The sequence below is a fragment of the Shewanella aquimarina genome, assembly GCF_023349185.1.
In the GTDB taxonomy this organism is placed as follows: domain Bacteria; phylum Pseudomonadota; class Gammaproteobacteria; order Enterobacterales; family Shewanellaceae; genus Shewanella; species Shewanella aquimarina.
In genome coordinates this window covers 1-57,671 of sequence record NZ_JAKIKY010000015.1, presented here as the reverse complement: position 1 = coordinate 57,671, position 57,671 = coordinate 1, and the positions used below count along the sequence as shown (strand labels likewise).

At 53.5% G+C, this 57,671-nt stretch carries 43 protein-coding genes and 4 tRNA genes (1 of these 47 running past the window's edge); 18 read left to right on the top strand and 29 right to left on the bottom strand.

The features are described from left to right. Positions 1-962, bottom strand: the 5' portion of a protein-coding gene (locus tag L2731_RS16870; RefSeq protein WP_249254589.1) for a flavocytochrome c. It extends 556 nt beyond the left edge of the window; 962 of the gene's 1,518 nt are visible here — the first part of the coding sequence; its start codon is at positions 960-962; its stop codon lies beyond the left edge, outside the window. Positions 963-1,294: 332 nt separating this feature from the next. On the opposite strand from L2731_RS16870, the gene L2731_RS16865 reads away from it, so the two are divergent. Continuing rightward, positions 1,295-2,074 carry a TetR/AcrR family transcriptional regulator gene (locus L2731_RS16865; protein WP_239853073.1) on the top strand — a complete coding sequence of 260 codons (780 nt, stop codon included), beginning with the start codon at positions 1,295-1,297 and terminating at the stop codon, positions 2,072-2,074. Positions 2,075-2,474: 400 nt separating this feature from the next. On the opposite strand, the gene L2731_RS16860 is transcribed toward L2731_RS16865, so the two are convergent. The 5 genes from L2731_RS16860 to L2731_RS16840 are packed head-to-tail and all read right to left on the bottom strand — an operon-like array spanning position 2,475 to position 6,787. After that, positions 2,475-3,602 carry a hypothetical protein gene (locus tag L2731_RS16860; RefSeq protein ID WP_249254588.1) on the bottom strand — a complete coding sequence of 376 codons (1,128 nt, stop codon included), beginning with the start codon at positions 3,600-3,602 and terminating at the stop codon, positions 2,475-2,477. Positions 3,603-3,636: 34 nt separating this feature from the next. Further along, positions 3,637-4,092, bottom strand: a complete 456-nt coding sequence (locus L2731_RS16855; protein WP_249254587.1) for a DUF3299 domain-containing protein — start codon at positions 4,090-4,092, stop codon at positions 3,637-3,639. 58 nt (positions 4,093-4,150) lie between these two features. Then, positions 4,151-4,891: a cupin domain-containing protein gene (locus L2731_RS16850; RefSeq protein WP_239853067.1), complete on the bottom strand. Its 741-nt coding sequence runs from the start codon at positions 4,889-4,891 to the stop codon at positions 4,151-4,153. 30 nt (positions 4,892-4,921) lie between these two features. Beyond that, positions 4,922-5,275, bottom strand: coding sequence for a cytochrome c3 family protein (locus L2731_RS16845; RefSeq protein WP_239853065.1), 354 nt, complete (start codon positions 5,273-5,275; stop codon positions 4,922-4,924). Positions 5,276-5,284: 9 nt separating this feature from the next. Next, positions 5,285-6,787 carry a flavocytochrome c gene (locus L2731_RS16840; protein WP_239853063.1) on the bottom strand — a complete coding sequence of 501 codons (1,503 nt, stop codon included), beginning with the start codon at positions 6,785-6,787 and terminating at the stop codon, positions 5,285-5,287. Between the two features lie 187 nt (positions 6,788-6,974). Between L2731_RS16840 and L2731_RS16835 the strand changes: the two genes are divergently transcribed. Further along, complete coding sequence (locus L2731_RS16835) at positions 6,975-7,739, top strand: TetR/AcrR family transcriptional regulator (RefSeq protein WP_239853045.1); 765 nt, start codon at positions 6,975-6,977, stop codon at positions 7,737-7,739. Between the two features lie 145 nt (positions 7,740-7,884). Next, complete coding sequence (locus L2731_RS16830; protein WP_249254586.1) at positions 7,885-8,976, top strand: branched-chain amino acid aminotransferase; 1,092 nt, start codon at positions 7,885-7,887, stop codon at positions 8,974-8,976. A 63-nt stretch (positions 8,977-9,039) separates the two neighbouring features. On the opposite strand, the gene L2731_RS16825 is transcribed toward L2731_RS16830, so the two are convergent. From L2731_RS16825 to L2731_RS16805, 5 genes are all read right to left on the bottom strand, one after another. After that, positions 9,040-9,444 carry a hypothetical protein gene (locus L2731_RS16825; protein WP_239853041.1) on the bottom strand — a complete coding sequence of 135 codons (405 nt, stop codon included), beginning with the start codon at positions 9,442-9,444 and terminating at the stop codon, positions 9,040-9,042. Between the two features lie 232 nt (positions 9,445-9,676). After that, positions 9,677-10,366, bottom strand: a complete 690-nt coding sequence (locus tag L2731_RS16820) for a GntR family transcriptional regulator (RefSeq protein ID WP_239853039.1) — start codon at positions 10,364-10,366, stop codon at positions 9,677-9,679. 204 nt (positions 10,367-10,570) lie between these two features. After that, positions 10,571-11,518 carry a 1-acylglycerol-3-phosphate O-acyltransferase, YihG family gene (gene yihG / locus L2731_RS16815; protein ID WP_249254585.1) on the bottom strand — a complete coding sequence of 316 codons (948 nt, stop codon included), beginning with the start codon at positions 11,516-11,518 and terminating at the stop codon, positions 10,571-10,573. Positions 11,519-11,542: 24 nt separating this feature from the next. Continuing rightward, the gene (yihG, locus tag L2731_RS16810; RefSeq protein ID WP_249254584.1) at positions 11,543-12,427 is read right to left on the bottom strand and encodes a 1-acylglycerol-3-phosphate O-acyltransferase, YihG family; all 885 of its coding nucleotides are present in this window, start codon (positions 12,425-12,427) and stop codon (positions 11,543-11,545) included. A gap of 213 nt (positions 12,428-12,640) precedes the next feature. Next, a complete protein-coding gene (locus tag L2731_RS16805; RefSeq protein WP_249254583.1) occupies positions 12,641-14,161 on the bottom strand; it encodes a YifB family Mg chelatase-like AAA ATPase in 1,521 nt (506 codons plus the stop codon). 331 nt (positions 14,162-14,492) lie between these two features. Here L2731_RS16805 and paeA point away from each other — a divergent pair, with 331 nt between their 5' ends. Then, positions 14,493-15,818: a polyamine export protein PaeA gene (paeA, locus tag L2731_RS16800; RefSeq protein ID WP_249254581.1), complete on the top strand. Its 1,326-nt coding sequence runs from the start codon at positions 14,493-14,495 to the stop codon at positions 15,816-15,818. A 31-nt stretch (positions 15,819-15,849) separates the two neighbouring features. Here the strand turns inward: paeA and L2731_RS16795 are convergent, their stop codons facing one another. From L2731_RS16795 to ilvY, 3 genes are all read right to left on the bottom strand, one after another. Further along, on the bottom strand, positions 15,850-16,743 hold the full coding sequence (locus L2731_RS16795) for a GGDEF domain-containing protein (protein WP_249254580.1): 894 nt from the start codon (positions 16,741-16,743) through the stop codon (positions 15,850-15,852). Positions 16,744-16,872: 129 nt separating this feature from the next. After that, positions 16,873-17,682, bottom strand: a complete 810-nt coding sequence (locus tag L2731_RS16790; RefSeq protein ID WP_249254578.1) for a substrate-binding periplasmic protein — start codon at positions 17,680-17,682, stop codon at positions 16,873-16,875. A 67-nt stretch (positions 17,683-17,749) separates the two neighbouring features. Further along, the gene (ilvY, locus tag L2731_RS16785) at positions 17,750-18,634 is read right to left on the bottom strand and encodes an HTH-type transcriptional activator IlvY (RefSeq protein WP_239853028.1); all 885 of its coding nucleotides are present in this window, start codon (positions 18,632-18,634) and stop codon (positions 17,750-17,752) included. A gap of 179 nt (positions 18,635-18,813) precedes the next feature. On the opposite strand from ilvY, the gene ilvC reads away from it, so the two are divergent. The 7 genes from ilvC (at position 18,814) to L2731_RS16750 (ending at position 28,582) form a co-directional block, all read left to right on the top strand. Next, positions 18,814-20,295 carry a ketol-acid reductoisomerase gene (ilvC, locus tag L2731_RS16780; RefSeq protein ID WP_249254577.1) on the top strand — a complete coding sequence of 494 codons (1,482 nt, stop codon included), beginning with the start codon at positions 18,814-18,816 and terminating at the stop codon, positions 20,293-20,295. Between the two features lie 508 nt (positions 20,296-20,803). Further along, positions 20,804-22,477 (top strand): acetolactate synthase 2 catalytic subunit, encoded by a 1,674-nt coding sequence (gene ilvG / locus L2731_RS16775; RefSeq protein ID WP_249254576.1) that lies wholly within the window; start codon positions 20,804-20,806, stop codon positions 22,475-22,477. Continuing rightward, complete coding sequence (ilvM, locus tag L2731_RS16770; protein WP_249254574.1) at positions 22,474-22,743, top strand: acetolactate synthase 2 small subunit; 270 nt, start codon at positions 22,474-22,476, stop codon at positions 22,741-22,743. The genes ilvG and ilvM overlap by 4 nt, the downstream gene beginning before the upstream one ends. A 26-nt stretch (positions 22,744-22,769) precedes the next feature. Beyond that, the gene (locus L2731_RS16765; RefSeq protein WP_249254573.1) at positions 22,770-23,693 is read left to right on the top strand and encodes a branched-chain amino acid transaminase; all 924 of its coding nucleotides are present in this window, start codon (positions 22,770-22,772) and stop codon (positions 23,691-23,693) included. A gap of 113 nt (positions 23,694-23,806) precedes the next feature. Further along, positions 23,807-25,657 (top strand): dihydroxy-acid dehydratase, encoded by a 1,851-nt coding sequence (gene ilvD / locus L2731_RS16760; RefSeq protein WP_249254572.1) that lies wholly within the window; start codon positions 23,807-23,809, stop codon positions 25,655-25,657. Position 25,658: 1 nt separating this feature from the next. Beyond that, positions 25,659-27,209, top strand: a complete 1,551-nt coding sequence (gene ilvA, locus L2731_RS16755; RefSeq protein ID WP_249254571.1) for a threonine ammonia-lyase, biosynthetic — start codon at positions 25,659-25,661, stop codon at positions 27,207-27,209. A gap of 230 nt (positions 27,210-27,439) precedes the next feature. Continuing rightward, on the top strand, positions 27,440-28,582 hold the full coding sequence (locus L2731_RS16750; protein ID WP_249254570.1) for a pyridoxal-phosphate-dependent aminotransferase family protein: 1,143 nt from the start codon (positions 27,440-27,442) through the stop codon (positions 28,580-28,582). A gap of 80 nt (positions 28,583-28,662) precedes the next feature. Here the strand turns inward: L2731_RS16750 and L2731_RS16745 are convergent, their stop codons facing one another. Beyond that, the gene (locus tag L2731_RS16745; RefSeq protein ID WP_249254569.1) at positions 28,663-29,142 is read right to left on the bottom strand and encodes a hypothetical protein; all 480 of its coding nucleotides are present in this window, start codon (positions 29,140-29,142) and stop codon (positions 28,663-28,665) included. 378 nt (positions 29,143-29,520) lie between these two features. Between L2731_RS16745 and L2731_RS16740 the strand changes: the two genes are divergently transcribed. After that, entirely contained in the window at positions 29,521-29,991 is a 471-nt protein-coding gene (locus tag L2731_RS16740) for an Hsp20/alpha crystallin family protein (protein WP_239853018.1), read from the top strand. Between the two features lie 67 nt (positions 29,992-30,058). Here the strand turns inward: L2731_RS16740 and L2731_RS16735 are convergent, their stop codons facing one another. After that, positions 30,059-31,201: an MBL fold metallo-hydrolase gene (locus L2731_RS16735; RefSeq protein WP_249254568.1), complete on the bottom strand. Its 1,143-nt coding sequence runs from the start codon at positions 31,199-31,201 to the stop codon at positions 30,059-30,061. A gap of 116 nt (positions 31,202-31,317) precedes the next feature. On the opposite strand from L2731_RS16735, the gene L2731_RS16730 reads away from it, so the two are divergent. Then, positions 31,318-31,926: a TetR/AcrR family transcriptional regulator gene (locus L2731_RS16730; protein WP_011864105.1), complete on the top strand. Its 609-nt coding sequence runs from the start codon at positions 31,318-31,320 to the stop codon at positions 31,924-31,926. 130 nt (positions 31,927-32,056) lie between these two features. On the opposite strand, the gene L2731_RS16725 is transcribed toward L2731_RS16730, so the two are convergent. The 5 genes from L2731_RS16725 to ubiK all read right to left on the bottom strand — a co-directional run bounded on the left by L2731_RS16725 (position 32,057) and on the right by ubiK (position 36,943). After that, positions 32,057-33,415, bottom strand: coding sequence for a sodium-dependent transporter (locus L2731_RS16725; RefSeq protein WP_249254567.1), 1,359 nt, complete (start codon positions 33,413-33,415; stop codon positions 32,057-32,059). Positions 33,416-33,653: 238 nt separating this feature from the next. Beyond that, positions 33,654-34,154 (bottom strand): Lrp/AsnC family transcriptional regulator, encoded by a 501-nt coding sequence (locus L2731_RS16720; protein ID WP_249254566.1) that lies wholly within the window; start codon positions 34,152-34,154, stop codon positions 33,654-33,656. Between the two features lie 74 nt (positions 34,155-34,228). Then, entirely contained in the window at positions 34,229-34,996 is a 768-nt protein-coding gene (locus L2731_RS16715) for a phosphatase PAP2 family protein (RefSeq protein WP_249254565.1), read from the bottom strand. A 106-nt stretch (positions 34,997-35,102) separates the two neighbouring features. Beyond that, a complete protein-coding gene (creD, locus tag L2731_RS16710) occupies positions 35,103-36,455 on the bottom strand; it encodes a cell envelope integrity protein CreD (RefSeq protein ID WP_249254564.1) in 1,353 nt (450 codons plus the stop codon). A gap of 227 nt (positions 36,456-36,682) precedes the next feature. Beyond that, positions 36,683-36,943, bottom strand: a complete 261-nt coding sequence (gene ubiK, locus L2731_RS16705) for a ubiquinone biosynthesis accessory factor UbiK (protein WP_249254563.1) — start codon at positions 36,941-36,943, stop codon at positions 36,683-36,685. A gap of 240 nt (positions 36,944-37,183) precedes the next feature. Between ubiK and rep the strand changes: the two genes are divergently transcribed. After that, a complete protein-coding gene (rep, locus tag L2731_RS16700; protein ID WP_249254562.1) occupies positions 37,184-39,196 on the top strand; it encodes a DNA helicase Rep in 2,013 nt (670 codons plus the stop codon). A 28-nt stretch (positions 39,197-39,224) separates the two neighbouring features. Here the strand turns inward: rep and L2731_RS16695 are convergent, their stop codons facing one another. Next, the gene (locus tag L2731_RS16695; protein ID WP_249254561.1) at positions 39,225-41,873 is read right to left on the bottom strand and encodes a sensor domain-containing diguanylate cyclase; all 2,649 of its coding nucleotides are present in this window, start codon (positions 41,871-41,873) and stop codon (positions 39,225-39,227) included. 218 nt (positions 41,874-42,091) lie between these two features. On the opposite strand from L2731_RS16695, the gene L2731_RS16690 reads away from it, so the two are divergent. From L2731_RS16690 to L2731_RS16675, 4 genes are all read left to right on the top strand, one after another. Further along, positions 42,092-42,168 (top strand) — tRNA-Arg (locus L2731_RS16690). A 43-nt stretch (positions 42,169-42,211) separates the two neighbouring features. Next, positions 42,212-42,287: transfer RNA gene (locus L2731_RS16685), tRNA-His, on the top strand. A gap of 84 nt (positions 42,288-42,371) precedes the next feature. After that, positions 42,372-42,448, top strand: a tRNA-Pro gene (locus tag L2731_RS16680). Between the two features lie 53 nt (positions 42,449-42,501). After that, a tRNA-Pro gene (locus L2731_RS16675) sits at positions 42,502-42,578 on the top strand. 294 nt (positions 42,579-42,872) lie between these two features. On the opposite strand, the gene L2731_RS16670 is transcribed toward L2731_RS16675, so the two are convergent. The 7 genes from L2731_RS16670 to L2731_RS16640 form a co-directional block, all read right to left on the bottom strand. Continuing rightward, positions 42,873-44,795, bottom strand: a complete 1,923-nt coding sequence (locus tag L2731_RS16670) for a bifunctional diguanylate cyclase/phosphodiesterase (RefSeq protein ID WP_249254559.1) — start codon at positions 44,793-44,795, stop codon at positions 42,873-42,875. Between the two features lie 8 nt (positions 44,796-44,803). After that, positions 44,804-45,511, bottom strand: coding sequence for a transglutaminase-like cysteine peptidase (locus L2731_RS16665; protein ID WP_041511855.1), 708 nt, complete (start codon positions 45,509-45,511; stop codon positions 44,804-44,806). Positions 45,512-45,528: 17 nt separating this feature from the next. Then, on the bottom strand, positions 45,529-46,134 hold the full coding sequence (locus tag L2731_RS16660) for an OmpA family protein (RefSeq protein WP_239852996.1): 606 nt from the start codon (positions 46,132-46,134) through the stop codon (positions 45,529-45,531). Continuing rightward, complete coding sequence (locus L2731_RS16655; protein ID WP_249254558.1) at positions 46,134-47,546, bottom strand: TolC family outer membrane protein; 1,413 nt, start codon at positions 47,544-47,546, stop codon at positions 46,134-46,136. Before L2731_RS16655 ends, L2731_RS16660 begins: the two co-directional genes overlap by 1 nt. 30 nt (positions 47,547-47,576) lie before the next feature. Then, on the bottom strand, positions 47,577-48,959 hold the full coding sequence (locus L2731_RS16650) for an HlyD family type I secretion periplasmic adaptor subunit (protein WP_239852994.1): 1,383 nt from the start codon (positions 48,957-48,959) through the stop codon (positions 47,577-47,579). Beyond that, a complete protein-coding gene (locus L2731_RS16645) occupies positions 48,952-51,132 on the bottom strand; it encodes a type I secretion system permease/ATPase (RefSeq protein WP_239852991.1) in 2,181 nt (726 codons plus the stop codon). The genes L2731_RS16650 and L2731_RS16645 overlap by 8 nt, the downstream gene beginning before the upstream one ends. A 135-nt stretch (positions 51,133-51,267) precedes the next feature. Further along, positions 51,268-57,671, bottom strand: a 6,404-nt coding sequence (locus L2731_RS16640; RefSeq protein ID WP_249254557.1) for a tandem-95 repeat protein, incomplete at its 5' end; no start/stop codon positions are given.

The following is a 57,671-nucleotide window of genomic DNA, read 5'->3' as shown; positions in this document are numbered from 1 at the left end:
CCATTGAGGACGCTGATGGCGGCGCCTTGGTGCCAACCAATTGAAAGCAGCGCATTTGACCAGCCAAAACCACCCTCATCGGGTGAACCCCAGTGGCCGGTTTGAATCAGGTTCATGTGCACCGGCAAGGCGCCGTGTGCCATGGCTGTTAGCGTGACTTCCCCAGTCGCGCCAAGGGCGTTGGTGCAATCTAAGGTTGGATCGAGTGAAGGGTCGACCATTTCGCGCAGCTTCATGTTGCGGGCGAAGCCGCCATTGGCCAGGATCACCGCCTTGTTGGCTTTGATGTAGACAGTGCTGCCGGTCTTGATGTCGGGGAAGCGATAGTTTTTACGTACCTTGAGTCCGACTATGGTTTGGCCATCCATGATGAAGTCTTCGATATAGTGTTGCAGGCGGTACTCGACCCCCTCTTTGACACCTGCCTCATACAGCTTTGTGGTGATGTCGCCACCCGTACCATGCTGTGTCCGTATGGCGCGAGCCTTGTTGTGGCCGCCGACCTGAATGTTGAAACCATCGCGGAACTTGACGCCTGTGCCTATGCATAGCTCATAGGCATCGAGGGCGCGATTGGCGATCTGACGCAGCGCGGCCTCGTTCTGCATGCCGCGGCCAGAGATGATCTGGTCTTTGACTAACTCTTCGGGAGAGTCATCTTTGATGCCCTGTGCCAGCTGAATCGGGTTTTTGGGGATGGCTAGCCAGCCACCATTGATGGCCGAGTTGCCGCCGATGACCTGCATCTTTTCCAGTACCAATACCGAGCCGACGCCTTGACGCTTGGTATTGAGCGCCGCCGACAATCCGGCAAAGCCGGAGCCGACGACGATAACGTCATGAGACTCGTCCCATTGTATCTCTTTGCACTCTTTGGCAAAGGAGGTGGCGGGCATTGCCACGGCCATGCCACCTATGGCGGCTCCCGCACTAAGCTTTAAAAAGTTTCTTCTGTTGTGCATTGCTAATGTCCTCTGTCTCTTTATGCTGGCAAAGATAGAGGTTCTGCAAAGCGTTAAAGGTGAAGTAAGTCACGGCTTTTTTTGAGTGGCAAACTTATTCGTGAACCATGTCTCGAATAACTTTTCTGAAATGTTTCTATGCCGGCGAAATGTAGGCGCAAGTGTATCTGGGCGTGAATTTTTCTGCGTGAATGTTTGTTTGACGTGATTCACAAAGCCTGACAGTAGCGGCCGTTTTACGTGAGGTTTGTCCCGATTAGTTAAGGGGTCACTGTAATTCGAAAATAAATTGGGCGCATACTCTCGCCTCTTCCACGATAAGGGTGTAAACGATGAAATGTCCCACCGATACTTTGCCAATGATGCGTTGCAATCAGATCTTGGATGCTGCGGAGCAGCTTATCGAGTCTCAAGGGATAGTGTCATTTAAATTCTCTCAGCTGGCGAAAGAGGTGGGTTGCTCGACCGGCACTCTCTATAAATTTTTCGAGCGAAAAGAAGATGTGTTGGTCTGCCTCTTCCTGAGGAGTGCGACATCGAATCACTTACCCATCTTTATCGATAAACATCCCGAACTGACGGCGCAGGAGAGGGTGCTCTTGCCTATCATGTTCACCTTCGAGACCATTAAACGCAGCAAGAGCTTTTTCACCCTGCGTTCGGTGTCGGTCAATACCATGGTGTGGCAGCTTGCCAGCGACGAAAAAATTGAGCGATTTAAGAAGCGAATCAATGCCTTTTGGGGCTGGTTTACCGAGTCGTTGCACCAGGCGATAGAGAGGGGAGAGCTGGAGGCGACACCCTTACAAGTTAAGGAGCTGGTGCAAGGCATCACCTTCTATCTGACCGGTTCGCTGACCCAGTTTGAAAGTCAGTTGATCGCGCCCGAGTATCTGTCAAATCGTCGTGAGACCTGTTATCGCCATCTCGCCAAGTTGATGGGGCAGTATCGCTGGCATAGGCCGTTAACCCCTGAATTATTCGATTCGCTTGAGGCACAAACCACGGCGTTTTTCGACCAGCACTATCGCGATCATATGAGCTGCGCCGCCTGCAGTGCGCTGACGAGTGTTAATTTGCAGGATTCCCCCGAGTGTACTAGGGCCTGTTGACCTTTCAAGTTTAATTTTTGTTCAATCTAAACGCGTTTTGCGCGAGGCGAGAGCCATGAAGCATAGTTACTCTATGTGAATGGCGAACAACAAAGTGCAGCGCGCGTTTAGATGAACCCGTTGGGCAGCGTTTGTAGGCCATTTCTACGGTGTTATCGCCAGTTTGTGTAGGATACTACACGGCACAGGCTCTGCCTTGTATAAATCACCTTCAAACTGCTGCAAAAACAAACGGCAAAGATCAACAGGCCCTAGGCATAACCTCACCGAAAAAAGCCCTCGATAGGGTCGAGGGCCGGGCCAAATTTGTTGCGGTGGTGTGATTAGATGAGCAATAGCGCGGCCCTAAAGCTGCAAGTTAGGCGGAAGGAGCAACTGCCACCTAACTTTTGTTGCCAGGTTAGAAGTAGTAACCAAAGTTGATGTTGACCCGCTTGTCCCAATCGTCGCCAATCTCTGGAAGCCCCACATGGTCATTGTTAGCGGTTGAGAAGGTCATGTTCTTACCCATCACGAAGTCGACCATGGTATAGGTCGGGCCGGCGGCGATGGCACAGCCAGTGACGTTCTGCATGCTGTTGTCATAGCTGTCATCGGCAACGTCGGGTGTCATCACACCGAAGTCGTTGTAGCACTTCACGCTACCCCAGTCGGTGTTGAAGGTCTTGGCAAGGTTCACGCTATATGCCTGACCCTTACTGGCGATCTCATACTGCCAGCTCACCACTGAGACCCCAATCTTGTTTGGGGCGACGGCGTCGGCGGCGTCATATTCATACTGCATCGCCTGCAGCTGAAGGTTCCAGCCCTTGTAGCTGCTGTCTAGGTGCAGCGCGACCGCATAACGGTCACCGTTGTTGCCCGTCTTGTTGTTATAGATCTGACCATACTGCACAGAACCGCCAACCGTGGTCGAGCCACCTTCATGGTCCAGGGTGTAGGTTTGGCGCAGGTTGAACTGGTTGGTCTCTTCGTTGTTGTACTCGGTGCCGTTGATGGTGCCCGTGTAGAGATCTGTGGCGTAGCGCTTGTTCTCTGTCGGGCCATACTCAGGGTTCTTGTAGAAGGCCAGGTCTGTGTGCCAGCCGTTCTTTTCATAGATAGCCTTGATACCTACATCATGATCGTCTTCGAAGCCCAGGTAGTAGGGGATGCCGAACCAGAAGCTGTTGGAGATGAAGTCACGGTTACCAAAAGGCACCTTGTTGATACCGAACTGTAATTGCCAGTCGGGGTCGATGTTGTAGTAGCCATAACCGTACTTGATGTAGTCGGTGCTTGAGGTGAAGCGATACTCGGCCGCTAGACCCCAGTCGCCTTTCTTGCCGTTGAACTTAATGGCGGCCATATCGAAGGTCAGATCGCCGCCTTTGTCTTTAGAGGCATCGCTATAGTCTTTATAGCCATAGTTAACACGTACAGCGCCGCCGATATTGATGCCATCTTCGGCGTGGACGATTGTGCTTGCGCTGCCTAGAACGAGGGCGAGTGCGATGCTAGAGCTTAAAAGTGTGGCTTGTTTCATCATGTTTACCTATAGAGTTTACTGCGCGGCGTAGAGCTCAGTGTGAGTGGCTCGATGCCGAAGGGGCGATTTTAACTGGGTAGGGAATGGCTTCATCGCCCTGAATGAAGTAACCCGTTTGTGCAAAGGCATTCTTTTCTGAGCGCACTGCGAGAGTGCCTGAGATATAGATGGGCTGTTCTATCTCAGGTAGGGCAATGGGCTGCTCAAATGTCACGTGGATCAATTGGTTTGGACCTGGCGGTGGTCGGTGGATACAGGCACCTTGTCGTGGCGACAATAAAAAGTCTCGTGTTTGCCCCTCTAGAGTATCCAGAGGAATAACGAAACCAGGAATAACCACCTGCTTGCCATTGAGCGCCTGATTAATGTTGACTTCAGCCGGGAGTTTGGCCGGCCCGGGGGCGAGACTGTTCCATAGGATCGCCTGTGGTGCATCGGCAAAGATATTGCTGCTAAACAGTAAGCTAAAGATAAGAATGTATTTTTTCATAGTTATTTAAGGGGCCGTTCTTAACGGCCCCTTACTCTGGCCTAATGAAGACTAAGCGTTACTTTTTCGATGACTGGATAACATCCCAACCATAGCCGCCTTTACCTGAACGGACGGCGTGTGAGTTGGTATATGGGATGAAGTCAAACATCAGGGTTTCACCTGGGCCAACATCTTTTGGCCATTGATACTTAAAGGTGGAGAACTTGCCGTCGAGTGGGAACCAGTACATGTAGATCAGATCCTGATCATCATAGGTGTTTGGTGTGTAGTGCATCGCCTTACTTGGGATTTCGATGTAGTCACCAGGTTGGAATGGCTGCATTCTTTCTTGCGCCCAGGTTAGGCCTTCACCGCTAAGGTTGTAGTAACATTCCATTTCTCTGTGGTAGTGAGGAATGGCCGTACCCGGTGCGACGCGAACTAAGCCAATAACAGTAGGTTCGTCGTTAAGCTCTTTCCAGCACATACCCACTTCAGTTGCACTGGCGCCGCCTTCAGGACATGGAATAAGCGTATCGGGATCGGCAATTGTCCAGGTTAGCCAGCCTGAGTCATTCGCCCCCTTACCACCATGGTCGTTTGACTTGACTGAGAAGATATCTTTTTCGCCACTTTGCAGCTCTTTGAGGTAAGCCATTGCCTGCTCCTGCTTACAAACCATAGGCATGGTCTTAGTCGGAGCATTAATGGTCGAAAGCGTTGGCTTTTCGTTGTGCCAAGGCTTATCGGCTGGTTTATCGGCAGCAACGGCGCAGCCTGTCATCAGTATTGCAGAGGTGATTAGTAGTTTTTTCATCATCATTTCCTTTGGCGATTATTCGCCTTTTTAGTGTTTAAATTTTGGGTAATCAAAGTTGTGACAATCCATACAGATTGCTTGCTTTGGTGTGTGCTCTCCGTGACATTCCATGCAAGGCGCTTCTTGGCCATAGTGCATGCTGTCGTGAGGATTCTGTTTGGCGTCATGGCCCTCGCGTTTGGTCTGCTGTGCCAGCTCGCCCATGTCGTGACACTGTAGGCAGGCATCATCTGATGGAAAGCGCTTGGTGCCTTGGTCATGACAGGTCTTACAGCCTGAGTCATAAACCATGTCATGGTAGTCGCGCTTATCTCTTGCTTGAGCCGACAGGGCGATACAGCTAGTTAGTGCCAGCATAAGTAGTACGTTGATCTTGTTCATGTTTAATCCTTAAGCCTTCATGATTGAACGTGCTGCGGTTACGCCGAATGCCATACACTCTGGTGTGGAGCAGCCTCCTAAGCGGCTGACGCCGTGAATCCCACCTGACACTTCGCCAGCGGCATAGAGGCCAGGGATTTTCTCGCCAGTTTTGGCGGCAATCACTTCGGCTTTTGTGTTGATTTGGATACCACCTTGGCAGTAGTGCACTTTTGGCCACAGGCGTTGCACGATGAAAGGTGCCTTGAGGTAAATCCCTGTGCTCATGTTCATTCGTTTGCCAAATTGTGGGTCTTCGCCCGCTTTGACATAGGTATTCCAATCATCAATCTGTTTTTTCAGCGGCTTGAGTGGTACATCGAAGTGCTTGGCGATTGCTTCGACGCTGTCGAACTCCCAGGCGACGTTATAGCGCAGCACATTCTCCATTGAGGGATCTTTTTGAGCCTCATGCTTGGGCGCAATTAGCAGGGCCGGGTTAGGCTTGCCATCTTTATCACGGCGCTGTACTTCGAGGTCTGCTCGTGTCTTGCGATCGGCAGTTTCATTCATGAAACGTTGGCCTGTAGAGCGATCGACCGCGATAGAATGTGGGAAGTTGTAGAGTGAGAAACCTGCACCATAGCCAAATCCGCCTTCATCGGGAGAAGCCCATGGGCCTGATTGAATAAAGCTGAGGTGAACAGGCATGGCACCTTCGGCAAGCATGGCGATAAGGCCGTCGCCGGTAGCGCCACGTGCGTTAGTACAACCGACTTCTGGACCCAAGTTAGGATCTAATGCCTGACGGAAACTGACGTTGGCACCAAAGCCGCCCGTTGCAATCAGTACCCCCTTGGAGGCGCGAACATTGATCAGTTCGCCTGAGCCTTCGTGACCGAAGTGATAGCCTCGACGCACCTTGATACCCAGTACTTTGCCGTCGGCAGCTGTGATTAGGCCTTCAAACTTGTGACGAATCTTGGTTTTGACACCGTAACTGCGCGCCGTTTTAAGCATAGGGCGAATGAACCCGGAACCGCTGCGTTCGACGACTTGGTGGCTACGCGTGGCGCTGGTACCGCCGGTATTGATGATGTGGTCGCGGTAGACACACCCACAATCTTTGGTGAGTTGGTAGATGTAGGGGCCTAACTCGGCACTGTGGCGTAACAGTTCTTCACTGGCGTAGCCGCGTCCCGATTTCAGCTGGTCTTGCACCATGAGCTCGGCGCTATCTTCGATACCGAGCTTCTTCTGTAGATCTGTATTGGCGAAGCAGGCTTGACCGGCATTTAGGGTGCTGTTACCACCGTATACGCCGAGCTTTTCGAATACGACAACATCTTTGGCACCGAGTTTACCCGCTTCAACCGCTGCTGCTAGGCCTGCAAAGCCTGAACCGACGATGATGATTTCGTGTTCTTCATGCCACTTTATGTTTGATGGGCTCGCATTTGAGCTGAAGGGAACTAGCGCGCCAGCCGCCGCGGCGCCAGCTCCTAGTTTTAAAAATGAACGTCTTGTTTGCATGTGTTACCTCCGATTAACTTGGGGTAACAATAATTTTTAAGTTGCTTTTCAATTATGCGCAAAATCACACTTTATTAGGGGGGAGAAAGTTTTATGTGATGCTGATTAAGAAAATGTTTCTTTTAAGTACATTAATAGCATTGACGTCATAAAATATGGTTATAAATTTGGGGAAGAAGGTGGTTATATGCGCTGTCCAAAAGATAGTTGTGAGGCGTTGCGATGCAACCAACTGCTAGATGAGGCGGAAAAATTAATTGATAATCAGGGTGTTGTTTCTTTTCGCTTTGCTCAGATCGCAAAGCAAGCAGGTTGTTCAACCAATACGCTTTATAAATATTTTGAATCGAAAGAAGATGTATTAGTTTGTCTTTTCTTAAGAAATACTACATCTACTCGAATTCCTGTATTTATTAAGGAAAATCCGCAGCTTAATATTCATCAGCTTGCCGTCTTGCCAATTTTATTTACCTTTGAGGTGGTTAAAAGAAGTCCGATATTTAATATATTGCGTGTTGTCTCAATTAACAGTATGTTCTGGCAGTTGGCAAGCTCAGAAAAAATTGATGTTCTGCGAAATAGAGTTAACTTATTTTGGAGCTGTATTCGTCAGCCTATTGATCATGCGGTCAGCGTGGGAGAGTTGGATGCAACGGAGGCAGAAGTTAAGGAACTGGTGCAATCGCTATATTTCTTTCTGGCAGGGGCGACCTCTTCATACGAGAGTAAACTGATGGATGAATATTACTTTACTCCCGATGATGAGACTGGTTATCGCCATATCAGTCGACTGATGAATCGATACCGCTGGCAGAAACCTATCACCAAAGAGATGATGCAGGAGATGACGCAGAAGATCAGCGCCTTTCTAGATAAGGGGGAAGGTAAGGTGCGTTCCTGTAATACTTGTGCAGAGATAGGCAAACGTCACCATTGCAGTGAAATTGAATAGCAAGTGATGTAACGCTTTGGGTGGATTAGCTGTCTATATATCTGTACTCCCACTTTAATGAAGAGTTTGATGGCAGGCCCCATTGAGCTTGACTTTAAAGCAGGGCGTCCATAGTCTGCTAGATCAGTATTCAAGGTGGTATGCAATGCAAATAAATTATAATTTAAAACCTGCGTCTGAACGCCGAACACAGCAGTTTAAGCCTGAAGCCATTGTGGGCTTCGGTAATCTTAGAACTGACCATATGTTTTTGATGGATTACCGCGATGGGGAGTGGCGGGATCCGAGAATCGTTCCTTACGGACCATTCGAGATGGCACCGGGTGCCATGGCTCTGCACTATGGTCAATCCATCTTTGAGGGGGCTAAGGCCTTCATGCATGACGATGGCGAGATCTATACCTTCCGTTTAAATAAGAATGCCGAGCGTCTCAACCTGAGCGGCGAGGTGATCTGTATTCCGCCCATACCCGAGGCGATGCAGCTGGCGGGGATCAATGCATTGATCGATGTCGATAGGCTCTGGTTTCCGATGCAGGATGGGGCCTGTCTCTATATTCGTCCCTTCGTATTTGCGACCGAAGACAGACTCTCTGTGAGCCCGAGCCAGCAGTACACCTTCTGTGTCATGCTGAGCCCAAGCGGCGCCTACTATGCAGATGGTTTCGATAAGGCGATTCGTCTGTTGATCACCGAACGTTTCCACCGCGCGGTATCGGGGGGGACGGGCGCCTCTAAGGCGGCGGGCAACTATGCAGCCTCGCTCAGAGCGGGCAAGGCGGCGGCAGAATATGGCGCGGCCCAGGTGTTGTATCTCGATGCCAACAACAAGCAGATCGAAGAGGTGGGCGCGATGAACCACTTCCATGTGCTAAAAGATGGTACCATCATCATACCTAAATTTACCGATACCATTTTGAAGTCTATTACCTCGCAATCCATCATGGAGCTTGGGGAGGCCCTCGGCTGCGAGGTGCGTCAAGAGACAGTGATGCTGGATAAGTTTATTGCCGATATCGAGTCCGGTGAGATCGTCGAGGCCGGTGGCTTCGGTACTGCCGCCGTGGTGTCGCCTGTAGGCTCCTATATCTTCGAAGACCATAGGGTTGTAACGGTCGGCGATGGTGAGGTGGGTGTGCATACCCGCCGCATCTATCAGGTGTTGACGGATATTCAGAAGGGCAAGCGTCAGGGCCCAGAAGGCTGGATGCAAAAGGTTGAGCGCGTTGCGCCTTAACTCCTAGCTATGCCCTTGATAGCTATACCCATGAAAAGAAAAGGCGCCCAGGAGGCGCCTTTTTTAATCGAATGTTACGGTTGCAGAGACCCGCACCGGCTGGGCCGTCTTGTTGTAGACCGTGGCGTTAAATCTCTGCTGGCTAAATCTGGCGAGCAGTGCTTGTTTCTGTTCGGGTGAGAGGGTCAAGTCGTCGAGTTCAAGATCCACTAGCTGCCCTGACCCATTGATGCCAAAGCTGATGTTGAGCTTCTGTTTTTGTTCTACCAAACCTTTCCAATTCAGGGTACTGTCTTGTATGACCCAATACTTGCTTAGCTGAGTCGGGGTGACTTCCAGATAGTCTCTTGGAGTTTGGGTAATAGCATTACTCTGGCAGGCGGAGACGAATAGCGGTAATGCGAGCAACGCTGCCAAGCGAAATAGCGATGATAGTTTGTGTCTGGCGACAACATCGAGTGGGTTCACAGCAACTACTCTCCGTTAATGCGTTTTTATGCATGTATCTTGCTCATTTAGGCGGTCAAGTATATTAGCATTCACTTAAAAGTTGTAGTCAGTTTTGTGACATTTACAATAATTTGGCGTTAAAGATGAGTGACTCTTGCTTAATATAGAGAAAAGGCCTTGCCGGAAGGGAGGGGCAAGGCCTTTTCGAGTCGATGCCAACGAGTGTTCGCTGGCATGAACCTGGTTGCTGCTACTCTGCCTGTAGCGCCTTAAGTCGTTTCTCTGTGTTGATTCGGCCCTGCTCTATGTGACGGCGCATCAGCAGGCTAGCCAGTTCGCCATCACCAGCGGCAATGGCTTCGACAATGCGTCTGTGTTCGGCAATCGCCTTGGTCGGTCTGGTCTCGCTGGTGCATTGATAGCGATACATGCGCAGCAGATGATAGAGGTTGCCGATGAGGGTTTCCTGCAGATGCTTGCTACCGCTCGCGCGTATGATGCGGTAGTGAAAATCCACATCGCCATCTTGCTGAAAATAGGTATCGCCCTTGGCTAGCGATTCTTCCTGACTATCCATCAGACGTTGTAGCTGCATCAGCGCTGTGGGACTTATATGCTTCGCGGCCAGTTCGCAGGCCATGCCTTCTAACACGCTGCGCAGACGATAGAGATCGCCCAGCTCATCTATCGACAGCTGAGCGACGCGGGCGCCGACATGGGGAATTCTGACGATGAGGCGGCGACGCTCCAGGGTCAACAGGGCTTCCCGTGTGGGGCCGCGACTGATGCCGTATCGCTGGGCGAGCATCTGCTCGTTGATCTTACTGCCAGGGGCGAGTTCTCCCTTAATGATACTGGTTTGGATCGCCTGCAATGCCTTATCCGCCAGGGTGAGTGCGGGCGTCTCAGTGTCTATGGTGTTTAATGCGTCTAACGCCATCGGCTTGCTCATTAAGGGATAAGAGGAGTAATGAAGTTAGTGCGGATGGTTTGGATTGTCAACAATCTGTCGGTAAAACTTAAGTCTAACGCAGGCATTTAGCCTTGAAATCGTCATTTTATGGATAGCTTACGGCTTTGCTGGGGTGGTATTGTAGACAACCTTGGGTGTTCGCCGCCCGAAAAGGCGACGAATCCAATAAAATTAGCGACTCTCTGCCAGAGATGGGGTCTCTTCGGTGATCAGCTGATCTGAGTTATAGCGGGTCAAGATCTGATGAATCTGCTCATCTTTTTGTTGCCAGACGCCATTGAGCCAACGCTGGAACTGAGCACGACACTCGGCGTCGTTGAAGTATCTCTGGTCGTCGACCTCGGGTACCGGCATAGATTCGATGCGCACCACGATACGTTTCACCTTGCCGTGCATCACCTCGGATAGCGTGTTGTCGGCCGAGTCGGGATAGACCAGGGTGACGTTAAGCAGGCTGGTAAACTGCTCGCCCATGGCCGAGATGGTAAAGGCGATGCCGCCCGCCTTTGGGCGCAGCAGGTAGCGGTAAGGAGAGCGTTGACGCGCCTTCTTCTCCTGGGTGAAACGACTGCCTTCCACATAGTTGATGATAGAGGTGGGAATGGTTTTGAATTTCTCGCAGGAGCGTCGGGTGGTCTCTAAGTCTTTGCCCTTGAGTTTAGGGTTCTTACGTAGTTGTTTAGCGCTGGTACGGTTCATGAAGGGCATATCCAGAGCCCAGCAGCCTAAGCCGAGGAAAGGAACATAGAGCAACTCTTTCTTCAGGAAAAACTTTAGCATGGGGATGTTGTTACGCAGCACATAGGTGAGGGCGGCGATGTCGAACCCGCTGAGATGATTGCTGATCAGCAGGTACCAGCCATCTTTCTTCAGTCCTTCAAGCCCTTCGATATCCCACTCTATCTTGGCGATCAAAAACAGAATGCCGCCATTGAGGCTGGCCCAGCTCCACATGCAGCGATTCATCAAGTGAGTGATCCCGGTGCGCAGCAGTGCGATCGGTAGCAGGAGTTTAATTATGCCGCCAACGCAGATCAAAGTACTCCATAACACAGTGTTGATGATCAACAAGGTCAGGCTAAGCGCAAACAGGAGGGGTCCGGGTAAAAAATTTAGCATCTTTCTAAAGCACCTTATCTGCGGTTATTGCTGCGCCATTTTCGTTAACATGGCGTCCTTTTCTTGCCAGATGCGATTGAGCTGTTCCTGGAAACTGATCTTATAGGCGCGATCATTGAGGTAGTCGCCACGCATCTCGGGAGCGATTTCGCTGACCTTGATGTGGACCCTGACCTGTTTGACCCGGCCGCAGATATAGTCCCAGTAGCTGGGTGTGTTGCCTGGATAATAGATGGTGACATCGACTAGTTTATGGATCTGCTCACCCATTGCCGACAGGGCGAAAGCCATACCACCCGCCTTAGGCTTGAGCAGGTGGTTAAATTCTGAGTTTTGCTTTTGATGTTTCTCGGGTCTAAAGCGGGTGCCCTCGACAAAGTTCATCACACTGACCGGCTTAGTCTTAAACTTGGCGCAGGCCTTACGGGTGATTTCGATATCTTTGCCCCTGAGCTTTGGATTCTTGCGTAGCTGGGCGCTTGAGTATCGGCGCATGAATGGGAAGTCTAACGCCCACCAGGCGAGGCCCAGCACTGGCACGTAGAGCAGCTCCTGCTTCAGGAAGAATTTCAGGAAAGGGATCTTATGGTTGAAGATACGCTGCAGGACCAAGATATCGACCCAGGATTGGTGGTTAGCGATCACCATGTACCACTCCTTGGGGGAGAGATTGCTGTCGCCTTCAATCTGAACATCTACCCGGTGGAACAGACGCTCAATAAAGGTGTTGACGCTGATCCAGGCGGTCGCGCAGTGATCCAACAGGTAGCTACACAGGGTACGTAGCGGCGTGATAGGGATAAGTTTTATTATACTTACCAATAAGATAGGTATTACCCAAAAAAGGGTGTTGATGACATAACAGCTAAATGCCAAGCTGCCTCTTATTAGTGATAACACCGCGCCCATTAAAGCCCCCATAAAAAATTCGGAGACCTATGTTACTCGCCTGAGCCCATTAGCTCAATCTTATCCTGTTCATATTGCCCAGATAACCCTGATTTATCTATGGATATATCCAGGAGCTATTGGCCTTTCCTGTCAGTTTTACTGCCGGTTGCAGGCGTTTTATATAAGGCAGAACCTATGGTGATCGTTGTTGTACAAAAACTGGCGATAGCCTCAGTAAGGTGCCTTTAGGCTATTGAGCAATCTATCCATGGCGCGATAACCAAGTGCCTGAGCGATGTGGCGGCGGTCGACGGCTGTACTCTGTTCAAGATCCGCTATGGTGCGGGCGACGCGCTGGAGCCTGTGATAGCTGCGTACCGACAGGCCTAGCTGGTTAACACTCTGCTCGAGAAACTCGAGATCTTGCTGGTTAAATCCTGCAGTCTGCGAGAGTTGTTTGCCGGTCAGCTCGGCGTTGAGCACCCCTGCGCGGCTTAGTTGGCGTTCCCTTGCCTGGTGCACACGCTGGGCCACGTCGCGGCTGGATTCGCCTCGCTCACCTGTGGTCAGGGTACCCTGGGGCAGACGCGGTACCTCTATGGTGAGATCGAAGCGATCGATGAAGGGGCCCGACAGTCTGGCAAGATAGCGCTGGATCTGATCCTGTGTGGCCCTGGCGTTAGCGCTGTCGCCGCAAGGGCTGGGATTCATGGCGGCGATGAGCTGAAAACGGCTGGCAAAGGTGAGTTTGGCGGCTGCGCGGGAGATCACCACTTCACCGGTCTCCATCGGCTCTCGCAGGCAGTCGAGCACCTTGCGGGGGAACTCGGCAACCTCGTCGAGGAAGAGCACACCGCGATGGGCCAGAGAGATCTCCCCTGGCTTGGGATAGCTGCCGCCGCCCACCAGTGAGATGGCCGAGCTGGTGTGGTGAGGGCTGCGAAAGGGGCGTTGATAAAAGGCCTGCATGGGAATGCTGATCCCTGCCACTGAGTGAATGGCGGCGACCTCTAACGCCTCATCATAGTCCAGTGGTGGTAGCAGCTGCATCATGCGGCTGGCGAGCATGGTCTTGCCCGTGCCTGGAGGGCCGAGAAACAACAAGTTGTGATTGCCGGCGGCGGCGATCTCCAGCGCGCGCTTCGCCTGATATTGGCCGATCACATCGCTGAGGCACTTGTGGTCCGTGTCTGTCTGGCTATCGAGCCACTCTAGATCTTGTGTCAGCCCAGGCAGGGAGGCTTGTCCGTGCAGGTATTGGGCTAAAGCTTGTAGGTGGGCGGCGAAGAAACATTTACGGTAGCCCACCAGTTCGGCGTCGGCGCGATTTTCTAGGGGCAGGACTAAGGCCTTATCCTGTTTACGGGCATCTATGATCACCGGCAATATGCCGGTGCAGGGCCTTATTTGTCCGGAGAGAGCCAGCTCGCCGATGAACTCATGATCCCTTAAGTGGGTATCGGGTATCTGTTTGGAGGCCGCCAGTATGCCGATGGCTATGGGGAGGTCGTAGCGGCCGCCCTGCTTGGGCAGATCGGCTGGCGCGAGATTGACCGTTATCCTGCGTTGTGGGAACTCGAATCCCGCGTTGATCAGGGCGCTGCGCACACGCTCTTTGGCTTCCTTGACCGAGGTTTCAGGTAGCCCCACCAGGTTGAAGGCGGGTAAGCCATTGCTGAGATGTACTTCGACTGTGACTTCGGGGGCTGCCACGCCCAGGCTGGCGCGCGTGGTGACGCAGGCAATGGCCATAAACAAATCCTTTTGTTTTTGTTATTAAACCTTTTTTAAATAAGTGTAGCAGCAATGAATTATTTGGACTGTCTGTACAAAATTTAGTTGCCTATTGGCCAATTTCTGATAAAAGGTGCTCCATGTTTTCAGCCGCATTCTGTCGCGGCGACTTTCCCGCAAACTTGCATCCTGAGGTGGAATCTCAATCACGTCTTCTGAAGGCGTAGATCACTATAATTGTCGGCGTCTTCACACGGCTTACATCATTTAGGGTTAATGTCACCTTATCCCCTGACAGGGAGAGTTCCTGGCCGTCGCTGGCCTGTATGAGGTTTAGGTTAGGTTTAAAATGAGTCTACTAGATAACATCTTGATTATTTTGTTGTTAATCGGCACGAGTTGTTTCTTTTCCATGTCGGAGATCGCCCTGGCGGCGGCGCGTAAGATCCGCCTGCGTCAGTTGGCCGACGAGGGAGATTTGCGTGCGGAAAGGGTGTTGCATCTGCAGGCTCACCCCGGCAGTTTCTTTACCGTGGTACAGATAGGGCTGAACGCGGTGGCTATCATGGGGGGGATCGTGGGTGAGTCGGCCTTCACCCCCTACATTAAGGCGGGTCTGCACTCCTGGCTGGCCGATCCCTGGCTTAGCCAGCTGAGCTTCATCTTGTCTTTCATCATAGTCACCAGCCTGTTTATCCTGATCGCCGACCTGATGCCCAAGCGAGTGGCCATGGCGATGCCTGAGCGGGTGGCTCTGGTGCTGGTGGAGCCGATGATCTTCTGTATCCGCCTGCTGACGCCGCTGGTATGGATTTTCAATGGCCTGGCTAATGCCATCTTTCGCCTGCTGCAGATCCCCACGGCGCGCAACGACCAGGTAACCTCAGACGATATCTATGCGGTGATGGATGCCGGCGCCGAAGCCGGTGTGCTGGATAAGGATGAGCAGCAGATGATCGAGAATGTGTTCGAGATGCAGACCGTGCCGGTAACGGCAGCTATGACGGCGCGCGAGAGCCTGGTCTATTTCCTGCTGCAGGATGATGAAGAGGTGATTAAGCGCAAGATCGCAGAAGATCCCCATACTAAGTTCCTGGTGTGCGACGGCCAGCTGGACACTATTAAGGGAGTCGTGGATGCCAAAGAACTGTTGATTCGGGTGATAAATGGTCAGAGCATCACCCTCAAGGACAGCTCATTGGTGCATAACTGCCTGATCATTCCTGATAGCCTTAGCCTGTCGGAATCGATGGAATATTTTAAGAATCACAGGGCCGATTTTGCCGTGGTGATGAACGAGTATGCCCTAGTGGTCGGCATAGTGACGACCAACGACTTGCAGAGCGCCGTGATGGGGGCCTGGTCACTCCATGAGAGCGAGGAGCAGATCATCGCCCGGGATAAAGATTCCTGGTTGGTGGATGGCGTGACACCCATTACCGATGTGATGCGCGCCTTCGGTATCGAGGCCTTTCCCCAGAGTCAGAATTACGAAACCATCGCCGGCTTCATGATGTTTATGTTACGCAAAATCCCCAAGCGCACCGATTTCGTTAATTTCGGTGGCTACAAGTTTGAGGTGGTCGATATCGATGCCTATAAGGTGGACCAGTTACTGGTGACGCGCATCCCCGTCGAGGCTACGTTGCCATTGACCACGGGCGTAGAGCTTTAAATGCTCTAGTTTAGGGGCGAATTACTCGAGTTTAGGGGCTGAATTGCCCCAGAGGCGGAGGCGTGTCGATCACCTGAGAGAAGGTCTCATAGTCGCTGTTATTTTGTTTGCTGCGATACATGGCAATATCGGCATGCTTCATCAGGGTCTTCCTGTCGTCACCATCTTGGGGATAGAGTGCCATGCCTATGCTGATGCCGACGGCCAGCAGGTGGCCCTCGCAGTGAATATCTTCAATCACTGCCTTCTGGATCTGTGCTGCCAGACGTTGCGCCTGGCCGAGTTCGCTCTTGGGGAGGATCACGGCAAATTCATCTCCTCCCAATCGCGCGGGTAAGGCCTGAGGGGGCATGATACGCTCGATGCGATAGGCGATGATCTCCAGCACCTTGTCACCGGCATCATGACCCAGATTGTCGTTGATCATCTTGAAATCATTGAGATCCATCATGATAAAGGTAAAGGATGAGCCATTTTCTCTGATCAGGCGCTCCATGGTTTCATACAGCATGTGGCGATTGGGGAGATCGGTCAAGGAGTCGTGATAGGCCTGGTAATGTTTATCCTCCAGTGTGTCTTGCAGTTTGACTATGGTCTTCTTGCTCATCTTTACGACCAACCAGACGAAGGCGCCGCCGGCGGAAAACACCAGGGAGACTACGGTTTCCAGGGGGCCGGTCTCGCGATTGAGCAGCATCCAGAGGAAACCCAGATAGCCGAAAATAAACAGACCTATCATGCACAGCAATAGATACCAGCCCTGGCTCTGTGGCGGTTTTAGCTGACAGATCTGATAGGTAGGAATGAGCGATGCGAGCAGTCCCATCAAACCGATCAGTACGATAAAAATGGCAAAGGCGGTCATGTCTTCCCCTTGTACTGCATATTGGCGTTGAGGCGTCATTCCATGGCATGGACGTGCCATCTTTTGGGACAAAGGCTACGTCGGGCTCGCCAACTGCTTGAGAGTCATATGGCTGATATATCGGTCTTAAGTATAGGCTAAGTTGGCTGCAAGCATGACGAGCGCCGCCGTTATCTCATCGAAAGTACATTAACGAGTTTGCCTTAGCAGCTGTAGATGGTGTTCCAGCAGTGGGCGTAACTTACCTTCCTTGTTGAGCCTGTCGACCTTGGTATCGAACAACTGCTTAATGGCCTCTTTGTGAGGTGAGTTTTTAGAGATCAGCATATAGAAGGGTTCAGGCTGGATATCGGGGACAGATATACCCGCGAGTTGGGTGTAAAAGTCATCCATCTTATTGATGGCTAAGGTGCCGCTTAGGGTTTCTTTGCGGGCGAGAAAGAACTGACAGCGCTTCTTGGTGAGCATCTCGGGAAGATGCGCCAGGTTACGGATTTGAAACATGTGAAAGTCTGGCTTGAGACCAAAATTTTCATAGTTGAAGTTTCTAATGCCGCACACGCTGCCATAGTCGTTGAGCTGCTCAAGATGCTTTACCTGTACCCCTTTGGGGAAGTCCGTCTTTAGGTAGTAGTAGCTGGGTGTGAGGAAATAGTAGGGGGTGGAGATCAGATAGTCGCGGCGTCGCTCACCGTTGAGTGAGGCGCTCATCGCCGCATCGACCGTGCCCTGCTTGACCTCCTTCAGGCAGCGATTCCAGGGGAGGGCGACCACCTTGTGGCTTAGCTCGCTCTGGTCGAAGGCCAGTTTGAGTAGGTCAATATCATAGCCTATGGTGCGGGGCTCCACGCTCTGGTTGCGATCGAAATAGTTGAAGGGTGGGAATTCGGTATTCTCGACACATATGGTGATAGAGGCCGTGGCCATGGCGGGAAGTGCCGAGCATAACAAGGCGAGGCCACAGCATAAGCGGGTGACCCAGAGTCTCCATGACACCATAGCTAACCTCTTGATAATTAGTCGATGAAATCAGTATAGCAGAGGTCTGCACTCTGCCACTTTTTTGCTACTTGACCTCATTGAGTTCTTTCACGAAGGCGGCAATTACAGGCTCATCTTCGCGACTCTTCTTGCTGCAACAACCAAGCTCAAAGGGGGGGATTGCCACTGGTGAGGCCAGCTGCTGGATTCTGTCTTTCACCGGGCTGTTTTGAATCACCACCTCAGGGGTAATGCTTACCCCACAGCCCAGTGCCACCATGGAGGCGATCGCCTCCTGTCCGGAAACCTGGGCATAGACATTGGCATTGAGCCCCAGTTGCTTGAACCAGTTCTCGATTCTCAGCCGTCCCGGGCCGTGTTCCGGCAGGATGAAAGGCAGTCGATCCCAGGGGATGTAGGGCTCGGTCAGCAGCTCCTGCACGGCGCACTTGAAGGTGGGGGCGATGATCACCAGCGGCACATTATCTATCTTGATGAAATGCAAGGATTCCGGCAGAGATTCGGGCTTGGCGGCGATACTGATGTCGGCGCGGTTTTGCCGCACCATCTCCACTGCGTTGGCGGCGTCTCCCGTGGTCAGCGCGATCTCCACCATGGGATGTTCGTTGCGAAAGCGATCCAGCAGTGCCGGCAGGTGACTGTAGGCGGCGGTGACCGAGCAGTAGATGTTGAGGCGACCGCGCAGCAGATCTTGTTTGGGATCCAGCCTGTGTTTGAGCTTGCTCCAGTTATCTAACGTCTGCTCGGCAAAGTGGCGATACTCGATGCCGGCATTGGTGAGGGTCACGCTGCGATTATCGCGCTCGAACAACTTGGCGCCCACCTCTTCTTCCAGGCGCTGCATGGCGCGGCTTAGGGTGGAGGGGCTGACATGCATCTGCTGCGCGGTGCGGGCAAAGTGGAGACTGTTGCTCAGGTGCAGATAGAGTTTGATGGTACGAATATCCAAGATCCCGCCTCGTCTTATCGTCTAGTTGTTGAGCTAAATATTGCATTTTATGCAACGTGACATTTCGAATATATCATTTTAAGCAATGAAGTACATGGGCTATAGTTGATTGCAATCACAGCTTGGCCAAGGCGGTTGAGCCCATATTCAACGGTTTCGTTTTAAAGGTAGGGAATCTGATGGCTAATTACTTTAACTCTCTGAATTTACGCCAACAATTAGAGCAACTTGGCCAATGTCGTTTTATGGACCGCAGCGAATTTAGTCAAGGCTGTGACTATATCAAGGGCTGGAATATCGTCATCCTGGGCTGTGGCGCCCAAGGCCTTAACCAGGGTCTCAACATGCGCGATTCGGGCCTGAATATCTCCTTCGCTTTGCGTGAGCAGGCGATTGCCGAGCAGCGTCCTTCCTACCAGAAAGCCACCGGCAACGGTTTCCGCGTGGGTACCTTCGAAGAGCTGATCCCGGAGGCGGATCTGGTGCTTAATCTGACCCCAGACAAGCAACACACGGATGCGGTTAATGCCGTGATGCCGTTGATGAAGCAGGGCGCGGTACTCTCATACTCTCACGGTTTTAACATAGTGGAAGAGGGCATGCAGGTGCGTCCCGACATCACTGTCATCATGGTGGCACCTAAGTGTCCAGGCACCGAGGTACGTGAAGAGTACAAGCGTGGTTTTGGCGTACCGACTCTGATCGCCGTGCACCCTGAGAACGATCCTAAGGGTGATGGCCTGGAAGTGGCCAAGGCCTATGCCAGCGCAACCGGCGGCGATCGCGCCGGCGTACTGCACTCCTCTTTCATTGCCGAGGTGAAGTCAGACTTAATGGGTGAGCAGACCATCTTGTGTGGCATGCTGCAAACCGGTGCCATCCTGGGCTATGAGAAGATGGTGGCCGATGGCGTCGAGCCTGGCTACGCCGCCAAGCTTATCCAGCAAGGTTGGGAGACCACGACCGAAGCGCTTAAGCATGGTGGTATCACTCACATGATGGATCGCCTATCTAACCCTGCCAAGATCAAGGCATTCGAGATGGCCGAGGAGCTCAAAGCGATTCTGCAGCCACTGTTTGAGAAGCACATGGACGACATCATCAGCGGTGAGTTTTCTAAGACCATGATGGAAGACTGGGCTAACGACGATGCCAACTTGCTGAAATGGCGCGCCGAGACCAATGAAACTGGCTTCGAGAATGCCCCAGCATGTGATGAGGCGATCGACGAGCAGACCTACTTCGATAAGGGGATCTTCCTGGTCGCCATGATCAAGGCGGGTGTGGAACTGGCCTTCGATACCATGGTTTCGGCCGGTATCGTCGAAGAGTCGGCCTACTATGAGTCGCTGCACGAGACACCGCTGATCGCCAACACCATCGCCCGTAAGCGTCTGTACGAGATGAACGTGGTGATCTCAGATACCGCCGAATATGGCTGTTACCTGTTTAACCACGCGGCCGTACCATTGCTGCGTGACTATGTGAATCAGATGTCTCCCGAGTACCTGGGCGGCGGCCTGAAAGACAGTGGCAACGGCGTCGATAACCTGCGTCTGATCGAGGTGAACGATGCTATCCGTCACACTGCGGTTGAGTACATAGGCGCCGAGCTTCGCGGTTACATGACCGAGATGAAGCGCATCGTAGAAGGAGCTTAATTATCAATACATTAATCCACGGATTTTTAGTGGTTGGGCCGAGTCCTCTCTGTTTCGATTTGTCGAATTTGGGCCGGCCCAAGAGTCAAACCCGAGAGTCACATGAGTAGGGAAATATCTGGTCTTGATTGGCTTGCTAGCGCTGCCCAAGACGCCTGTGACCAGGCTTTTTACAGATAGTCGCAGGTTTTGGTTGTGTTATTCGTTGGCTTTGTGGTATTGATTAAAAGGTCGGCTAAATTGAGTCGACCGAGATACAGAATTTAAGCAAACAAAGATTAGGAAACAGAAAGACACCATGTTTAACCAAGCTGCCCTCCTCATTATTGAGATTATTACCGTAGTGATTATTAAATCACAGCGGGGGCATCGCATGGCGCGTCGATACACCTAATCAGGTCAAGATTGCAACAAGAACCCCCGCTCCGAAAGGACCGGGGGTTTTTTGTTTTTAGCACTCATGACTTGCTTAACCCAGAAAAACACTTAATTACGCAGGATAGGGCAGATGGAACAAGGGCAGAAGATCAGAGGCGCAGACGCCGTCATCAAGGCATTGGCCGCGCACGGCGTGACCACGGTATTTGGTTATCCAGGTGGCGCCATCATGCCCATCTACGATGCCCTGGTCGGTGCGCCGGTTGAACATCTGCTCAGTCGTCATGAACAAGGCGCGGCCTTCGCCGCCGTAGGGTATGCCAGAGCCAGCGGCAAGACGGGGGTCTGCTTCGCCACCTCGGGCCCAGGTGCCACAAACCTGGTGACCGTCCTCGCCGATGCCCTGCTCGATTCTGTGCCTCTGGTGGCCATCACGGGCCAGGTGTCTACCGCAGTGATCGGCACAGATGCGTTTCAGGAGATCGACGTGCTGGGCATGTCGCTTTCCTGTACCAAGCACAGCTTCATGGTGACAGATGTCGATGAGTTAGTGCCTACCCTATATCGCGCCTTCGAAATCGCCGCCTCCGGCCGCCCCGGCCCTGTGCTGGTGGACATACCCAAAGATATCCAGATCGCCCTGCTGGACTACAAGGCGCCACTCCAGGCGATACAGCCAGAACCCGAAGTTGAATCCAGTCAACTTGATGCCGCCAGAGCGCTGATTGCCCAGGCACAGCGCCCCATGCTTTACGTGGGCGGCGGCGTGGGCATGGCGGGTGCGGTCGAGCAACTGAGAGGCTTTATCGACAAGACAGGCATGCCTTCGGTGGCGACCCTCAAGGGGCTGGGCAGCATAGCCCATGACCATCCTGGCTATCTGGGCATGCTGGGCATGCACGGCGGTAAGGCGGCCAACCTGGCGGTGCAGGAGTGCGACCTGCTCTTGGTGGTCGGTGCCCGTTTCGACGACAGAGTCACCGGGCGTCTGGCCAGTTTCGCCGAACATGCCAAGGTGGTGCACCTGGATATCGATATCGCCGAGCTGGGTAAGCTTAGACGCCCGGATGTGGCCATGGCCGGAGACCTACGTCAGATCCTTCCCGCACTGACGCAGCCGCTGGAGATAGTCCCCTGGCTTGCCGAGGTGGCCAGATTGAAAGCCCAGCATGCCTGGAGTTACGACAGACCCGGAGATCTGATCTTCGCGCCTAAGCTGCTCAACCGTCTGGCGGCTAAGTTGCCCGAGAACAGCGTGGTGGCCTGCGACGTGGGTCAGCATCAGATGTGGGTCGCCCAGCATATGTGGTTCAGACGCCCGGAAGATCACCTCTCCAGTGCAGGCCTGGGCACCATGGGATTTGGTTTGCCTGCAGCGATCGGCGCCAAGGTCGCCAGACCCGACGCCTGTGTGGTGGCCGTCTCCGGCGATGGTTCTTTCATGATGAATGTGCAGGAGCTGACTACCATCAAGCGACGTCAGATCCCGCTCAAGATCTTGCTGATCGATAACCAGAAGCTGGGGATGGTGAAGCAGTGGCAACAGCTGTTTTTCGAAGAGCGTTTCAGCGAGACAGACCTTTCCGACAACCCGGACTTTGTCACCATGGCCTCGGCCTTCGACATCCCGGGTCGCACCATCACCCAGGTGGGTGAGGTGGAGTCGGCGCTCGACGAGCTGCTCGATGCAAAGGGGCCTTTCTTACTGCACGTAAGAATCGACGAGGCTCACAACGTTTGGCCTTTGGTGCCGCCCGGCGCCAGTAACCGCGACATGATGGATGAGATGGAGAAGCAGACATGATCTATAACCTAGCCTTAACCCTAGCCCAGCAACCCGAGGTGGTAGAACGTGTCCTGCGAGTCACACGTCACCGTGGATTTAAGGTCACAGAGATGGATATGCACCTGGGTGACAATGGTACCACCCGGCTCGGCATGGTGGTGGAGAGCGATCGCGCGCTCGAGCTTCTGAGTCATCAGCTGAACAAACTGATCGATGTTACCGAGTGCGAGGTCCTTTCGGCCAAGCCCGCCGCGACAAGATACCCCCAACACGCAAGCGCCTAAGACGCGAAACAGACAGGTGAGAGAAGATGGCCGCAAAAACAGCAGAGTTGATTTGGTTTAATGGAGAGATCATGCCTTGGGGGGATGCCAAGGTACACGTGATGTCGCACGCCTTGCATTACGGCACCTCGGTGTTCGAGGGGATCCGCGTCTACGACACGCCACAGGGACCGGCGGGATTTCGCCTAACCGATCATGTGCAGCGCCTGTATGACTCGGCCAAGATCTATCGCATGCCTGTTCCCTATCGTTTTGAGCAGACCATGCAGGCCTGCCGCGACATAGTCAAAAGCAATCAACTCGACAGCGCCTATATTCGCCCCCTGGTCTTTTTTGGCGATGTGGGCATGGGGATCACCCCGCCTAAGGATGCCAAGTGCGATCTCATGGTCGCCGCCTTTCCTTGGGGCGCATACCTGGGCGAGGACAGCATGGAGCGCGGCGTCGATGTGGCCGTGACCTCCTGGAATCGTCTGGCGCCGAACACGATTCCAACCGGCGCCAAGGCGGGCGGTAATTATCTCTCCTCTTTGCAAATCTCCACCGAGGCCAAGCGTAACGGCTTCGACGAGGGGATCGCCCTAGACGTCAACGGCCTGGTGAGCGAAGGCGCTGGTGCCAATCTGTTTGTGGTGAAGAAGAACAAGCTTTACACCCCGCCAGCCACGGCCGCCATCTTGCTGGGGATCACTCGCGATACCATCATCACCCTGGCGAGAGATAAAGGTTATGAGGTGGTCGAAGAGCCTATGTCGCGGGAATTTCTCTATCTGGCGGATGAGATCTTCATGACGGGAACCGCCGCCGAAATAGTGCCGGTGCGCAGCGTCGATCGTATCGAGGTGGGTGCAGGTGGTCGCGGCCCGGTGACGGCGGCGCTGCAGGCAAGCTTCTTCGGCCTGTTTAATGGTGAGACCCAGGATAAGTGGGGCTGGTTAGAGCCGCTTTAAGGCGCAAACCACAGCATATAAGATAAGATTAAAGCCCCGGCCGCCAATTGGCCGCTGGGGCAATATTTCAGCTCAGGTGGCCAGGCCGCCAAACGCAAAATAAGGAAAGTGTCATGGCAAAACTACGTTCAGCTACCAGTACTCAAGGGCGCAACATGGCCGGAGCCCGAGCCCTCTGGCGGGCGACCGGGGTAAAAGACAGCGATTTTGGTAAGCCGATTGTCGCCATTGCCAACTCCTTTACCCAGTTTGTGCCGGGGCACGTGCATCTTAAGGATATGGGCTCGCTGGTGGCTGGTGCCATCGAAGAGGCGGGCGGTATCGCCAAAGAATTCAATACTATCGCCGTGGACGACGGCATCGCAATGGGCCATGGCGGCATGCTCTACTCCCTGCCATCGCGGGAGCTGATCGCCGACAGCGTAGAGTACATGGTGAACGCCCACTGCGCCGACGCCCTGGTGTGTATCTCCAACTGTGACAAGATCACCCCAGGCATGCTGATGGCGGCGCTCAGGCTCAACATCCCAGTGGTGTTTGTCTCGGGGGGCCCCATGGAGGCGGGTAAGACCAAGCTGTCGGATAAGCTGATCAAGCTCGACCTGGTGGACGCCATGGTGGCGGCGGCCGACGATCGCGTCTCGGATGAAGACAGCGAGAAGATAGAGCGCAGCGCCTGCCCGACCTGTGGTTCCTGCTCGGGCATGTTTACCGCCAACTCGATGAACTGTCTGACCGAGGCCCTTGGTCTGTCGTTGCCGGGTAATGGTTCGATGTTAGCGACCCACAGCGATCGCCGTGAACTCTTCTTAGAGGCGGGGCGTAGGGTGATGGCGCTGGCCAACCGCTATTATCGCGATGACGATGAGTCGGCATTGCCGCGCAATATCGCCAGCTTCAAGGCGTTCGAGAATGCCATGGCGCTGGATATCGCCATGGGCGGTTCTTCCAATACCGTGTTACACCTGCTGGCGGCGGCGCAGGAGGCCAAGGTTGACTTCACCATGGCCGATATAGACCGCCTGTCGCGTCAGGTGCCGCACCTGTGTAAGGTGGCGCCGTCGACCCCTAAGTATCATATGGAAGATGTGCATCGCGCCGGTGGCGTGATGGGCATCCTGGGTGAGCTGGACAGAGCTGGGCTGTTACACACAGATGTCAGCCATGTGGCGGGCGAGAACCTCAAGGCCGTGCTGGCTAAATATGATATCGCCCAGAGCCAGGATGAGGCGGTGCAGCAGTTTTTTGCGGCGGGCCCTGCGGGTATTCCGACCACAAAAGCCTTTAGCCAAAGTTGTCGCTGGCCGAGCCTGGATGTCGATCGTCAAGCGGGTTGTATCCGCACCCGCGAGTTTGCCTTCAGCCAGGAGGGCGGCCTGGCCGTGCTCTCCGGCAATATCGCCGTCGATGGTTGTATCGTCAAGACGGCGGGGGTCGATGAGGCCAACCACACCTTCGTCGGTCATGCCAGGGTGTATGAGAGCCAGGATGATGCCGTGGCCGGTATCTTAGGCGGCGAGGTAGTTGCCGGGGACGTGGTGGTGATTCGCTACGAAGGCCCTAAGGGCGGCCCAGGCATGCAGGAGATGCTTTACCCCACCAGTTACCTCAAATCTAAGGGGCTGGGCACTTCTTGTGCGCTTATCACCGACGGACGCTTCTCTGGTGGCACCTCGGGTTTGTCTATCGGCCATGTATCGCCCGAAGCGGCGGCCGGTGGCACCATAGCCCTGGTGGAGACAGGCGATCGCATCGAGATCGATATCCCTGCACGCTCTATCACCCTGGCGGTGAGCGACGAGGTGCTCGAGACGCGACGCCAGGCCATGCAGGCCCGTGGCAAGCAGGCCTGGAAGCCGGTCAACCGTGAGCGCGCCGTCTCCATGGCCCTCAAGGCCTATGCCATGCTCGCCACTAGTGCCGACAAGGGCGCGGTGCGCGATACCAGTAAGCTGGAGGATTAATATGTTGGCCCTTGCCTCTCAGTCACAGCTGGATCTCGCGCACTATTATCTGCAGAAGATCTTGCTGTCATCCGTCTATGATGTCGCCAAGGTGACGCCGCTCTCCAGCCTCAATAAGCTGTCGGCGCGCCTCGGGTGTCAGGTATTTCTCAAGCGTGAAGATATGCAGCCGGTGCACTCCTTCAAACTGCGCGGCGCCTATAACCGTATCGCCGAGCTGAGTCAGGAAGAGTGTCAGCGCGGTGTGGTGTGCGCGTCAGCGGGCAACCATGCCCAGGGGGTCGCTATGTCGGCCTCGGCGCGAGGGGTCAGCGCGGTGATCGTCATGCCTCAGACCACGCCGGATATCAAGGTAGACGCCGTGCGTCGTCTCGGCGGTACGGTAGTGCTGCATGGTCAGTCCTTCGACATGGCCAACGAGCATGCTCAGCAACTCGCCCGCGACGAGGGGCGCATCTATGTGGCGCCGTTCGATGACGAGGCGGTGATCGCCGGGCAAGGCACGGTCGCCCAGGAGATGCTGCAACAGCAGCGGGATCTCGAGGTGGTGTTTGTGCCCGTGGGCGGTGGCGGCCTAATTGCCGGGATCGCGGCCTACTATAAGGCGGTGATGCCTCAGGTGAAGATTATCGGGGTAGAGCCGGAAGACTCTGCCTGCCTCAAGGCGGCACTGGAGGCCGACGAGCGGGTGGTGCTGCCACAGGTGGGCCTGTTTGCCGACGGCGTGGCGGTGAAGCAGATAGGCGCCGAGCCCTTCAGGCTGGCCCGCGAGTATGTTGATCAGGTGGTGACGGTAACTTCCGATGAGATCTGCGCCGCGGTGAAGGATATCTTCGAGGATACCCGCGCCATCGCCGAGCCTGCGGGGGCGCTTTCTCTGGCTGGACTGAAGAAATATATTGGCGATGAGGGCAAGGGGCAGAAGGTGGCGGCCATATTGAGTGGTGCCAACGTCAACTTCCACAGCCTGCGGTATGTGTCCGAGCGCTGTGAATTGGGCGAGCAGAAAGAGGCGATTCTGGCGGTTAAGGTGCCGGAGCGTCCGGGGATCTTCCTGCGCTTCTGTGAGCTGCTGGAAAAGCGCGCCATGACAGAGTTTAACTACCGATTCTCCAGCCGCGAAAAGGCGGTGGTGTTTGCCGGCATTCGCCTGTCTCATGGTCAGGCGGAGTTAGATGAAATCGTCGCCAGGCTCGAAGGCGATGGCTTCGAGGTACAGGACCTGTCTCATGACGAGACCGCCAAGCTGCACGTGCGCTACATGGTCGGCGGCCTACCGCCAGAGCCGCTGCAGGAGCGACTGTTCAGCTTCGAGTTTCCCGAGCATCCGGGCGCCCTGTTTAAGTTTCTCACCACCTTGCGCAGCAAGTGGAATATCAGCCTGTTTCATTACCGTAACCACGGCGCCGCCTACGGGCGGGTGTTGGCCGGCTTCGAGGTGCCCGAGAGCGATAGCGTCGCCTTCCAGCAGTTTCTTACCGAGCTGGGCTTCGTCTATCAAGAAGAGACCCAAAGCCCGGCCTATAAGCTGTTTTTGGATAATCGCGACTAATGTTTTTTGCTTTCGCGAGCAGAGACAAACTTTAACGTTAAAGGGGCGCGATGGCGCCTTTTTTTATGTTATCTTGCAACAGATTCAAAACAATAAGATGCCAGGCATGGCACGAAAGTAACTGTTCATCCGTAGGGTGATGATGGGGCGTAAAGCCTTCGTCATCAAATCAAAACGACAGTTAGCCTTAACCCTAACTTCTCAAGCTAAGGCTTGATAGAGGATATGAGATGTTAGCAGCACCCAAAGTTACCCCTTTTAATCCCCCACGCCGAGTCTTGATGGGCCCGGGCCCGTCGGATGTCTATCCCGAGGTTTTGGCGGCGCAGGCAAGACCGACCATAGGCCACCTGGATCCCCTGTTTGTCGGCATGATGGACGAACTTAAAGCGCTGATCCAATATGCGTTCCAGACCGAAAATGCCATGACGCTGGCGGTCTCGGCGCCAGGTAGCGCCGGCATGGAAACCTGTTTCGTTAACCTGGTGGAGCCGGGCGAGAAGGTGATCGTCTGTCGTAACGGCGTATTCGGCGAGCGCATGCGCCAGAATGTTGAGCGTGTCGATGCCACTGCCGTGGTGGTGGACAACGAGTGGGGTACGCCTGTGTCACTGAGCGATGTCGAGGCGGCTCTTAAGGCTCATCCCGATGCCAAGTTCTTAGCTTTTGTGCATGCCGAGACCTCGACCGGGGCGCTGTCGGATGCCAAGGGCTTGTGCCAGCTGGCCAAGGCTCACGGCTGTTTGTCTATCGTCGATGCGGTAACCTCCCTCGGCGGCGTAGAGCTTAGGGTCGACGAGTGGGGCATAGATGCCATCTATTCCGGTAGTCAGAAGTGTCTCTCCTGTGTGCCTGGCCTGTCACCTGTCTCTTTCTCGCCGGCGGCAGTAGAGAAGCTCAAGGCGCGTAAGACGCCGGTGCAGAGCTGGTTTTTAGATCAGAGCCTGGTCATGGGTTACTGGAGTGGCGATCAGGATGCGGGCGGAAAACGCAGCTATCACCATACGGCGCCGGTCAATGCCCTGTATGCGCTGCATGAGTCGTTACGCCTGCTGGCCGAAGAGGGGCTGGAAAATGCCTGGGCGCGACATCAGTCTATGCATGGTTTGCTGCGTGATGGACTGGAAAACCTGGGGCTTAAGTTTGTGGTCGAGGAATCTTCGCGCCTGCCGCAGCTCAACGCCGTCTATATCCCCGAGGGCGTCGACGATGGCGCCGTGCGTAAGCAACTGCTTGAAAACTATAACCTTGAGATAGGTGCCGGACTGGGTGCCCTCGCCGGAAAGGCCTGGCGTATCGGCCTGATGGGCTTTGGGGCGCGGCGCGAGAATGTCGCCCTCTGCCTAAGAGCGTTAGAGGAAGTGCTGCGTTAAACCAACTGCAAATCTAAAAAAGGGGCTTAGGCCCCTTTTTTGTTGTTAGCGCCTCCCTGTTTAGAGGGAAAACCTTTGATTTAGTCTATCGTGGTGCCATAAGCGATGAGCGCCAGGGTCGCCATTATGGTCACCGAGGAGAATATGGTCCCCAGAATGGCAAAGATCTTCTTGCGTTGTTTCTGAACCAGGCCGCCAATCCCCAGTCCCAAGCCTACCAAGGCTAGGCCGATAAAGGCAAAGATCAGCATGCCGACGATGATCGCCTCGGGAGAGGTTTCATCTATGCCACCGGGCGTGGTCGCCTCCAGGACGCCAGCAATGGTGACTAGCGCGAAGATGAGCAGAGTCGAGAGAATACTCAGAATGAAGGCGGCGATACCAAGGCCCGAGTGTTTTAACGCAGATGCGGTTGGCGTGCTCGGCGCCTGCATAGCGGGCTGAATGTTTGCTTGGGTATGTAGCTGAGAGTCTGGCTGAGAGTTTGATTGAGTGATTGCTGAGGCGGTTGCTTGTGACGGCTCAGATGCCGCGCCCTTGTCGATGGATGCTGTGTCCATTAACGATTCCTTTCGTTGAAGAGTGTCATTCAAAGCATACCTAAGTCTCCCCCGGCTGTCTTCAAAAATTTTGTCGAGACTGGTGAGGTAAAAAATTGTCTAACCTCATAATAATATTGCCTTTGTCTTGTCTGATTCGGGAGCTGTTTTCCCTTGGTGGTGAGGGCATATTTTGTGCCCGAATATTGCCCTAAAATAGGCTTTTTCACCTTGTTTTGATCTGGATTAATTCGGCTGTAGATAGTGCCTTGCCAGTAGTAAAAATTGGGACTAAGGGACTAAAATTAGATCAGGGAGTCCAGAGGGCTTGCGCTTTGGGCTGTTCGTAAATCCTCTGAATCTTGCCTTAGGGAGATTCAGCCAACAAAGGAGCTTGTTATGCGATCTTTCTTCCCCTCCATCTTTCATAAAGATGATCCGCGAACCGCTCTGCATTCGCGGCTAGACAATGTATTCGATGATTTTGCTAAAGACTGGTTAACCACTTGGCCCAACGCCCGCGCCGAGATGGGTGTCATGCCTGCCATAGATGTCAAAGAATGTGCCGAATATGTCGAAATCAAGGCCGAATTGCCCGATATGGAAGAGAAGGATATCGATGTCGACATCCGCGGTAATTACCTCACCATCAGCGGTGAGAAGCGTCATGAGCAGGAGAAAGATGAAAAGGGCTATCACCTTAGAGAGCGTTCATTTGGCTCATTCCAACGGCAGATCCCATTAGGCTTCAATATCGACGCCGACCAGATCACCGCCCAATACAAGAAGGGTGTGCTCGCCATTCATGTGCCAAAACCTGCCGAGTTGCAGCAAGATGCTAAGAAGGTGAAAGTCGATTTCCACGAATAACAGCTTTGATTAACCACTAGCAAATCAATCGATAGAGTAAAGGCGCCTAATTGGGCGCCTTTTTATATCATTGCGCTAATGCGAGCTTGGGCAGGTCGACTAACTCACGCCACCAGGCGACGCTTTCGGGCGCGTTGTGAATATCCAGTATCTGTCCCACGACTGGCGTGACGAGCGGCGTATTGGCATCGGCGGCCAGGGCGGCGATGCGCTCCAGCGATTCGTACCAGCTGTGAAAGGCCAGGTCGAAGGTACCGTTGTGGATCGGCATCATCTGACGTCCGCCCAGATCCAGGTGGGCCTGCAGGCTCTGCTCAGGTGTCATATGGATGCTGGGCCAGTCTTTGTCATAGGCACCCGTCTCTATCATGGTGAGGTCGAAGGGGCCGAACCGCTCGCCTATGGCCTTGAAGCCGTCGAAGTAGCCGGAGTCGCCGCTGAAGAACAGCTTGCTCTTGTCAGATTGAATGACATAGCTGGCCCAGAGGGTCTGATTCTTGTCCCAAAGTCCCCGGCCGGAAAAGTGCTGTGTCGGCGTTGCCGTGATGTTGAGCTCGCCAAGCGTCACGCTCTGCCACCAGTCCAGTGACTGCACCTTGTCTCTGGTCACGCCCCAACGAAAGAGGTGTTGCTCGACGCCCAGGGGCACGATGAAACGCCTTACCTTGTGGTGGAATCGCTTGATGCTCTCTTCGTCCAGGTGATCGTAATGGTCGTGGCTGATCAACACGCCGTCGATCTCGGGAAGTTGCTCGAGGGCGATCGGCGGTTGATGAAAGCGTTTAGGGCCGATAAAGCTGAAGGGGGAGGCTCGGTTGCTAAAAACGGGATCGATCAGCCAGGTTTGACACGATATCTTGAGTAAGATGCTCGAGTGGCCCAGGCGGATCACGCTGTCCTGAGAGTCAGGCAGCGCGGCGATGCCATCGCGGGTCAGGGGCATCAAGGGGATTGCCTTCGAAGGACTGGCATCGACTCGCGTCTCGGTCAGGTAACGCATCAGGATGGCGCCCATGCCGCTGTTCTCGGTGAGATTGACGGCGGTATTTTGAAAGCCGCCATCTGATCTGTGGTGTGCGGCAGGCTCTCTGCTGGCAAGTTGATCACCTGAGGCCAGGGCTTGCGGCGCCGAAGAGGAGTTGATTAGGTTAGATGTCAGCATGCCGCCTCCGAGTATGATGCCAAGTGAGATGAGATATTTGCGTTTCATTGCAATCGCCAAATGTAAACTAGTCGGTGTAGTTTACATAATCTTAGTTTAAAAAGTAAACTAATAAGTGTAAAATAATTGCAATTCGCCAAGGTAAACCTAATAAGTTATTTAAAATGATAGAGAAAAAATTAACTCGCTCGGAACTGAAACGCGCGGCCATCGTCGAGGCAGCCAGTGTGGAGTTTCAAAATAAGGGATTTAGCCTAGCGAGTATGGATGACATTGCCAAACGTGCCGATGTGTCCAAGCGCACCGTGTACAACCATTTCCCCAGCAAAGAGGCGTTGTTTAGTGCCATCATGCTCGAGATGATGGAGATGCTGTGTGCCTTCGAATCTTTACCCTTCAGCGCCGAGGAGAGCCTGGCTTCACAGTTGACCCAATTGGTGCAGCACGAGATTAAGCTGTTAAGTGCTAAGGGGTTTATCGATACGGCTAGGGTGATCATTGCCGAGGCGATTCACAAGCCGGAGCTGATTCAAGACGCCATGTCGGAGTTTAGTAAGCAGGAGTCGCCACTGGCGAACTGGTTCAATCAGGCGATCGCCGCCGGTGCGTTGAAGGCGAAGGATAGCGAGATCTTGGTGGTTCAGTTTACCGCTGTGATCAAGGCCTACTGCTTCTGGCCTCAGTTGATCCAGGGTGAGCCTCTGCCTAGCCAGGCCAAGCTCGATGAGATCACCCAAACTGTGGTCGAGATGATCATCAAGCAATATACCTAGGGCTGGCTCCCCGGCCATTGGTGGTTGCCCAAATAAAAAGCCTAGTCATATCCCAATGACTAGGCTTTTGTGTATCTGAGCTTTAGACCGACGTTTTATGCTCACCTCAGGTCGAGATGAGCACTTAGCCTTAGGCGGTCAGCAGCTGCAATATGATGGCGAGGATCAGCACTGGGCAAACATATTTCACGTACACAGGCCAGATGCGCCAGAAGAGGCCGTCGAGCTTGGCGCCTTCCTGGGCGGCTATCGCCTTGAGCAGGCTGTTTCTATGCCATACCCAGCCAGTGTATAGGGCGATGCCCAGGGCGATAAAGGGTTGGGCGCGCTCCGTGGTCAGGGTGATCACAAGAGCGAATAGGGCATCGAAATTAAACACCATGATAGTCGCCAGCAGTGCGATACCACCGCCCACCAGATAGGTGGCGCTGTGACGCTGAATCTCTGTCTTCTCCACCATATAGCTGGTGGGCACCTCGACAATCGAGATGGCCGATGTCAGCCCGGCTATGGTCATCAGGATGAAGAAGACGATGGCGATCAGCTGCCCAGCTAAGCCGCCCAAGCTATCGAACAGCGCCGGCAGTACGGTGAACACCAAGGTATCGGCGTTAAGTAGGCTGCCATCTTCGGCGAATATCGCGACGCCGTTATGCTGGGCGACATACATGGCGGGAATGATCATCAAGGCGGCCAGGAAGGCGACACTGGTGTCGGTGAGTGTCACATAGGCAGTCAGCTTGGCCAGGTTTTCCTGCCGATTCAGGTAGGCGCCGTAAACCATCATGGCGCCAGTACCCACGGTGAGCGAGAAGAAGGTCTGGCCCAAGGCGCCGATAAGCACCTGAGGTTCCCAGATCCGGTCGAAATCCGGTATCAGTAGGGCGTTTAGCCCCTGGCTCGCACCGGGTTGAGTCAGAATATAGGCCACGCCCAATATCAAGATTGCCAACAGCAGCGGCATGAGCCGCTTGGACCAAGCCTCGATCCCTTGCTGCACGCCTTGGCGGATCACTAAGATCACCATGAGGATAAAGATTAGGGTGAAGAGTAAGTTACGCTCCAGCGAGAAGCTCGTTAGCCAGTGGGCAAGCTCTGCCATCCCCAACATCTTGGCCAATGGGGCCAGGGTGAAGCTGACAAACCAGCCCGACAATATGCTGTAGAAGGTGCAGATGAGGGTAGCGGTAAGGATAGAGGCGAAGCCAATCGTCTTGCCCAGGTTGCGAGTCAGGGCGTTGCTGCCAAGTTTGGCCATGGCGTCTGCTGGGTTGGTTTGGCCATGGCGGCCAATCATGAGTTCGGCCACCAACATGGGGTAGCCCAGTAAGAAAATCAGCACCAGATACACTAAGAGGAAGGCGCCGCCACCATGGGTTGCCGCCTGGGTGGGGAACCCCCAGATATTACCGACGCCAACGGCCGATCCTGCTGCCGCCATGATAAAGCCTATACGTGAGCTGAAATGCCCTACATCTTTTGTGCTCATTTATTTCTTACCCAGGTGCTAAAGAGGGCGCATCATAGTGCTTTATTTTAGTCGGTCAAGGGTGATAAATAGCGCCTTTGCAGGTTGTTACTTTGTTATTTTTTCTCAAAATCGCCTTTATAAGATGAAAAATTTTACCAAAAGGCTTTTGGTGGGAAATTATTGCTTCACCTTTGCTGAGGAACGCCTCGACGCAATCGAATTGCGTGGTCAAAAAAATGGAAATTTGTGCAATTTATCAAGCTTTATCGTCCTGAGCCTCGAGTTCGGGTAGCGGAATAGCGGTGCGGTTCTTGACCTGCTTGAGCACGAAGCTTGAGCGAATGCCGGCGATATGCGGATTACTGGTGAGCTTCTCCAGTAGGAAATGTTTGAAGGCATCCATGTCTCTGACCAAGACCTTGAGCTGGTAGTCGGCGTCGCTACCCGTGAGCAGGGCGCATTCGAGCACTTCATCATAGGCATCTATGGCCTGTTCGAATTCATCGAGTATGGCTTGAGTATGCTTCTCCAGGCGCACCTGCACATAGGCCGTCAGGGTCAGCTGAAAGTAGGGCGCATCGACCATGGCGGCATAGCCGGCGATGATACCCGCCTCCTCCATCGCCTTGACCCGGCGCGAACAGGGTGAGGGCGACAGGCCGACACTGGCCGCCAGATCTTGATTGGCCATGCGTCCCTGGGCTTGGAGTAATTTGAGGATCTGAATGTCGGTCTTGTCGAGTTGTAGTCTTGTCATGTCAGTCGCCGGGTAAGAGTAAACCCTTGTGGAAGTAAAATACTGTTTCAGTCAAACATTAGCCCAGTTAGGCATTAGCCTTGGCCGATGGCGCGCCATTTTTCGGTGATCAGCAAGGCGAGCAGGGCGATAGCGCCGCCAAGCAGGGTGGCGGCCAAGATATCCTGGGGCCAGTGCATGCCCAGTAACATGCGGCTAAACCCCATGGCCAGCGCCCATAAGCATAACAGAGCGGCGAATAAAAACCTTTGCGCCGCCAACAAAAAATAGCTGACGACTAGGGTGAGCGTCACCGCAAACAGGGTGTGACCCGAGGGAAACGAGTAACCCACCTCATCTTGCCAATGCTGGGCTATCTTGGGGGAGAGGGATAGCTTGGTCTCCTGTGATAGATTGATCTTCTTTGATAGCTTGGCAATCTCCTGCGCCATCAAGGCCCGTCGCGTCGGCTGACTGGCCTGATAAAAACCGCTAAGCGACAACCCTTGGTTCTCTGCCAAGAATTGCACATTGGGTCTGGGGTGGCCGAAGTAAGGCTTGAGAAAGTGATTTAGCCCCAGGCTGAGTCCCATGGCGAGGCAGATGCTAAACAGTAGATGCACTAGCTGTTTGCGTGGCAGCAACAGATAACAGGCGAGAAGCAGGGCAAGCACGGTGAGCACACCATAGGGCGCCGTGCCCGAGCTGGTTAAGCCAAAGAGTATCTGCGCCTTGAGGGAACTGAGCTCGAGCCAGGGAAACAGGCTTAGTCCGCCTAAGTAGATTGTGGCGGGGATCAGCGTCAGACCGCTCCAGAGTAGCACCACGGAAAAATAGAGATTGGAGGGTGGATTCGATCTCATAGGTGTGCTCTTAAAACTTCCTGTTTGAAAAATACGGTTATTGAAAAGCGCTAGGCTAACCCGCTTAGGCGGCGCTGGCTAGTCTGGCCAGCGCCTGGGGTGTTATTTACTCTTGCCGTGGGGTTGAAGGCGCTTCGATCTGGTGGCGAGTCAGGTACATGAGGATCAGCAGCACCATCATCAGCAGGCCAGAGCCCATCAGCAGCGCATAGTCTTCCAACTTCAGGATGGAGTAAAGCACGCTGTAGAGCGCCAGCAACATGATGACCATAAAGACGCCCCGTTGGCGACTGGCGGTCACGCTGGCAATATAGGCCGAGACAGACAGTAGTGGTACAGATGCCGCCAGCAGGTAGGCGTAACCGAAACTGATATGCTCCGACAGGGAGAGCAACAGCAGATAGAAGAGCGCCATGGCGCTGGCGACCAGCAGATACTGAATCGAGCTCAAGACCTGTTGTTGCCCCAGTTCGAAGATCAGCAACATGATGCTAGTGAGCATGATAAACAGTAGGCCATATTTGACCGCGCGTTCGATCTTACCGTAGTGGGTAACCGGCTCATATAGGGTCGCCTGAGCCGCTATCTCCTGCAGGTTAACCTCCTGTATCTTGGTGAATACCTGCGGATAGTTGCGGGTCAGGTGGCTCACGTCCCACTGGGCGCTAAAGCCCTCAGCGCTGATCTGCCGCTCGGTCGGCAGCAGACCGTGGAAGCTCGGATGAGGCCAGTCTGCAGACAGTGTGACCTGGGTCTGTTGCCCTATGGGCAGCACTGAGATCCCTTGGGAGCCGCGCAGGCTGATATCGAAGTTTACCCAGAGTTGCTGGTTGTCGGATTGCAAGGTGATTGGCTGGTGAAACCCTCTGTCTAGGCCGCCGAGCTGCTCCAGCCCTGTGCCTGGCATGAGCCTTTGCGGAGCGGCCTCCTGTTGGTCAATCTTAGCCGTGAAGCGGTTGATCTTGTCGATGGCCTGGTTGGCAGAGATGCCAAATACCAGTCTGGCTCGCTCGGGGTGCAGGCTGACTAAGTTGGCCGGAGTATAAGGTTCGAGGCGAAACTGCGCCGAGCCGGTGACCTGAGACTGATAGACGAGCGAGCGAAAGATACCGCGCGACAGAAAGCTATGGTCGAGCGAGACGGCGAGATTGAGCTGCTTGGGTAGCACGACCAGCTCGCTGTCGTAGGTGTGCCTTGCCTTGGTCATCTTGCCCGTGTCACTGATACTTTCCTGCACCACCTCATAGGTGTAGGGGATCACCAGCGCCGGTCCCGCAATGGTCTGCCGCTCGCCCCAGGAGCGACCTATCTCATGGACCACGTCGTGGTACAGATGCTGCCTGTCTGAGGTGAGGCTCTCGATGAGTCCCAAGGGGATCATCGCCACCAGGGTGAGAATGGCGATGAAGATAAGTTTCTTGCTTAGGGGGCTGTTGGCTAGGGGTAACCGACTTAACATAAAATTCCCTCTCAATGACGGTCTGAGTGTATTGCGCCATTACACCATAACTCTTGCCAGACAGGCGGGCATTAGGATGGCAAATTGTGGCAAAACCGAGGCAATTGAAAATGAGCAATCGAAAGCCGGGCAAGCAGAGGAAACGGTACTGAGAGGCAATAAAAAAGAGCGTCGGGCGCTCTTTTTTGTGAATGGGGCGCTATAGGCGCCGCCTTACGCAGACAGGCTTAGGCCTCGTCTTGCTGTCTGAGTCTGGCTTCCAGGGCATCTACCTGGGCCTGGAGCGATTCCAGCTTCTCGCGGGTCTTCAAGAGTACGTGCTGCTGCACATCAAACTCTTCGCGCGAAACCAGATCGAGTTTCATCAGCTGGTTTTGCAGTATCTGCTTACTCTTCTCTTCAAACTCACCGGCAAACTGCTTAAGCCCGCTGGGGAGGTTATCGCTTAGCTGCTTAGCTACTTCTTCGATCTTTTTGGGGTTAATCATCTTTTCTGTCCGCCATTGGCCGTTTAATGCTATGCCCGAATTGTACCTAAGCCTACTGGGATGACAACTAAAAACCGGTGGCTTGGCCCCGTGTTGGGGGCGGGCTCACGTCTGAAGCAGGCCGGTCATCTGCGGTTAAGCTCAGGGCAAAGCCTAGATATTTTTGTCTGAGCTATGGCAAAGATTCTGGTATGATCCCTGGCCGATCTTAAGATTTCTCTAGTTGGTAGCCGTTAGTTAATGAAGCTCAATCCCGGTCAAAATGATGCTGTTCACTATGTCTCTGGTCCCTGTCTGGTGCTTGCCGGCGCGGGCAGTGGTAAGACACGCGTGATCATCAATAAAATTGCCTATTTGGTACAGAAGTGTGGTTATCAGGCACGCAACATCGCCGCGGTGACCTTTACCAACAAGGCGGCGCGGGAGATGAAGGAGCGTGTAGCTCAGTCGATGGGGCGTAAAGAGGCCAGAGGGCTGTGGATCTCGACCTTTCACACCCTGGGGCTTGAGATCATCAAGCGGGAGTATAAGGTGGTCGGCCTTAAGCCCGGCTTCTCTCTGTTTGACGATCAGGATACCCTGGCGCTGCTGAAAGAGCTGACCGAGAAGGAGTTCGATGGCGATAAAGATCTGTTGCGCATGCTGATGACGGCCATCTCCAACTGGAAGGGCGATCTGATGACGCCGGATCGCGCCATCAAGAGTGCCAGAGACGAACAGTCACAGCTGTTCGCCCTGCTCTATCAGCGCTATGCCCAGCATATGAAGGCCTACAACGCGCTGGATTTCGACGATCTTATCCTGCTGCCCACCCTGCTGCTGCGGCACAAGCAGGAGGTGCGCGAACGCTGGCAGAAACGCATTCAATACCTGTTGGTGGATGAATACCAGGATACCAACACCAGTCAGTATGAGCTGGTGAAATTGCTGGTGGGTGAGCGCGCCCGCTTTACCGTGGTAGGGGATGACGACCAGTCCATCTACTCCTGGCGTGGGGCCAAGCCGCAGAACTTGGTGTTACTGGGGCAAGACTTTCCCGCCCTTAAGCTGATTAAGCTGGAGCAGAACTATCGCTCGAGTCAGCGGATCTTGCGGGCGGCCAACATATTGATCGCCAATAACCCACACGTCTACGACAAGTCGCTGTTCAGCGAGCTGGCCTATGGCGAGCCGCTGCGGGTGTTGATCGCCGCCAACGAGGAACAAGAAGCCGAGCGTGTGGTGGCCGAGATGATTCGCCACAAGTTTGTGGGCAAGACTCAGTTTGGCGACTATGCCATCCTCTATCGGGGCAACCACCAGTCGCGCCTGCTGGAGCGGGCGCTGATGACCAACCGTATTCCCTACAAGCTCAGCGGCGGCACCTCCTTCTTCGGCCGCGCCGAGATCAAAGATATCATGGCCTACCTGCGTCTGGTGGTGAATCCCGACGACGACAACGCCTTCCTGCGAGTGGTGAACCTGCCTAAACGCGGCATTGGGCCTGCGACCCTGGAGCGGCTCGGTAACTTTGCCAACGAGCTGCACATCTCCATGTTCGAGGCGATATTTAAGCCCGAGCTAAATGATCATCTGCCGCCGGCGGCCATGTCGGCCCTGTACCAGTTTGGCAAGTTTATCGTCGACACGGGGGAGGCGGCGACCCGCGGCGAGCCGGTCGAGGCGGTGAAGCAGCTCATTCGCCATATCAACTACGAAGATTACCTGTACGAGACCAGTACCAGCGCCAAGGCCGCCGAGATGCGGATGAAGAACATCTCCGAGCTTTACCGCTGGGTGACCGAGATGCTCGAGGGCGATGAGCTGGACGAAGGCATGACGTTGCCGGAAGTGGTGACCCGTCTGACCCTAAGAGACATGATGGAGCGCAACAGCGAGGATGAGGCAGGAGATCAGGTACAGCTGATGACGCTGCACGCCTCTAAGGGGCTGGAGTTCCCCTATGTCTTCATGGTGGGGGTGGAGGAGCGTATTTTGCCCCACCAGACCAGCATAGATGAAGACAATGTCGAGGAGGAAAGGCGCCTGGCCTATGTGGGGATCACGCGGGCCCAGCGGGAACTGTGGTTCATGATCTGCCGCGAGCGACGACAGTTTGGTGAGGTGATACGCTGTGAGCCTAGTCGCTTCTTGATGGAGCTGCCTCAGGACGATCTCATCTGGGAAAACCGCAAGCCGCCTCAGTCCGAGCAGCAAAGAGTGCAATCGGGCCGGGCCAATATAGCCAACATACGGGATATGCTGAAGAAGTAATTGGGCTAGCTTAAGTGGATATCTCTGCCTAGGCAGAGATGCTGCCGCTGCGAGACCGGCTTGGCTCAGGCAGTTGACTGGGGTCGATAGACTCGCCCAGCGCCTGGCCCTGACCTTGGTCGAAGCCCAGGCTGACCAGCTGCTGCCTGTGCAGATCCGTTTTAACCCCTTCCACAAACAGGGTCAGTTCGAGCGCCGATGCGGTTAGCTGATGAGCCTTGAGCAGCCTCTTCTGCTGCGGATTATTCAGATGACTGATATAGCTAGGGTCGAGCTTCAGGCCGCTCAAGGGCAGGAAGCTTAGGCTGCTCAGCGCGGTGTGGGCACTGCCGTAGGCGCAGAGGCCTATGTTGATCGACTGCTTGGCCAGGATGTCGAAGGCCTGAATATGGCTGTCGCTGTCGGCGACAAAGGCCTTTTCGTTGAAGAAGACCCAGATATTGGCTGGCTTATAGTAGCTCTGCTTGATGCGATTCTTGAGCTTACGCACCGCGTGCTTATGCTTGAGGTGCTGACTGGCGACTTTGATATGTAGCTGCACCTTGCCATCGACCTGCTGCATGACCTTGTCATAGTCGCTATTGAGCTGATCGAAGAGGTAGAGATCCAGCTCCTTGGTCAGGTTGCAGTGTTCGGCAATGTTGCTTAGCTGATCCTGCTTTATCTTCCCCAGCTGCTCGTGTTGCCAATAGAGTCTGGGTTCCAGCGCGATAACCTCCTGGGTCGCCAATGCCATGACGGGGAAATACTGTAGTGCCAACGCCTTCTTGGCGATCGCCTCCCTCAGCTCTATCTCTAGGGTGATGTCGTGGCTCTGCTGGTGGCTGGTATTGTGATCGAATATGACGAAGCAGCCCTTGCCGTTGGACTTGGCTTGATACATGGCGGCATCGGCGTCCTTTAATAGCGATTCGCTGGTATCGCCACTGCTTTGGCCGCTGAAGGCGATGCCAATACTGGCGCCCGAGGTAAAGCTCTGATTCGACAGCTGGTAGGGCTCGCTCAGCTCGCCTAAGATGCGCTCGGCCACCTCGATGGCGTCACTATTGGTATTAATGCTGTCTAGCAGTATGACAAACTCATCGCCGCCGATCCGCCCTAAGGTGTCGTTGCTCCTGATGCAGAGGTTGAGGCGACGAGCGGTTTCGATTAGAAAGCGATCGCCCTGCAGGTGACCTAAGGTGTCGTTGATCAGCTTAAAGCGGTCGAGGTCGATAAACAGCAGGGCAAATCTGTCTCTGGCATGGCGCCTGACATGTTTGACCGCCTGTGCCAGGCGTTCCATAAACATGGCGCGATTGGGCAGGCCGGTTAAGGTGTCGTGGCTGGCATCATGCACCAGCTGTTGTTCGACCTTGCGGCGCTGGGCGATCTCCTTCTCCAGGTCTTGGTTGAGCATCGCCAGGGCGCGGGTACGCTGGGCGACTTTCTCTTCTAACTGTTCGTAGCTCTGTTTCAGCGATTCAGCGGATAGTTTGCGCTCGATAGCCGCCGCGATATGCTGCGACACGAAGGTGAGCAGATCCAGATCTTTCTCCTGGTAGGTCTGCGACGGGGTAAAGCTGTAGATGGTTAGCGCACCCTTGACTATGCCCTGAATAAACAGCGGCACGCCGATCCACTGATGTATGGTTTCGGCGTAGTTGAGCTGGGGTGCCTTGGCGTAGAGTTGCTTGTTTTTGATCAGCGTCTTGATATCGCTGCCATCGAGCAGCAGGGGACGTTTATGTTTGAGGATAAACTCCGTCAGGCCATCGGCCAATGGGCGCCTCTGTGGTGCTCCCACGTTGAGCTGAGAGACATAGAAGGGAAAATGTAGCTCGCGGCCATTGTCCTCGAGCAAGGCGATATAACAGTTGTTGGCCGGGAGCAGATGGCTGAGCACCCTGTGCAGCTCTCTGTAGAAGCTGTGGTGGTCTATGGTCGAGTTGGAGAGCTCGGCAATCTCAAACAGTGATTTTTGCAGGTTTTCCGCCCGTCGCCGCTCGGTCACCTCCTGCTTGAGCTTATCGTAGGCGACGCTCAGCTCCTTGGTCCTGTGCTCGATAGCGGCTTCCAGGTTGTGCTGATACTGAACCCGCTCGATAACACCCGAGATATGCTGGCTGATGAAGGTCATCAGCTCAACTTCTATGTCGCCATAGGTGATGTTGGCATCATAGCTTTGTACCGCGATCACCCCTATGGTCTGATCGCTACTGAAGATAGGTACGCCCAGCCACTGGTGGCAACTCGAGCCGCGACTGACGATTTCACCGCTGGCGAGCAGCTGTTCAAACTTATCATCATCACATAGCAGGGGCTTTTGGCTGCGCAGCACATAGCCAGTGAGTCCGCTGTTGAGGGTGGTAGAGAGTTCTTCGCTTGGGTAAAGCTGGCTTGGATGCTGATCTTTCTCATCGACAAAGAAAGGTACACCTAATTTGTTGGTTTCTCTGTCTGTGATGGCGATGAAGAAGTTGTCTGCGGGGAGGAGGCGATTGAGATTGGTCTGGATACCTGCGTAGAAGTCTTCGGCGCGCTCGACCCGAGCGGCAAGATTGGAGATATCCAATAGTGTATGTTGGACGATCTCAGAACGCTTGTACTTCCGAGCCAGGCTCTTTAAGCGAGATATCCTTTTGTATAAACGGCCAACTTCACGGGGTGAATGTTGACCTGTTTTATCCCTAAACATGGTTCCGCCAATCACAAGTAATTATATTTTTTCGCTAGGATTTGGGGTAATGATTATAAATAGCATAAAAAAACACCAGCACCAAGTCATTATTTTGACGTCGTCAGCTTAATATCTCCTTAAATCTGCTAAAACTTGAGCAAACGCGTAAAAAAATATGTGTTTGCTATAGACGCGCAGTAAAATAATCCATACTATATGCGGCGCTAACAAGGCAGGCACCCATAGCTCAGCTGGATAGAGCGCACCCCTCCGGAGGGTGAGGCCGAGGGTTCGAATCCTTCTGGGTGCACCAGTTGGATGAGGGTCAAGTTAGCGTAAAGAAGTCAACATCAGTGGTGATTGTAGCTCAGTTGGTAGAGCCCCGGATTGTGATTCCGGTTGTCGTGGGTTCAAGTCCCATCAGTCACCCCACTTCTTCTTGCAACAGACTTCACGAGTCATTCCAATTTTTGATAAAGTGAAGTGAGGCGGCACCTCGTAAAATATCCATTGTTTCGGTGATTAGCGCAGTCCGGTAGCGCATCTGGTTTGGGACCAGAGGGTCAGAGGTTCGAATCCTCTATCACCGACCAGTTTCCAAGTGAGTGATGTTTTAAGATGTCATTTACTGATACAAAAAGATTTTCGGTGATTAGCGCAGTCCGGTAGCGCATCTGGTTTGGGACCAGAGGGTCAGAGGTTCGAATCCTCTATCACCGACCAATCATAGATAAGCCCCTCGAGTAATCGAAGGGCTTTTTCTTTGCCTGTCTTTTGTAAATAATACCAATCGTAATGAATAATTGATCATTCTAGCTTGTTAAAACGCTCGATAACTGTACTAGCAATTTTTAATTGTAGAATAACTACTTATCTAAACATCCTGCTTTGTTCTCAAACGTTTTTCCTGCGCTATTTCTGAGCACATACTTACTGTGATTGGTATAAGGCCTTCTTTCTATTTATTAAGCCTTCTCATATGGATAAAAAAAGCTGCCTTTTGGGCAGCTTTTTTCGTTATAGCTCAACCCGAGTGGGCGGGTAGATGTAGCCCATGTAGGCGTTGGCCTTGAGCGGCTCGAAACGTGCCAATTGTGGCTGCTCCTGAATGCCTGTGACGATGATCTGGATATCCAGGCCTCTGGCGACGTTTACCAGGGCGCGGCACAGCTCGCTGTTGTGCTCGTTCTCGTCATAGTAGGCGAAGGATTGATCTAACTTGACGTAGCTAGGTCTCAGGTTCTGCAGGTAAGACATAGAGCCAAACTGACGACCGAAGTGATCGATGCCGAAGTGGGCGCCATTATCACGAATGATGTTGCACAGGGCCTGACAGGCGTCGGGATCGCTATAGACGCCGGCCTCTGGAATATCAAACACGATACGCTGGGCCTGCTGCGTACTGCTCAGGAACTTGTTGAGCCATTTATGGAAACTGGTATCGCTCAGACTGTTGAAGGTAAGGTTGATGGCGATAGGCTCATCATTACGCTCCAGCAGACCATTTTCCACTATGGTTTCGATCAGGCATCTGTCCAGCATAGACCCCAGTGAGAGCAGCTCGACATAAGGCATAAACTGGCCCGCGTGGATCTCTTTATCGCCTATGGTGAGCTGACAATAGAGCTCACGCTGCACCACCTCATCTTTGTGGGTATGATAGACCGGCTGCCATTTGAACTGGAACTTCTTGCTGCTGATGGCCTCGCTCAAATGCTCTCGCCACTGCTCACGGGTGTAAAGCTGCTTCTCGTTACTCTCGAACCAATGGAACACCTTGTTGTCGGCGATTGCCTTCTGCAATGCGTTGTCTGTCTGCGCCAGTATGTCCGATACCGTCATGTTGTCGGTGCGCTGGGCGATACCTATGGCAAACTGCTCGTTAGGCTTACAGCCCGCCTTGGAGATCTCCTGATTCACGGTTCTGATCAGGGTATGCAGGTACTTGCTGCTCTGCTCCTGTTCGGCACTGGTGATCAGGAAGGCAAATTCATAGGCGGCGATACGGGCGATGACGGAAGGGGCGATCTCGTCTAGTTGCTCCTGCATTTTCTCGGCCAGCAGGCGTATGGTTTCATCGCGAACCTGATAGCCATACTTGCTGTGCACCTCTTCTAGCCAGTCAAACTTAGCCATCATCAGCGAGCCATTGTTGGGTTCATTCAACCAGCTGTTGAGGCGGCCCATCATATATTGTCGGTTTGGCAGCTTAGAGACTTGATCCACTAGGTTCTTCTTGCGCAGTTCTGTCACCTCTTCGTCCAGAGAGCTGAAGATCTGCTTGAGCTGGTGAGACATGCTGTTAAAGGCTTCGACCACGGATTTAAGCTCAGAGGTCTTGGGAATTGCCATGTCTGGACCAAACTTACGCTGGGCGATTTCGGTCGCATGCTCGGCAATCTCATGCAGTGGTCGCAGGATCCAGGTTAGTCCGAAGCGCGCCAGCATGATGGCGAGTAAAAACAGGATAGAGATGACTATGATGGCGTTGGTCAGGGTGCGCCACAGCTCGTTGTAACCAAAGCCAGGGTGGGCGGTGATCTCTAGCTTGGCCAGTTGGATCCAACCCGAGGTAATGGTGCTTTCGCGTTTAATGGTTTCGAAGAACCCCAGGTCGATAAACCATTGGGGGACGCCCTCAATCTTAACGTCGTTTTCCCACACCTGTTGTTTGCCATCGACCAGCCAGGTGAGTTTCACCTGTTGGTAATAGCCGCCTTCGAAGATAACGTTGATCAGCGTCTCCGCGCCGACAATGTCACCCGCTTCCAGATCGGGAACCAGCATGATCCCCAGACTGTGGCTGGTGTTATTGAGATCGGACTCCATCTGCTTGGTCAGAAAGCTTTGCGTCTCTGTAAATTGTACATAAGCCAGGCTGATGACAACGACCAAGAACAGGCCAAAAAGCAGTGAGTATATCTGTCGAAACAGTGTCATTGTTTTCGCTACTCCAATCTTAACTTAGGCATTTTGAGTCGCTCAACACCTAATCTATTTTTGAGATCATTCCATTTTTCAAGGCGTCCCGATGAGCCTGCCAGTACACCGCGACCTTTTTCTTTGTTTAGCCACAACTGACGACCGTTAAAGCTGTATACGGGGATCAGATCTTGTCTCTGGGTGGCCGGTTTAATCTGTCTGTCCAGGTTATCCAACACCAAGGGGATGGAGCCGGGCGTTTCATAGTAGGCTAACACCATGTGGTACTGGTTGACCGAGGTGGCCTTGACCATAGTGATCCGCAGCTTGTCATCGGGAATGCCCAGCTGCAGTAGGGTGAAATATTTGGCGATGGAGAAATCTTCACAATCGCCGCCATTCACCCCGATAAACTCCATCGGTGTGGCCCAGTAGTTACTGACGCCCCACAACTTGATGTCGTCCACAAACCTAAACAGATTGAAAAAGTTATTTACCTTGGTGATCTTCTCTTGTTCACTCAGCCCCTGCGATTCGTCCAGCACCTTAAACCAGGCGGCGACGCGCATGCCTGCGCGCTCACCGTATCGGGCTTCTAGGGTGGACTTAATGTAGTTGGCGTCGAGTGTTTGTGTCGGAGAAGCGTATAGGCAAGAAAACCCCAGGGCCGTTGCCACAACGCAAAGTTGGCAGACCCTTTGAAAGCGTTTTTGCCTGCCAATTTTGGCCTTCATCTTCTCCGACTATTTTTTTATTTTACTTGTTCATCAACAGTGTAGATGTGCCACTTCATATCGGCTCTGGTGTCTTCACCCGTTACCTCTGCGATCACGCGGCGGTTACGTGTGTGTGCCATCTTGGTATGAGTAGGGTCTACCGGTCTGTCGTAGCTGTAGCCTATGGCGGTCAGACGGTCGTTGGCGATACCGAATCGCTCGGACAACAGCGAAGTTACAGCATCGGCGCGGTTTTGCGACAGCGTCAGGTTGTGCTCATAGCTACCCGTCTTACTGCAGTGGCCCTCGATGGTCACCTTAGTATTGGGGTACTGTCTCATGAAAGTCGCAACCATTTCTACCTGATCATAGTACTGGGGATCAATGTAGTAAGAGTCGTTGGCGAACAATATCTTAAGTTCTTGACGCTCATTGATCGGCTTAATCTTACCACAGCCGTAGTTATCAATGTTGGCACCGAGCACAGTATCGTTACAGCGTTCGCGAGCGACAATAACACCATCTTTATCTTTGTCGTTAAGATCGAATACCTGATTGGTTGGGGTATCCATGGTCACTATGTCGCGCGAGGCGCAGCCGCCCAGTAAGGCGACGCTAAGAATAATCAATAAGGCTTTCATTATTTTACTCCCCCTTCGTATTCGCGCTCACCCTTCCAGACATCGGGGCGAGTCACACGAAGCGATTCCAGTAGTCTTCCTGTAGCGTTAAGGATGCGATATTCGGAGAGGATCTCGTCATATTCGGCATCGAGGTAATCCTTACGCGCTTCAAACAGTTCGTTTTCGGTATCCAGCAAATCCAATAAGGTGCGCTGTCCCAGGTTGAACTGTTGGCTATAGGCGACTTGAGTGTCTTTGGCTGCGATGACGTGATCGCGGATATAGAGCTTCTGTGGCTCTAGCATCTCATAGGCGTTCCAGGCCAGGTTGACCCCTTCGACCACCTGACGATAGGCACGCTGGCGAATCTCTTTTGCCTCGCCGATCTTGTAGGCCGCTTCCTTCTCGCGGGCCAGATCTTTACCACCGGCAAACAGGTTGTATTTCACCCTTACCATGGCGACAAGATCATTGTTATGACCGCCGACATTTTGTGAGGCGAAGGCTGAGTAGCCATCTTCACCGTCAAGGTTATCGTTCCAGTTACCACCTAATTCCAGCGAGAGCTTAGGATAGTAGTTGGATTGGGCAGATGAACGCTCGTTCTCTGCTGCCGAGATATCACTGGCGGCCGATTTCAGAATAGGATGGTTTTCCTGGGCAACCTTGAGGCCGTCGGTGAGGTTGGTCGGCAGCATATCGTCATCAGGCACGGGAACGATTAGGTTTTCCGGCTCTTTCTCGACGATACGAACAAACTGCGCCTTGGCATCGAAGAAGTTGTTCTTCGCCGCGATCACGTTGGCGTTGGCGCGGGCCAGACGACCCGTGATTTGAGACAGATCTGCGACTGAGCCCAGGCCCGAATCTGTACGCTGTTTGATCTGATCATAGATGTCTTTATGACTCTGCAGGTTTTTCTCTGCCAGGGTCAGCACTTGCTCACTACGGATATAGTTGACGTAGACTTTAGCCACATCCAGTGCGATATCTTCGGCAGCGGCAAACAGGGCCCATTGATCGGCGCTGGCTTCGAAGCTAAAACGATCCACTTCGCTCGAGGTGTAGAAACCGTCGAAAAGCATCTGCTTGATGCTAAATCCGACTTCACCACGCATCAATTCGATGACACCATCCTCGTCAACATCGCCCTGGCCTGCACGGCGGCGGGTAGACGGACTATTTGTCTGCTCCCAGCCATAGCCACCACTGATATCAACGCTTGGCATGTAACCGGCGATTGCCTGATTGACCTGCTCTTCGCGTGCCTTGAAGCGATTAAATGCGATGCGAATATCTGGATTGGTATCCAGCGTATGGGCGACAGCCTGTTCTAGCGTTTGGCTAGAGGCTGCCCCGGGTATCAACATCGCACTAATGGCGAGTGCCATGGCACTGCGCTTTAGTTGATGCATGGTTTGCTTACTCATTTGGTAACCCCCCTGGTTATTGTTGTGAACTTAACGTTCACGTAGAGCAGTGTCTCTTGCTCTCAAAATTGGATTAAGTATGTACTCCAGAACAGATCTTTGCCCAGTGATCACATCCACCGTGGTTAACATGCCAGGTATGATGGGCATCTGGGTGCCGTCGTCTTTCGTCAAACTTGATAGTTCAGTTCTAACCCTTACAAGATAGAAACTGTTTCCCTCTTCGTCCTGTGTTGTATCGGCACTGATGTGCTCCACAACGCCATTGAGGCCACCGTAACGAGTGAAATCGTAGGCAGTAACTTTAACAACGGCGGGTAAGCCAGGATGTAAAAATGCGATATCTTTCGGAATGATCTTGGTTTCGATAAGCAGCTGATCTTCAGATGGCACTATCTCTATGATGTCGATGCCAGGCTGAACAACACCACCTAAGGTGTTGATATGAACTGTTTTGATCGTGCCGTTTACCGGCGAGACGATCTCGGCCTTGCTCACCTTATCTCGTGCGCCCACCTGAGCCTCGTTGATGCGCGACAGACGTGTCTGCATCTCGTTGAGCTGGGTGCGGGCCTCTGCGGCGTAGACGAACACGGCTTCGCGGCGTTTCAGTATCGCCTCATCCTGTGATGCCTTAACCTTCGGCCTGAGTAGCCTGAGCGAGCTTAGCTCACCGCGAATGTCGTTGACGTTACGTTCCAGCTTAAGCAGCTCAACCTCGGGCACAATCCCCTTGTCGGCTAGCGGACGGGTCAGCTCAAGTTCCCGGGTCACCAGCTGGAAGCTGGTTGTCAGGGTATTGATCTTAGAGGCCAGCTCTTCGGTTTCCTGCTGCTTCTGTTGGATCTGGCGCGCTAGGATCTCCAGCTGATTGCTCAGGTTGTCCAGCCTGCCCGAGTATTCGTCGCGCTGACGCTCTATCAGGTCGTGTTCGCTTTCGATCAGCTCAGGCGGGAACTGTAGCGGCTGTTTGGCGATCTTCACCTGCTCGCGCCAGTCGGCGGCCACATCTGAGATGGTGATGCTGTTGAGCTCGGCGCGCAGACGAATAACGTTAGCCTGCAGGCTGTAGACCTCCTGCTCCTGCTGGGCGAAGTCTGAGCGAAAACGGGTGTCATCTATGCGCACCAGAGGCTGGCCCTTGGTGACCGTCATGCCTTCACGGACATACAACTCTTTCATGATGCCGCCGTCCAGACTCTGAATCACCTGTACCTGAGACGAGGGAATCACCTTGCCTGTGCCCGTGGTCACCCGATCCAGCTCGGCAAAATAGGCCCATACCAGGAAGCTAAAGGCGAGGGCGGTCAGGGCCCAGATTATCAGCCTGTGACTGGTGGGCGCATCTGTCATCATGGCGCCGTAGACGTCATCGACCATCTCTAAATCTTGGGTAGTTAAGTGCTTACTCACTCTTCGGCCCTCCCGAAAGTAGCCCCTTGGCGAGCTGGTTGAGTACCTGCTCTTTCGGGCCGTCGGCCACCAGATGGCCTCGATCTAAGACTATGATACGGTCAACGAGATTCAGCAGGTGCATCTTGTGGGTAATCAGCAGCAGGGTGCGCTCCTTGGAGACATTCTTCATGGCGCGAATAAATTGCTTTTCGGCGCGCGCATCTAAGCTAGCGGTCGGTTCATCCATTAAGAGTACAGGCGGATCGTTTAGGGTCGCCCGTGCCAGCGCTATGGTTTGGCGTTGACCGCGAGACAGAGACTGACCGCCTTCACCGACCTGTTGATCTAAGCCTTCGGTCTCGATATCGGTAAACTGGTTGACGCCAGACAACTGCACCGCACGGATTAGCTGATGTTCGGTGACCTGTCGGGTACCGAAGAGTATGTTGTCGCGGATTGTCCCGTGGAATAGAGTGATGTCCTGAGGCAGGTAACCGAAGTTTCTACGCAGATCTGTTGGGTGAATCTGCGCCGAATCCAGGCCGTCGTAGCGCAAACTGCCCTTGGTAGGTTGGTAGAGGCCGACTAAGAGCTTGGCCAGGGTGCTCTTGCCCGAACCGTTGCGGCCTATGATGGCGATGCGTTCACCCGGTGCAATCGACAGGGACATGGGGTGCAGTACGGGACGCTCTGAGCCAGGATAATTAAAGCTGACGTGGTCGGCGTTGATCTGGCCCTTGAGACGCTGTTTGCTGACCAGATGGCCCTTATTCTCAAACTCATCTTCCTGGGTCATGATCTGATCCAGCTGCCTTAGGGCGCTGGCGGTATGGTTGCCTCGGGTCATCAGGCCGGCCAGCTGCGCCATGGGTGAGATGGCCCGGCTAGACAGGATCACCGCGGCGATAATGCCGCCCATGGAGATATCGTTATCGGCGACGCGATATACCCCTAAGATCACCACGCAGACCACGGAGAGTTGTACGGTGAAGTTGGCAACGTTAGTGACCGAGGTGGAGATCTTCTTGACCTTCAGCTGCCAGTTAGCGGTGTGGCCAATCATCTGCTGCCAGCTCTTCTGCACTAGGCCTTCGGCGCCGCTGGATTTTATCGACTCGATAGAGGCCAGAGACTCGATCAGGTGACCATGTTTCAGGCCAGAGAACTTGTTGCTCTCTTCGATAGCCGCCTTGAGGCGCGGCTGCATGATCAGGGTATAGGCAATGATAATGATGCCGCCTATCACAGGGATGATGGCCAGATCGCCGGCAACTATATAGATGATCAGCATGAAGAACAGTGCAAACGGCAGATCGACCAGGGTGGTGATGGTCGCCGAGGTCAATATCTCGCGTATGCTGTCAAATTCGCCCAACTGGCGTGCCATGCCGCCGATACTGGGGGAGCGTTTCTCTAAGGGGATGCCTATGGCCTTAGCGAAAAGCCTCGATGACACTATGATGTCGACCTTCTTGCCCGCCACATCGATCAGATAGGCCCTGAGTTGCCGCATGACCAGATCGAAGATGTAGGCGATGCCGGCGCCTATGGCGAGTACCCATAGGGACTCGAAGGCGAGGTTAGGCACCACCTTGTCATAGACATTCATGATAAACAGTGGCGATACCAAGGCGAACAGGTTCACCAGCACGGAGGCTATTAAGGCGTCTCGGTAGATGGGCGCCGAATCTTTTAGGGTTTGGATAAGCCAGTGGGTGCGACTGTCGTGCAGATGCACATCCAGTCCCATGTCGCCACGGTACTGTTGTTTAACGAGAAACAGATATCCGACGTACATGGCTTCGAGCGCTTCTATGCTGAGCACTTCTTCGCCGCCGGTTTCCGGCAGCTGAATCACAGCCCTGTCTTTGTCTATGTCGATCTCTCGCAGCAGACAGGCATTCTTATCTTTTAGCAGCAAGATACAAGGCAGGAGGATCGGGGAGATCTGATCCAGCCCCTTACGAGTCAGCTTGGCCGCCAACCCGGCTCGACTAGCTGCCTGTGGGACAAGTTCGGGTGTCAAAATACTCCCCGACAGCGGCAGTCCAGCGGCTAATGACTCGCTGGAACAGGGGCTGCCAAAGTATTCTGTCAATAACACTAAACTGTCTAACAAGGGATCGACAGTCACTCTTTGGGAGGCTGAAACTGTCCATTGTTCAGTTTTTGGAGACGCTGAAGCTTGCACCTTAAAAGCTTATCCTTAAGATTTTATTATAAAATTATCGTAGAACAATTATAGAAGTAATACTAAAACATCACCAAAGTAAAAATGACACCAATTAGCCGAAACTAGTTGGTGCCATTTTACTGTTATCCCTTTTTAAGGGAGTATTGTCTGAATTTGGCCTTCGTCGTCTAGGCTTGTCGGTACACTGTAGCTAGATTGCGCAGTGTCAGATGCGGCATTATCTACGATCAATGCACCGTTACCCTCTGAGCCCAACAAACCGTTGATGATTTGACCATCGGTTGTGCCCAGATGGCTCAGGTCGACACCGTCGAGCACTATGGTCTGGTCCACGTGACCATCGTTATTGGCATCAATTTCAATGGTAGTTGAACCGTTATCAACGGTGAAGTGGAGGTAGTCTTCCAAGTTACCGCCGTTTTCGCCCTGGAGTAGATCGCTTAGATCCAGCTTGTCCTGGCTGATATCGAAATCGGTAATGTGGTCGGTACCCGTATCACCTTGCTGCCAAACGAAAGTATCGGCTTCGCTATCGGCCTTACCTGTGCCACCGGTTAGGGTGTCATCGCCCAGGCCACCGATGAGAATATCTTCGCCGGCACCACCGATCAGCATGTCGCTGCCGTGACCGCCTAGTAGCATATCATCGCCGCTACCGCCGTGAAGCTCGTCATTGCCGCCTTGACCGAAGAGGATATCATCTCCTTGATTGCCGGCAAGAATGTCGTCACCGTCATGGTCACGCGAGGTGTCGAATAGCGCGGGGTTGGCTGCTACGAACTCATGAACATCTTGGATTGTAACGGTTGAAGCATCTTCACCCAGTTGCTGTGCCACAAATTTCTGCAGCGCTGCGTAGCCCTGGCCGTCGATGCCGTCGAACTGAACCAGATCGCCAAAGACGATGTCATTACCCTCACCAGCGTTAACCGTGTCATCACCCTGAAGTAGCATCTCTTTAGAGCCCAGGATGATGCTCGCCAGGTCACTCACATTGATATTGGTGGCTACATTACCATCTGAATCATAAGGGGTAAGCTTATTCAGACTGATACCGCTGCCTATGCCAATAGCTTCCACGTTAGACAGAGTGTTAAGCACTTGGAAGGCAGCCAATGCTTCAGACTCTGCCGTGACGTCTGTGCCGTTACCATTGCTGTATCCGTAGGCGATCTTCGCGACATAGTAGTCGCCATTTTCGTCGACTCTTATGCTACCGGTTTGATAATGCTTCCATGAGCCATCGTCTCTATACCAGTAATTAATGTTACCGTATTCATCGATGATGACTTTGCCATCGTGCTTAAGTTCTTGGCCTGGGACGTACTTATCTAGAAGATCGGATAACTTTTTATCCCAGTCATTGTAGTAATTATTATAAACCCACACATCTTCAGGATCCGCATCCACGTTGTAGTTGTTGGTTTCACCGTCTGTAATGAAGTAGGTCAGGTTGGTGCCTGTATTGCTAGCTGCCGAACCATGACTAAACCAATCGATGACAGTCTCAAATGCCGCCTCGTAGTTGGTTCTACCATTGTCGCTGCTGATTTCCTTCAGTACGCTCTCTAACTTAGAGATAGCATCTGAATCGGCTAGATTAACGGCCACATGTGCCTTAGTGCCGCTGTTAAAGTCGACAAGTAATACGTTCACCGTACCTGAGGTAGCGCCACCCACGCTGGCCTTCAATGTATTGAAGACCTGTAGTAGCTGATCCTTAGCCGACTCAATTCGATTCGAGCCCATACTTCCTGACGAATCCAGGATAAAGGCGACATTGTAGTTTTCGCCCTGTACTACCTGTATGCCAGTTGTGTCACTGACAATGACATCATTATCTTCGCCACCATTGATCACGTTGTCGCCATCTGTACCGTTGTCATAGTGGTAGTTTCTCAGCGAAACATCCAGCATAGTCTGGCTAGAGGCGCTATCAGAGTTGCTTTGCTCAACTGAGCTTGCCTTAATGGTCAAGGTGAATTCCAGATCGCCATTGTAGCTATCGTCCGCCTTGATGCTGAGGTTGCCCAATTGGTTAACGCTGACTGTCCAGCTGCCATCGGCGTTGAGAGTACCGGCGGATAACGAGACGCCACTTGGGACACCTTGAATGGTAACGTCTGTCAGTGACTCACTACCATCTCTGTCGACGAGTGCCACGTTTATATCCAGGGCTACTTCGCCTTGGACTACGTCACCTGTACTTGCGCTCAGTATCGGAGCATCGGCGACAGCTACGACATTCAGATCGAGAATAGCCGTGTCACCCGTATTGGTGAGATATTCAATCTGTGGCAGCGTACCGCTCCAATGCTGATTTGGTTCGAACGTAAAGCGACCATCTGCGTGGATACTCAGTTTGCCTTCGGTAAGGTTAATGATGCTGCCATCTGCCTGATATGTCTTTCCTGATAGCTTAAAGCTAACGATAGATAACTCGTCGTCAGGATCGATATCATTCGTGAGCAGATTGCCTGAAAGGTCATGATCTTCTGTTCCGCGAACACTATCATTTACCGCTTCTGCATAGTCACTGACAGAGACTGTGATAGTGGAAACAGCCTTCTGCCCCAGAGCATCGACGCCGACAATGTTGATGCCGGTAATTACTAGATTCTCGCTAGAAACATTATGTGGGAAAGAGGCCAATAGTTCGGCAGTAACGCTAACGCTTCCCTCTTCGCCACTTTCGATACGATTACCATTCAGGGTCAGGCGGATAGCCTCTTTACCCATGAAGGTACCTATGAGTTGTCCGTTCTCGTTAAATGACCAGCTTATCTTGGCATTGACACCAGAGACTTGGATATCATCCGTATCGCCAAACTGGAATGCCGTAATCGACTCGCTGCCAGACTTGAAGCGCAGTGTCTGTAAGTCGGACTCGGTGCCATCTTTGTATAGGTCGCCCTCGCTTAAGGTGGAGATTGCATTGGCAGTCAGCGCCGTTGGTGCCGTAGTTGTGCTGCCAGGTGCATCAAGGTCAATATGGATAGAACCTGTAGAGGTATCGCCATCGCTGTCGGTAACATTGACTGTGAAGTCGAGATCTACATCTACGGTAGAGCTGACGATATTTTCTGCCGACGTACCAGTAAACTGGAAGTTGGCATGCCCCCCTTGCGCACTGGTGGACACTTCGATATAGCTAATTTCGCCAAGGTTCCCAATGGTTTGTCCGCTGGTAATGTCGCCTTCGCCCAGCAAGTTGCCATTGGCATCGTATGCCTTGTAATGGATATAGGTGGCACCGCTAAAGTTGATCGAAGCGGAGGCTACCTCATTGGCGTAGTCGATGATGAGTGCTTCGCCTTGATCGACCCAGGCGTTTTGTGCGCCGAAACCATTGGTGTTGCCATTGACGGTGCTTGCAATGCTGCCCGATGTAGACGTTAAGGTGAATGCAATGTCATTCGGATTCGTTACATCATTAATATCGTTATAAATTGTACCATCGGCCATCACATAGGCTGCTGGCGTGTTACCGCCTTTACCACCACTCATGTTGGCTACAGTCACTGTGCTGAGTTCATCGATGGCATGCTTCAGATCTAGCTGGTAGCTATCGCTATTCGGATCGATAGATAGGGTAAATATCACCGATTGCGCACCGTTGCCAGAATCGTAAGCCGAAGGTGTGCCACTGGTATCCGAATAGGCAATGAGTATGCCTGGATTGGCCGGATCGACATAGTAGAACACGGTCAAACCACCGGCGGTAATGCCTGAGTCGGAGAAGGTTCCCCCGCCCGAAATATTGCCTGAGAGGTCTGCACTAAAGTCTTGATCTGCGCCGTCGACATTGATAACGCCATCATAGATACCTGCGGCATTGTCACCGGCAAGGTCTAGCGGATCGAGCGTGACGCCGTCGTCGATAACCTTCACGGATACAGAACCCGTGGCGGTTGCATTACTTGTATCTGTCGCTTCTACAGTGATGCCATTGATGACAATGTCATCGACGTTTGCGCCGTGTGGCAAGTTATCCAGCAGGGTCACTGAAACAGTTACCGAACCGGTGGCGCCCGCGCTGATGTTACTACCCGATAGACTTAGCTGTAATACCGGTGTGCCGTCTATGCTGCCGATCAGGTTACCCGAGGCATCAAGGTCCCAGCTAATGTTGGCGTCAAGGCCGCTAACATTGATATCGCCAATGTTGCCAAAAGCAAAACCTGTTACATCGTAAGCACCTGCAGTGAAGCTCAAACCTGCGCTGTCGCTGTCGGTTGCAGTGCCTTGGGTGTTGGCATCATCGACTATAAGGTCAACATTGTTGCCGCCGTCGACTCCTGGGGTGACCGCGATGGTCAGGGTCGCCGTCTCACCGGTGTTGGTGGTGTAGGTGACAACCGGTACGCTGCCGTTCCAATCCTGGTTTGGCGTGAAGCTGTAGCTACCATTGCTGTTAACCACCAGTACACCACCCGCCAGGGTGACGCTGTCACCGGCAGTGAAGCTCTCTTGTGAGCCGTTGCCGTCGGTATCGAGGGTGAAGCTGACCACGCTGGTGTTACCGGCCTCATCGTTGCTCAGCACGTTGCCGCTGGCAACCGTGTCTTCTGCCACGGTGATCGCATCGTTGGCCACATCGGTGTTGTCTGGGGTGACCGTGATGGTCAGGGTCGCCGTCTCACCGGTGTTGGTGGTGTAGGTGACAACCGGTACGCTGCCGTTCCAATCCTGGTTTGGCGTGAAGCTGTAGCTACCATTGCTGTTAACCATCAGTATGCCGCCCGCCAGGGTGACGCTGTCACCGGCTGTGAAGCTCTCTTGTGAGCCGTTGCCGTCGGTGTCGAGGGTGAAGCTGACCACGCTGGTGTTACCGGCCTCATCGTTGCTCAGCACGTTGCCGCTGGCAACAGTGTCTTCTGCCACGGTGATCGCATCGTTGGCCACATCGGTGTTGTCTGGGGTGACCGTGATGGTCAGGGTCGCCGTCTCACCGGTGTTGGTGGTGTAGGTGACAACCGGTACGCTGCCGTTCCAATCCTGGTTTGGCGTGAAGCTGTAGCTACCATTGCTGTTAAACATCAGTATGCCGCCCGCCAGGGTGACGCTGTCACCGGCTGTGAAGCTCTCTTGTGAGCCGTTGCCGTCGGTGTCGAGGGTGAAGCTGACCACGCTGGTGTTACCGGCCTCATCGTTGCTCAGCACGTTGCCGCTGGCAACAGTGTCTTCTGCCACGGTGATCGCATCGTTGGCCACATCGGTGTTGTCTGGGGTGACCGTGATGGTCAGGGTTGAGGTGTCGGTGCTTGAGCCGTCGGTGAGCACATAGGTGATCACTGGTACCGGACCGTTGTAGTTGGCGGCCGGGGTAAAGCTGTAGCTGCCGTCAGCGTTCAGGGTGAAGCTGCCGACGCCATTGATGTTAACTGCCTGACCCAGGGTGAACGGGCCGGTAACGCCGTCGATGCTGAAGCTCTGCACGCTCAGCTCACCGTCGACGCTGGTGCCATCAATCACATTACCTGTGGTGGCGCCGCTGTCTTCATTGACGTTAATGACTTCGTTGTCATCGGTGAAGTCATCGTTGACCGGATCAACCGTGATGGTCAGGGTTGAGGTGTCGGTGCTTGAGCCGTCGGTGAGCACATAGGTGATCACTGGTACCGGACCGTTGTAGTTGGCGGCCGGGGTAAAGCTGTAGCTGCCGTCAGCGTTCAGGGTGAAGCTGCCGACGCCATTGATGTTAACCGCCTGACCCAGGGTGAATGGGCCGGTAACGCCGTCGATGCTGAAGCTCTGCACGCTCAGCTCGCCATCGACGCTGGTGCCATCAATCACATTACCTGTGGTGGCGCCGCTGTCTTCATTGACGTTAATGACTTCGTTGTCATCGGTGAAGTCATCGTTGACCGGATCAACCGTGATGGTCAGGGTTGAGGTGTCGGTGCTTGAGCCGTCGGTGAGCACATAGGTGATCACTGGTACTGGACCGTTGTAGTTGGTGGCCGGGGTAAAGCTGTAGCTGCCGTCAGCGTTCAGGGTGAAGCTGCCGACACCATTGATGTTAACCGCCTGACCCAGGGTGAATGGGCCGGTAACGCCGTCGATGCTGAAACTCTGCACGCTCAGCTCGCCATCGACGCTGCTGCCATCAATCACATTACCTGTGGTGGCGCCGCTGTCTTCATTGACGTTAATGACTTCGTTGTCATCGGTGAAGTCATCGTTGACCGGATCAACCGTGATGGTCAGGGTTGAGGTGTCGGTGCTTGAGCCGTCGGTGAGCACATAGGTGATCACTGGTACTGGACCGTTGTAGTTGGTGGCCGGGGTAAAGCTATAGCTGCCGTCAGCGTTTAGAGTGAAGCTGCCGACGCCATTGATGTTAACTGCCTGACCCAGGGTGAATGGGCCGGTAACGCCGTCGATGCTGAAACTCTGCACGCTCAGCTCGCCATCGACGCTGGTGCCATCAATCACATTACCTGTGGTGGCGCCGCTGTCTTCATTGACGTTAATGACTTCGTTGTCATCGGTGAAGTCATCGTTGACCGGATCAACCGTGATGGTCAGGGTTG

Bases quoted from the DNA above. Each gene is read 5' to 3' on its own strand.
- ilvC (WP_249254577.1), top strand. From the start codon at position 18,814: ATGGCTAATTACTTTAACTCTCTGAATTTACGCCAACAATTAGAGCAA.
- L2731_RS16735 (WP_249254568.1), bottom strand. From the start codon at position 31,201: ATGAAACGCAAATATCTCATCTCACTTGGCATCATACTCGGAGGCGGC.
- L2731_RS16740 (WP_239853018.1), top strand. From the start codon at position 29,521: ATGCGATCTTTCTTCCCCTCCATCTTTCATAAAGATGATCCGCGAACC.
- ilvD (WP_249254572.1), top strand. From the start codon at position 23,807: ATGGCAAAACTACGTTCAGCTACCAGTACTCAAGGGCGCAACATGGCC.
- L2731_RS16715 (WP_249254565.1), bottom strand. From the start codon at position 34,996: ATGAGATCGAATCCACCCTCCAATCTCTATTTTTCCGTGGTGCTACTC.
- L2731_RS16655 (WP_249254558.1), bottom strand. From the start codon at position 47,546: ATGAGTAAGCAAACCATGCATCAACTAAAGCGCAGTGCCATGGCACTC.
- L2731_RS16855 (WP_249254587.1), bottom strand. From the start codon at position 4,092: ATGAAAAAATACATTCTTATCTTTAGCTTACTGTTTAGCAGCAATATC.
- yihG (WP_249254585.1), bottom strand. From the start codon at position 11,518: ATGCTAAATTTTTTACCCGGACCCCTCCTGTTTGCGCTTAGCCTGACC.
- L2731_RS16665 (WP_041511855.1), bottom strand. From the start codon at position 45,511: ATGAAGGCCAAAATTGGCAGGCAAAAACGCTTTCAAAGGGTCTGCCAA.
- L2731_RS16835 (WP_239853045.1), top strand. From the start codon at position 6,975: ATGCGCTGTCCAAAAGATAGTTGTGAGGCGTTGCGATGCAACCAACTG.
- L2731_RS16850 (WP_239853067.1), bottom strand. From the start codon at position 4,891: ATGAAAAAACTACTAATCACCTCTGCAATACTGATGACAGGCTGCGCC.
- L2731_RS16865 (WP_239853073.1), top strand. From the start codon at position 1,295: ATGAAATGTCCCACCGATACTTTGCCAATGATGCGTTGCAATCAGATC.
- ilvG (WP_249254576.1), top strand. From the start codon at position 20,804: ATGGAACAAGGGCAGAAGATCAGAGGCGCAGACGCCGTCATCAAGGCA.
- L2731_RS16660 (WP_239852996.1), bottom strand. From the start codon at position 46,134: ATGAAAGCCTTATTGATTATTCTTAGCGTCGCCTTACTGGGCGGCTGC.
- yihG (WP_249254584.1), bottom strand. From the start codon at position 12,427: ATGGGCGCGGTGTTATCACTAATAAGAGGCAGCTTGGCATTTAGCTGT.
- L2731_RS16795 (WP_249254580.1), bottom strand. From the start codon at position 16,743: ATGGCACGTCCATGCCATGGAATGACGCCTCAACGCCAATATGCAGTA.
- ilvM (WP_249254574.1), top strand. From the start codon at position 22,474: ATGATCTATAACCTAGCCTTAACCCTAGCCCAGCAACCCGAGGTGGTA.
- creD (WP_249254564.1), bottom strand. From the start codon at position 36,455: ATGTTAAGTCGGTTACCCCTAGCCAACAGCCCCCTAAGCAAGAAACTT.
- L2731_RS16730 (WP_011864105.1), top strand. From the start codon at position 31,318: ATGATAGAGAAAAAATTAACTCGCTCGGAACTGAAACGCGCGGCCATC.
- L2731_RS16860 (WP_249254588.1), bottom strand. From the start codon at position 3,602: ATGATGAAACAAGCCACACTTTTAAGCTCTAGCATCGCACTCGCCCTC.
- L2731_RS16670 (WP_249254559.1), bottom strand. From the start codon at position 44,795: ATGACACTGTTTCGACAGATATACTCACTGCTTTTTGGCCTGTTCTTG.
- L2731_RS16830 (WP_249254586.1), top strand. From the start codon at position 7,885: ATGCAAATAAATTATAATTTAAAACCTGCGTCTGAACGCCGAACACAG.
- rep (WP_249254562.1), top strand. From the start codon at position 37,184: ATGAAGCTCAATCCCGGTCAAAATGATGCTGTTCACTATGTCTCTGGT.
- L2731_RS16725 (WP_249254567.1), bottom strand. From the start codon at position 33,415: ATGAGCACAAAAGATGTAGGGCATTTCAGCTCACGTATAGGCTTTATC.
- L2731_RS16750 (WP_249254570.1), top strand. From the start codon at position 27,440: ATGTTAGCAGCACCCAAAGTTACCCCTTTTAATCCCCCACGCCGAGTC.
- ubiK (WP_249254563.1), bottom strand. From the start codon at position 36,943: ATGATTAACCCCAAAAAGATCGAAGAAGTAGCTAAGCAGCTAAGCGAT.
- L2731_RS16745 (WP_249254569.1), bottom strand. From the start codon at position 29,142: ATGGACACAGCATCCATCGACAAGGGCGCGGCATCTGAGCCGTCACAA.
- L2731_RS16695 (WP_249254561.1), bottom strand. From the start codon at position 41,873: ATGTTTAGGGATAAAACAGGTCAACATTCACCCCGTGAAGTTGGCCGT.
- ilvA (WP_249254571.1), top strand. From the start codon at position 25,659: ATGTTGGCCCTTGCCTCTCAGTCACAGCTGGATCTCGCGCACTATTAT.
- L2731_RS16845 (WP_239853065.1), bottom strand. From the start codon at position 5,275: ATGAACAAGATCAACGTACTACTTATGCTGGCACTAACTAGCTGTATC.
- L2731_RS16790 (WP_249254578.1), bottom strand. From the start codon at position 17,682: ATGGTGTCATGGAGACTCTGGGTCACCCGCTTATGCTGTGGCCTCGCC.
- L2731_RS16765 (WP_249254573.1), top strand. From the start codon at position 22,770: ATGGCCGCAAAAACAGCAGAGTTGATTTGGTTTAATGGAGAGATCATG.
- L2731_RS16820 (WP_239853039.1), bottom strand. From the start codon at position 10,366: ATGGCGTTAGACGCATTAAACACCATAGACACTGAGACGCCCGCACTC.
- L2731_RS16840 (WP_239853063.1), bottom strand. From the start codon at position 6,787: ATGCAAACAAGACGTTCATTTTTAAAACTAGGAGCTGGCGCCGCGGCG.
- L2731_RS16805 (WP_249254583.1), bottom strand. From the start codon at position 14,161: ATGGCCATTGCCTGCGTCACCACGCGCGCCAGCCTGGGCGTGGCAGCC.
- L2731_RS16720 (WP_249254566.1), bottom strand. From the start codon at position 34,154: ATGACAAGACTACAACTCGACAAGACCGACATTCAGATCCTCAAATTA.
- paeA (WP_249254581.1), top strand. From the start codon at position 14,493: ATGAGTCTACTAGATAACATCTTGATTATTTTGTTGTTAATCGGCACG.